The 57,671-nt window shown below is 50.1% G+C and carries 58 protein-coding genes, 4 tRNA genes and 3 pseudogenes (1 of these 65 running past the window's edge); 22 read left to right on the top strand and 43 right to left on the bottom strand.

From position 1 onward, the window contains the following. The 12 genes from nsrR to nnr form a co-directional block, all read right to left on the bottom strand. Positions 1-108, bottom strand: partial view of a nitric oxide-sensing transcriptional repressor NsrR gene (gene nsrR / locus A9B99_RS13395; protein WP_064598977.1) — the start only. Its footprint begins 318 nt before the window's first position; only the first 108 of its 426 coding nucleotides appear in the window; its start codon is at positions 106-108; its stop codon lies off the left edge, out of view. Between the two features lie 206 nt (positions 109-314). Further along, a complete protein-coding gene (gene purA, locus A9B99_RS13390) occupies positions 315-1,613 on the bottom strand; it encodes an adenylosuccinate synthase (RefSeq protein ID WP_064598259.1) in 1,299 nt (432 codons plus the stop codon). 102 nt (positions 1,614-1,715) lie between these two features. Beyond that, positions 1,716-1,913, bottom strand: coding sequence for a DUF2065 domain-containing protein (locus tag A9B99_RS13385; RefSeq protein ID WP_064598257.1), 198 nt, complete (start codon positions 1,911-1,913; stop codon positions 1,716-1,718). A gap of 68 nt (positions 1,914-1,981) precedes the next feature. Beyond that, positions 1,982-2,983, bottom strand: coding sequence for a protease modulator HflC (gene hflC, locus A9B99_RS13380; protein WP_064598255.1), 1,002 nt, complete (start codon positions 2,981-2,983; stop codon positions 1,982-1,984). 2 nt (positions 2,984-2,985) lie between these two features. After that, entirely contained in the window at positions 2,986-4,236 is a 1,251-nt protein-coding gene (gene hflK, locus A9B99_RS13375; protein WP_064598254.1) for an FtsH protease activity modulator HflK, read from the bottom strand. A 68-nt stretch (positions 4,237-4,304) separates the two neighbouring features. Beyond that, positions 4,305-5,585, bottom strand: a complete 1,281-nt coding sequence (hflX, locus tag A9B99_RS13370) for a ribosome rescue GTPase HflX (RefSeq protein WP_064598252.1) — start codon at positions 5,583-5,585, stop codon at positions 4,305-4,307. A 74-nt stretch (positions 5,586-5,659) separates the two neighbouring features. Beyond that, positions 5,660-5,968, bottom strand: coding sequence for an RNA chaperone Hfq (gene hfq, locus A9B99_RS13365; RefSeq protein ID WP_064598250.1), 309 nt, complete (start codon positions 5,966-5,968; stop codon positions 5,660-5,662). Positions 5,969-6,067: 99 nt separating this feature from the next. Further along, positions 6,068-7,018, bottom strand: a complete 951-nt coding sequence (gene miaA, locus A9B99_RS13360; RefSeq protein ID WP_064598248.1) for a tRNA (adenosine(37)-N6)-dimethylallyltransferase MiaA — start codon at positions 7,016-7,018, stop codon at positions 6,068-6,070. After that, positions 7,011-9,023, bottom strand: coding sequence for a DNA mismatch repair endonuclease MutL (gene mutL, locus A9B99_RS13355; RefSeq protein ID WP_064598246.1), 2,013 nt, complete (start codon positions 9,021-9,023; stop codon positions 7,011-7,013). The genes miaA and mutL overlap by 8 nt, the downstream gene beginning before the upstream one ends. 9 nt (positions 9,024-9,032) lie before the next feature. Further along, complete coding sequence (gene amiB, locus A9B99_RS13350; RefSeq protein WP_064598243.1) at positions 9,033-10,358, bottom strand: N-acetylmuramoyl-L-alanine amidase AmiB; 1,326 nt, start codon at positions 10,356-10,358, stop codon at positions 9,033-9,035. Positions 10,359-10,371: 13 nt separating this feature from the next. Further along, positions 10,372-10,833 carry a tRNA (adenosine(37)-N6)-threonylcarbamoyltransferase complex ATPase subunit type 1 TsaE gene (tsaE, locus tag A9B99_RS13345; protein WP_064598241.1) on the bottom strand — a complete coding sequence of 154 codons (462 nt, stop codon included), beginning with the start codon at positions 10,831-10,833 and terminating at the stop codon, positions 10,372-10,374. Further along, positions 10,830-12,350, bottom strand: coding sequence for a bifunctional ADP-dependent NAD(P)H-hydrate dehydratase/NAD(P)H-hydrate epimerase (gene nnr / locus A9B99_RS13340; protein ID WP_064598239.1), 1,521 nt, complete (start codon positions 12,348-12,350; stop codon positions 10,830-10,832). Before nnr ends, tsaE begins: the two co-directional genes overlap by 4 nt. On the opposite strand from nnr, the gene queG reads away from it, so the two are divergent. Then, positions 12,349-13,488: a tRNA epoxyqueuosine(34) reductase QueG gene (queG, locus tag A9B99_RS13335; RefSeq protein ID WP_064598237.1), complete on the top strand. Its 1,140-nt coding sequence runs from the start codon at positions 12,349-12,351 to the stop codon at positions 13,486-13,488. The genes nnr and queG overlap by 2 nt on opposite strands. A 266-nt stretch (positions 13,489-13,754) precedes the next feature. Here queG and A9B99_RS13330 read toward each other — a convergent pair. The 4 genes from A9B99_RS13330 to orn form a co-directional block, all read right to left on the bottom strand. After that, a tRNA-Gly gene (locus A9B99_RS13330) sits at positions 13,755-13,830 on the bottom strand. A gap of 34 nt (positions 13,831-13,864) precedes the next feature. Continuing rightward, positions 13,865-13,940 (bottom strand) — tRNA-Gly (locus A9B99_RS13325). 35 nt (positions 13,941-13,975) lie between these two features. Next, a tRNA-Gly gene (locus A9B99_RS13320) sits at positions 13,976-14,051 on the bottom strand. Between the two features lie 169 nt (positions 14,052-14,220). Continuing rightward, entirely contained in the window at positions 14,221-14,766 is a 546-nt protein-coding gene (gene orn / locus A9B99_RS13315; protein ID WP_064598236.1) for an oligoribonuclease, read from the bottom strand. A 110-nt stretch (positions 14,767-14,876) separates the two neighbouring features. Between orn and rsgA the strand changes: the two genes are divergently transcribed. The 3 genes from rsgA to mscM all read left to right on the top strand — a co-directional run bounded on the left by rsgA (position 14,877) and on the right by mscM (position 20,325). After that, complete coding sequence (gene rsgA, locus A9B99_RS13310) at positions 14,877-15,932, top strand: small ribosomal subunit biogenesis GTPase RsgA (RefSeq protein WP_064598234.1); 1,056 nt, start codon at positions 14,877-14,879, stop codon at positions 15,930-15,932. A gap of 101 nt (positions 15,933-16,033) precedes the next feature. After that, a complete protein-coding gene (gene asd / locus A9B99_RS13305) occupies positions 16,034-16,963 on the top strand; it encodes an archaetidylserine decarboxylase (RefSeq protein WP_064598232.1) in 930 nt (309 codons plus the stop codon). A 20-nt stretch (positions 16,964-16,983) separates the two neighbouring features. Further along, a complete protein-coding gene (gene mscM / locus A9B99_RS13300) occupies positions 16,984-20,325 on the top strand; it encodes a miniconductance mechanosensitive channel MscM (protein ID WP_064598230.1) in 3,342 nt (1,113 codons plus the stop codon). 63 nt (positions 20,326-20,388) lie between these two features. On the opposite strand, the gene epmA is transcribed toward mscM, so the two are convergent. After that, positions 20,389-21,366 (bottom strand): elongation factor P--(R)-beta-lysine ligase, encoded by a 978-nt coding sequence (gene epmA / locus A9B99_RS13295; protein WP_064598228.1) that lies wholly within the window; start codon positions 21,364-21,366, stop codon positions 20,389-20,391. A gap of 1 nt (position 21,367) precedes the next feature. Then, on the bottom strand, positions 21,368-21,628 hold the full coding sequence (locus A9B99_RS13290) for a hypothetical protein (protein WP_064598225.1): 261 nt from the start codon (positions 21,626-21,628) through the stop codon (positions 21,368-21,370). Between the two features lie 59 nt (positions 21,629-21,687). Between A9B99_RS13290 and frdA the strand changes: the two genes are divergently transcribed. From frdA to blc, 5 genes are all read left to right on the top strand, one after another. Beyond that, on the top strand, positions 21,688-23,478 hold the full coding sequence (frdA, locus tag A9B99_RS13285; protein WP_064598223.1) for a fumarate reductase (quinol) flavoprotein subunit: 1,791 nt from the start codon (positions 21,688-21,690) through the stop codon (positions 23,476-23,478). Beyond that, the gene (locus tag A9B99_RS13280; RefSeq protein WP_064598221.1) at positions 23,471-24,205 is read left to right on the top strand and encodes a succinate dehydrogenase/fumarate reductase iron-sulfur subunit; all 735 of its coding nucleotides are present in this window, start codon (positions 23,471-23,473) and stop codon (positions 24,203-24,205) included. Before frdA ends, A9B99_RS13280 begins: the two co-directional genes overlap by 8 nt. Positions 24,206-24,215: 10 nt before the next feature. After that, entirely contained in the window at positions 24,216-24,611 is a 396-nt protein-coding gene (gene frdC, locus A9B99_RS13275) for a fumarate reductase subunit FrdC (RefSeq protein WP_064598219.1), read from the top strand. A 9-nt stretch (positions 24,612-24,620) separates the two neighbouring features. Then, a complete protein-coding gene (gene frdD, locus A9B99_RS13270; RefSeq protein ID WP_064598216.1) occupies positions 24,621-24,980 on the top strand; it encodes a fumarate reductase subunit FrdD in 360 nt (119 codons plus the stop codon). 113 nt (positions 24,981-25,093) lie between these two features. After that, positions 25,094-25,636, top strand: a complete 543-nt coding sequence (gene blc, locus A9B99_RS13265) for an outer membrane lipoprotein Blc (protein ID WP_064598214.1) — start codon at positions 25,094-25,096, stop codon at positions 25,634-25,636. Here the strand turns inward: blc and sugE are convergent. Then, entirely contained in the window at positions 25,622-25,939 is a 318-nt protein-coding gene (gene sugE, locus A9B99_RS13260) for a quaternary ammonium compound efflux SMR transporter SugE (protein ID WP_064598212.1), read from the bottom strand. The two genes, blc and sugE, sit on opposite strands and share 15 nt — an antisense overlap. A 282-nt stretch (positions 25,940-26,221) precedes the next feature. Between sugE and A9B99_RS13255 the strand changes: the two genes are divergently transcribed. Next, the gene (locus tag A9B99_RS13255; RefSeq protein ID WP_231889193.1) at positions 26,222-26,848 is read left to right on the top strand and encodes a LuxR C-terminal-related transcriptional regulator; all 627 of its coding nucleotides are present in this window, start codon (positions 26,222-26,224) and stop codon (positions 26,846-26,848) included. A 63-nt stretch (positions 26,849-26,911) separates the two neighbouring features. On the opposite strand, the gene A9B99_RS13250 is transcribed toward A9B99_RS13255, so the two are convergent. From A9B99_RS13250 to efp, 3 genes are all read right to left on the bottom strand, one after another. Next, on the bottom strand, positions 26,912-27,058 hold the full coding sequence (locus A9B99_RS13250) for an entericidin A/B family lipoprotein (RefSeq protein ID WP_064598208.1): 147 nt from the start codon (positions 27,056-27,058) through the stop codon (positions 26,912-26,914). 99 nt (positions 27,059-27,157) lie between these two features. Continuing rightward, positions 27,158-27,286, bottom strand: coding sequence for an entericidin A/B family lipoprotein (locus A9B99_RS23325; RefSeq protein WP_072006892.1), 129 nt, complete (start codon positions 27,284-27,286; stop codon positions 27,158-27,160). Positions 27,287-27,364: 78 nt separating this feature from the next. Further along, positions 27,365-27,931 (bottom strand): elongation factor P, encoded by a 567-nt coding sequence (gene efp / locus A9B99_RS13245; RefSeq protein ID WP_064598206.1) that lies wholly within the window; start codon positions 27,929-27,931, stop codon positions 27,365-27,367. A gap of 41 nt (positions 27,932-27,972) precedes the next feature. Here efp and epmB point away from each other — a divergent pair, with 41 nt between their 5' ends. Further along, a complete protein-coding gene (gene epmB / locus A9B99_RS13240; protein WP_064598204.1) occupies positions 27,973-29,001 on the top strand; it encodes an EF-P beta-lysylation protein EpmB in 1,029 nt (342 codons plus the stop codon). A 133-nt stretch (positions 29,002-29,134) separates the two neighbouring features. On the opposite strand, the gene A9B99_RS13235 is transcribed toward epmB, so the two are convergent. The 5 genes from A9B99_RS13235 to A9B99_RS13215 form a co-directional block, all read right to left on the bottom strand. Further along, positions 29,135-30,775, bottom strand: coding sequence for a methyl-accepting chemotaxis protein (locus A9B99_RS13235; protein WP_064598202.1), 1,641 nt, complete (start codon positions 30,773-30,775; stop codon positions 29,135-29,137). A 535-nt stretch (positions 30,776-31,310) separates the two neighbouring features. Continuing rightward, positions 31,311-31,664, bottom strand: a complete 354-nt coding sequence (locus tag A9B99_RS13230) for a DUF4156 domain-containing protein (protein WP_064598200.1) — start codon at positions 31,662-31,664, stop codon at positions 31,311-31,313. Positions 31,665-31,791: 127 nt separating this feature from the next. Further along, positions 31,792-33,438, bottom strand: coding sequence for a chaperonin GroEL (gene groL, locus A9B99_RS13225; RefSeq protein ID WP_064598198.1), 1,647 nt, complete (start codon positions 33,436-33,438; stop codon positions 31,792-31,794). Between the two features lie 48 nt (positions 33,439-33,486). Continuing rightward, complete coding sequence (locus A9B99_RS13220) at positions 33,487-33,780, bottom strand: co-chaperone GroES (RefSeq protein ID WP_036103188.1); 294 nt, start codon at positions 33,778-33,780, stop codon at positions 33,487-33,489. 134 nt (positions 33,781-33,914) lie between these two features. Continuing rightward, entirely contained in the window at positions 33,915-34,388 is a 474-nt protein-coding gene (locus A9B99_RS13215) for an FxsA family protein (RefSeq protein WP_064598196.1), read from the bottom strand. A 347-nt stretch (positions 34,389-34,735) separates the two neighbouring features. Here A9B99_RS13215 and aspA point away from each other — a divergent pair, with 347 nt between their 5' ends. The 8 genes from aspA to A9B99_RS13175 all read left to right on the top strand — a co-directional run bounded on the left by aspA (position 34,736) and on the right by A9B99_RS13175 (position 42,434). Next, on the top strand, positions 34,736-36,172 hold the full coding sequence (gene aspA / locus A9B99_RS13210) for an aspartate ammonia-lyase (RefSeq protein WP_064598194.1): 1,437 nt from the start codon (positions 34,736-34,738) through the stop codon (positions 36,170-36,172). 112 nt (positions 36,173-36,284) lie between these two features. Beyond that, a complete protein-coding gene (locus tag A9B99_RS13205) occupies positions 36,285-37,586 on the top strand; it encodes an anaerobic C4-dicarboxylate transporter (protein ID WP_064598192.1) in 1,302 nt (433 codons plus the stop codon). Between the two features lie 94 nt (positions 37,587-37,680). Continuing rightward, positions 37,681-38,004 carry a divalent cation tolerance protein CutA gene (cutA, locus tag A9B99_RS13200; protein WP_036103201.1) on the top strand — a complete coding sequence of 108 codons (324 nt, stop codon included), beginning with the start codon at positions 37,681-37,683 and terminating at the stop codon, positions 38,002-38,004. Next, entirely contained in the window at positions 37,980-39,743 is a 1,764-nt protein-coding gene (locus A9B99_RS13195) for a protein-disulfide reductase DsbD (RefSeq protein ID WP_064598190.1), read from the top strand. The genes cutA and A9B99_RS13195 overlap by 25 nt, the downstream gene beginning before the upstream one ends. 14 nt (positions 39,744-39,757) lie before the next feature. Continuing rightward, a complete protein-coding gene (locus tag A9B99_RS13190; RefSeq protein WP_064598188.1) occupies positions 39,758-40,333 on the top strand; it encodes a transcriptional regulator in 576 nt (191 codons plus the stop codon). A 115-nt stretch (positions 40,334-40,448) separates the two neighbouring features. Further along, positions 40,449-40,524: transfer RNA gene (locus A9B99_RS13185), tRNA-Phe, on the top strand. A 687-nt stretch (positions 40,525-41,211) separates the two neighbouring features. Next, complete coding sequence (locus A9B99_RS13180; protein WP_064598186.1) at positions 41,212-41,799, top strand: hypothetical protein; 588 nt, start codon at positions 41,212-41,214, stop codon at positions 41,797-41,799. Next, positions 41,796-42,434 carry a LysE family transporter gene (locus A9B99_RS13175; protein ID WP_064598183.1) on the top strand — a complete coding sequence of 213 codons (639 nt, stop codon included), beginning with the start codon at positions 41,796-41,798 and terminating at the stop codon, positions 42,432-42,434. The genes A9B99_RS13180 and A9B99_RS13175 overlap by 4 nt, the downstream gene beginning before the upstream one ends. On the opposite strand, the gene A9B99_RS13170 is transcribed toward A9B99_RS13175, so the two are convergent. Both A9B99_RS13170 and A9B99_RS13165 read right to left on the bottom strand, forming a co-directional pair. Next, positions 42,405-43,223, bottom strand: coding sequence for a helix-turn-helix transcriptional regulator (locus A9B99_RS13170; protein ID WP_064598975.1), 819 nt, complete (start codon positions 43,221-43,223; stop codon positions 42,405-42,407). The two genes, A9B99_RS13175 and A9B99_RS13170, sit on opposite strands and share 30 nt — an antisense overlap. Positions 43,224-43,886: 663 nt before the next feature. Then, positions 43,887-44,867, bottom strand: coding sequence for an AraC family transcriptional regulator (locus tag A9B99_RS13165; RefSeq protein WP_064598182.1), 981 nt, complete (start codon positions 44,865-44,867; stop codon positions 43,887-43,889). 148 nt (positions 44,868-45,015) lie between these two features. On the opposite strand from A9B99_RS13165, the gene A9B99_RS23310 reads away from it, so the two are divergent. From A9B99_RS23310 to A9B99_RS13155, 3 genes are read left to right on the top strand one after another with little or no spacing between them, the layout of a single operon-like run. Then, positions 45,016-45,309 carry a hypothetical protein gene (locus A9B99_RS23310; protein ID WP_197499276.1) on the top strand — a complete coding sequence of 98 codons (294 nt, stop codon included), beginning with the start codon at positions 45,016-45,018 and terminating at the stop codon, positions 45,307-45,309. A gap of 10 nt (positions 45,310-45,319) precedes the next feature. Next, entirely contained in the window at positions 45,320-46,255 is a 936-nt protein-coding gene (locus tag A9B99_RS13160; protein ID WP_064598973.1) for an alpha/beta fold hydrolase, read from the top strand. 47 nt (positions 46,256-46,302) lie between these two features. After that, a complete protein-coding gene (locus A9B99_RS13155; protein WP_064598180.1) occupies positions 46,303-47,316 on the top strand; it encodes an SDR family NAD(P)-dependent oxidoreductase in 1,014 nt (337 codons plus the stop codon). A 91-nt stretch (positions 47,317-47,407) separates the two neighbouring features. On the opposite strand, the gene A9B99_RS13150 is transcribed toward A9B99_RS13155, so the two are convergent. From A9B99_RS13150 to A9B99_RS13095, 14 genes and pseudogenes are all read right to left on the bottom strand, one after another. Further along, positions 47,408-47,656: a DUF2442 domain-containing protein gene (locus tag A9B99_RS13150; RefSeq protein ID WP_064598178.1), complete on the bottom strand. Its 249-nt coding sequence runs from the start codon at positions 47,654-47,656 to the stop codon at positions 47,408-47,410. Beyond that, the gene (locus A9B99_RS13145; protein ID WP_064598176.1) at positions 47,640-47,882 is read right to left on the bottom strand and encodes a DUF4160 domain-containing protein; all 243 of its coding nucleotides are present in this window, start codon (positions 47,880-47,882) and stop codon (positions 47,640-47,642) included. The genes A9B99_RS13150 and A9B99_RS13145 overlap by 17 nt, the downstream gene beginning before the upstream one ends. An 89-nt stretch (positions 47,883-47,971) precedes the next feature. Beyond that, positions 47,972-48,103, bottom strand: a pseudogene (locus A9B99_RS24260) (single-stranded DNA-binding protein); the annotation flags it as partial. A 310-nt stretch (positions 48,104-48,413) separates the two neighbouring features. Beyond that, positions 48,414-48,509 (bottom strand): annotated as a pseudogene (locus A9B99_RS23295) (type VI secretion system tube protein Hcp); the annotation flags it as partial. Positions 48,510-48,750: 241 nt separating this feature from the next. Further along, positions 48,751-48,921: pseudogene (locus tag A9B99_RS24510) on the bottom strand (tlde1 domain-containing protein); the annotation flags it as partial. 253 nt (positions 48,922-49,174) lie between these two features. Next, positions 49,175-49,669 carry a hypothetical protein gene (locus A9B99_RS13135; RefSeq protein ID WP_231889192.1) on the bottom strand — a complete coding sequence of 165 codons (495 nt, stop codon included), beginning with the start codon at positions 49,667-49,669 and terminating at the stop codon, positions 49,175-49,177. 110 nt (positions 49,670-49,779) lie between these two features. Next, complete coding sequence (locus A9B99_RS13130) at positions 49,780-50,559, bottom strand: AraC family transcriptional regulator (RefSeq protein WP_064598971.1); 780 nt, start codon at positions 50,557-50,559, stop codon at positions 49,780-49,782. A 16-nt stretch (positions 50,560-50,575) separates the two neighbouring features. Further along, on the bottom strand, positions 50,576-51,943 hold the full coding sequence (locus A9B99_RS13125; RefSeq protein ID WP_064598170.1) for an MFS transporter: 1,368 nt from the start codon (positions 51,941-51,943) through the stop codon (positions 50,576-50,578). Continuing rightward, positions 51,940-52,851 carry a hypothetical protein gene (locus tag A9B99_RS13120; protein WP_064598168.1) on the bottom strand — a complete coding sequence of 304 codons (912 nt, stop codon included), beginning with the start codon at positions 52,849-52,851 and terminating at the stop codon, positions 51,940-51,942. The genes A9B99_RS13125 and A9B99_RS13120 overlap by 4 nt, the downstream gene beginning before the upstream one ends. Positions 52,852-52,864: 13 nt before the next feature. Further along, on the bottom strand, positions 52,865-53,773 hold the full coding sequence (locus A9B99_RS13115) for a TauD/TfdA family dioxygenase (RefSeq protein WP_064598167.1): 909 nt from the start codon (positions 53,771-53,773) through the stop codon (positions 52,865-52,867). Next, complete coding sequence (locus A9B99_RS13110) at positions 53,770-55,335, bottom strand: AMP-binding protein (protein ID WP_064598165.1); 1,566 nt, start codon at positions 55,333-55,335, stop codon at positions 53,770-53,772. Before A9B99_RS13110 ends, A9B99_RS13115 begins: the two co-directional genes overlap by 4 nt. Further along, positions 55,332-56,015, bottom strand: a complete 684-nt coding sequence (locus A9B99_RS13105; protein WP_064598163.1) for a thermostable hemolysin — start codon at positions 56,013-56,015, stop codon at positions 55,332-55,334. The genes A9B99_RS13110 and A9B99_RS13105 overlap by 4 nt, the downstream gene beginning before the upstream one ends. Before the next feature lie 703 nt (positions 56,016-56,718). Continuing rightward, positions 56,719-57,096, bottom strand: coding sequence for a YkvA family protein (locus A9B99_RS13100; protein WP_156519059.1), 378 nt, complete (start codon positions 57,094-57,096; stop codon positions 56,719-56,721). Between the two features lie 245 nt (positions 57,097-57,341). After that, a partial coding sequence (locus tag A9B99_RS13095) for a type VI secretion IcmF C-terminal domain-containing protein (protein ID WP_064598159.1) occupies positions 57,342-57,671 on the bottom strand: 330 nt, incomplete at its 5' end.

Below are 57,671 nucleotides of genomic sequence, written 5' to 3'. Positions count from 1 at the left end.
ACCATAAATCTGTGTCACTTCGGAGATACTGGTCATCCTGTCTTTAGGCAATGCCGCCAGATAAATCAGCGCGCGTAAACCATAGTCAGTAAAACTTGTTAACTGCACATCAACCTCAGATAGCTGCACAAAGGGCTTACTCCCCTGGCAGGGGATTTGTATTGATGATAAACCAGCCACCAGCCAGGCCGCTAATTTATTTAGGAAAAGGTGCAAAAAAGGCAGGGTTTATCCTGTTTTTGATGTGTTTTTTGGCGTTTTGAACCCAACAGAAAATGAACAGGGCAGAAAGGAGCCTTTCTGCCCGGGGACGATTAGGCGTCGTAAGGGTCGCGCAGGATCATGGTTTCAGTACGATCCGGCCCGGTAGAGATGATATCTACCGGTACACCCGTCAGTTCTTCAATGCGCTGAATGTAGTTCAGTGCTGCTTGCGGCAACAGGCTGCGGTCCTTCACACCAAAGGTGCTTTGAGACCAGCCAGGCATAGATTCGTAAACAGGTTCAATACCTGCCCAGTCATCGGCGGCCATTGGCGTTACCGTTACTTCACGGCCATCTGGCATACGGTAAGCAACACACAGTTTCACTTCATCCAGACCATCCAGCACATCCAGTTTGGTCAGGCAGAAACCAGACAGGGAGTTGATCTGTACAGCACGGCGAACCGCTACGGTGTCCAGCCAGCCAGTACGACGGCGACGGCCAGTGGTTGCACCATATTCATTACCTTGTTTGCACAGGTATTCGCCTACATCATCGAACAGCTCTGTCGGGAACGGACCTGCGCCCACACGGGTAGAATAAGCTTTGATAATACCCAGTACGTAATCAACGTAACGCGGGCCAAGGCCTGAACCCGTTGCCACGCCGCCAGCAGTGGTATTGGAAGAGGTGACATACGGATAAGTACCGTGGTCGATATCCAGTAACGTACCCTGAGCACCTTCAAACATGATGTGCTCGCCACGCAGACGGGCTTTATCCAGCAAGTCAGAAACGTCAACCACCATGGCAGTCAGGATGTCGGCGATAGCCATGACGTCATCCAGAACTTTCTGGTAATCAACCGCTTCAACTTTGTAGTAGTTCACTAACTGGAAGTTGTGATATTCCATCACTTCTTTCAGTTTTTCAGCAAAGACCGCTTTATCGAACAAGTCGCCAACACGCAAACCACGGCGAGCAACTTTATCTTCATAGGCAGGGCCGATACCACGCCCGGTGGTACCAATTGCTTTTGCACCACGCGCTTTTTCACGCGCGTTGTCCAGAGCCACATGATAATCCAGGATAAGCGGACAAGCTTCAGACAACAACAGACGTTCACGTACCGGAACACCACGGTCTTCCAGCTCTTTCATCTCTTTCATCAACGCGGAAGGAGACAGCACTACGCCGTTGCCGATAATGCTAACGACATTTTCGCGAAGAATACCTGAAGGAATAAGATGAAGAACGGTTTTTTCACCGTTGATTACGAGAGTATGACCTGCGTTGTGACCGCCCTGATAGCGTACAACATATTTAGCTCGTTCGGTCAGAAGATCGACGATCTTCCCTTTACCTTCGTCACCCCATTGGGTGCCCAGTACGACGACGTTGTTACCCATTTTTCAAAATCACCGTTTGCTTAAAAATGGATTCTACCACCGGATCTCCCGATGTTCAGCACTTTTTGTATACAGATTTTGAGTTTTTTGCCGAATTTTTGCTCAGTTAATCGTTTTCGTCAACATGTAGTAGACAACGATACCTGCAACCACAAGACCGCCACCAAAACGGCGTAACAAATGGTCAGGTAATTGCGACAAACTCTGTACCATTTTGCGCCAGGCTCCGGGATATATCATTGGACCAATCCCTTCCAGTACCAATACCAGTGCGACTGCCATCCAGATTGTTGTGTTCATTTTTCATTTTCCACGGACAAAAAAAGAGCCGGATTAAACCGGCTCTTTAACAAAACATGTGCGCTATCTTAGCGTGAATTACCTGTTGGTGTCTTCATGTAGCGGAAGAAGTCACTGTCCGGGCTCATTACCATTACATCGTTACCGCCAAAGCTGCTTTGATATGCCTTGAGGCTACGAATAAAGGCGAAGAAATCCGGGTCCTTACCGAATGCATCAGCAAACAGTTTCGCTGCCTGAGCATCCCCTTCCCCACGTTCAATCAGTGCCTGACGTTGCGCCTCAGCCAGAGTACGCGTCACTTCATAGTCGGCAGCAGCACGCAATTTCTCTGCTTCTTCCTGGCCCTGAGAACGGTGACGACGGGCGACAGCTTCACGCTCAGCACGCATACGGTTGTAAATCGCTTCAGAGACTTCTGCTGGCAGGTTGATTTGTTTGATGCGGACATCAACCACTTCAATCCCCAGCGCCGCCATACTGTTCGGGTTCACCGCCGCAACTTTGCCATTCGTTTCCTGCTCCACACGGGCTGCCGCCGTTGCAATGGCATCGTCAGCAGCTGGCGTGGCCACTTCGTCGTCTGAGCCGGCAGAACCGGAGTTCAGCGCGTCACGCACTTCCAGCGTTAAACGCCCACGGGAATCCGTTACGATGTCTTTTACATCCAAACGGCCAATTTCAGAACGCAGACGGTCACTGAACTTACGTTTTAACAACACTTCTGCCTGAGAAACATCCCCACCACCTGTTGCCAGATAGTAGCGGCTGAAATCGCTGATCCGCCATTTGATATAGGAATCAACAATCAGGTCTTTTTTCTCTTTGGTAACGAAGCGGTCTGCCTGGTTATCCATCGTCTGGATACGTGCATCCAGCGTTTTTACGGTAGTGATAAACGGCAGTTTAAAATGCAGCCCCGGTTCGAAAACCTCAGGCTTGTTGTCGTTATCACGCAACACTTTCCCGAAGCGCAGGACAATGCCACGTTCGCCTTCTTTCACCGTAAACAACGAGGTGTACATGACAACCAGAACAACAATAATAATTCCAATCAACGATTTACGCATTGTTACTCCCCTCCACGGCGCTGGTAGTCGTTACGCTGCGCATCCGCACGGCGCTGGTCCATGATATCGCCCTGGCTGGATGACGATTTGCTGGCAGCACTGCCACCGGAGCCAGAGACAGGCGGAAGATGTAACAATTGACCGGTGCTACTACTGCTTTCCGGCTTTGCATCAGAGGAGGATGCCCCCTTCATCAATTGGTCAAGCGGCAACACCATCAATTTATTGCCATTATCGTTTACCAGTACTTTGCGCGTGTGGCTCAGTACTTTTTCCATGGTCTCGATATACAGACGCTCACGGGTAATTTCCGGGGCCGCTTTGTATTGCGGCAGCAACTCAGCAAAGCGAGCCACTTCACCTTGCGCTTCCAGAACAGTCTGGGCTTTATAAGCACGAGCTTCTTCCAGAATACGCTGTGCCTGACCATTCGCACGCGGCTGAACTTCATTCGCATAAGCTTCTGCTTCACGGATGTACTGCTGTTCGTTTTCACGCGCGGCAATCGCATCGTCAAACGCGGCTTTTACTTCTTCTGGTGGACGCGCGGTCTGGAAGTTCACATCCAGCAGCGTAATCCCCATGTTGTAAGGCTTGATGGTTTCTTCCAGTTCGCGTTGGGTATCGGCACGAATCAGCGTACGGCCTTCTGTCAGAATTTTATCCATCGTATATTTGCCGATAACACCGCGCAGCGCGCTATCTGTCGCCTGGCGCAGACTGTCGTCCGGGCTGGTCACACTGAACAAATATTTTTCAGGGTCGGTTACCCGGTACTGCACGTTCATTTCTACACGCACAACGTTTTCATCGGCTGTCAGCATGATGCCGGACGCCGCCAGTTCACGTACTGATTCAACGTTAACTGGCCTGACCTCATCAATGAAAGTCGGTTTCCAGTTCAGACCCGGCTCCACCAGGTGACTGAATTTTCCGAAGCGGGTAACAACCCCACGTTCCGCTTCTTTGATAGTATAGAAACCGCTGGCAGCCCAAATTATCACGGCAGCGACAACAACAATACCAATGACGCGCCCGCCCACAGGACTACGCGAACCTTGCGGTGTATTGCCTGAGCCACTACCGCCGCCAAACCCACCGAGCTTTTTACTCAGTTTACGGAAGATATCATCCAGATCAGGTGGCCCCTGATCCCGCCCTCCTTTGCTTCCCCCAGAGTTGCCGCCTTGATTATTGCTGCTGCCCCACGGGTCGCGGTCCTGTCCGTTATTACCGGGCTGATTCCACGCCATGTTTATGCTCCATACTTGTTATGCGGTGATATCCCCCGCAGGGGAAATGTCTTCAGGGCATACCTGCATCAGGTGATGTAATCCACCAACGCAGGCTCTTGTTTACAAAGGCGACGCCAGTCAACCACAGGCAAACGCACCTGCAGGCCCATGCTGCCATCGTCCTCCATCCACTCTTTTTCTATCGCCTGAAGCTGATAAAACCGGCTTCTCAAACGCCCGGCCTGAGGAGGTAAACGTAACGTATGCAACGCAATCTCCCCCGACAAACGTTCCGTTAAAGCCTGGAAAAGCAGTGGTATACCTTCTCCTGTCTGCGCAGAAAGCCAGACACGAACAGGTACATCATTTTCATCCCTGTCGATACGTGGCGCAAAACCGTCCAGGCAATCGATTTTGTTCATCACCAGCAGCGTAGGGATTTCCAGTGCATCAATTTCATCAAGTACCGCATTTACGGCTTCGATGTTCTCCTGCACTCTGACATCTGATGCATCAATAACATGCAGTAACAGTGTTGCCTGGCGCGTTTCCTGCAACGTGGCTTTAAACGCCGCCACCAGGTCATGCGGTAAATGGCGAATAAACCCAACGGTATCCGCCAGCACAGTTTCACCCACATCCGCCACATCAATACGGCGCAAGGTAGGATCGAGTGTCGCGAAGAGCTGATCGGCTGCATAAACTTCCGCAGTCGTCAGGCTGTTGAATAGTGTGGATTTCCCGGCGTTGGTATAGCCCACCAGCGAAACGGTGGGAACATCCGCGCGGGTTCGCGCCCGCCGGCCTTGCTCACGTTGTTTCTCAACACGTTCAAGGCGCGATAAAATTTGGGATATACGGTTACGCAACAAACGTCTGTCCGTTTCCAACTGCGTTTCACCCGGGCCGCGCAGGCCTATCCCCCCTTTTTGGCGTTCAAGGTGGGTCCAGCCACGTACCAGACGGGTAGCAAGGTGACGCAACTGCGCCAGTTCCACCTGCAATTTCCCTTCATGTGTACGCGCACGCTGGGCAAATATATCCAGAATGAGTCCGGTCCTGTCGATAACCCGACATTCGCATAAACGCTCAAGATTGCGTTCCTGAGCAGGGCTTAATGCATGGTCGAAAAGAACAACTGATGCCCCAGTGGCTTTCACTGCATCAGCAATCTCTTCAGCCTTACCTTCACCAACAAAATACTTCGGGTGCGGCGCCTTACGGGTACCAGTAATCACCTGCAAAGCGTCGACACCTGCTGAAGAAACCAGAGATTCAAACTCCTGGAGATCTTCCATGTCTTTGTCTTGCGAAAAATAGATGTGTACCAGCACCGCCTGCTCACCGGCGTCATAACGGTCAAACAAGCGTTAAACCTCTCAAAATACCAGCGGGGAACACAGTTAACCTGGTTCCCCGGCGTGGATTAACAGCCAGCAACTTATTCAGCGCTGTCACTGTCCTGCTGTGATCCTGCGCCTTGCGCATTACCACCGTGATGGAAATTACTATTGGTACCCGTAGTGCCCGGATTGTTGTGATGAGAAACAGGGCGTGACGGAACAACAGTAGAAATCGCGTGCTTATAAACCATTTGGCTAACTGTGTTTTTCAACAGAATCACAAACTGGTCAAAAGACTCAATTTGACCTTGCAGCTTAATACCATTCACCAAATAAATAGAAACTGGAACACGTTCCCGACGCAATGCGTTCAGAAACGGATCTTGCAAAGATTGCCCCTTAGCCATTCTATCTTTTCCTTATATGCTTGTTGTTTGTACTAAAGAACCCTCAGGCTCATAAAAAGACGTAAAATCTCGCGCACGATGCGGTTCAATTGTACACATTCAGTCAGCCTTCGCACCAACTACCTGTAATACTTCATTGCAGGCTTGTTCAGGGTTATCACTGTCAAGCCAGTGAATACCTTCCCAGCCCCGCAACCAGGTCATTTGCCGCTTGGCTAACTGCCTCGTGGCGCAAATACCGCGATAAACCATTTCGTCCCAGGTGCACTCCCCCGCCAGATAAGACCACATCTGGCGATACCCCACACAACGAATGGAAGGCATATCCGTATGCAAATCGCCGCGGGCAAAAAGCGCCCGCACTTCTGCTTCAAATCCCGAAGCCAACATCTGATGAAACCGCTGCTCAATACGTTGATGGAGCAGTTCACGGCTCGCCGGGGCGATGGCGAACTGATGCACCTGATAAGGCAGAGCTTCCCCTGACGTTTGCGTCAACTCAGTTAAAGTTTTACCCGAAATAAAAAAAACTTCCAGTGCCCGGGAAAGTCTTTGGGGATCATTCGGATGAATACGCCCGGCAGAAACAGGATCTATTGCCTGCAATTGCCTGTGTAAAGCATCCCATCCTTGTGCCTGTGCCTGCTGCTCAATCTGTGCTCTTATTACTGGATCCGCGGAGGGCAAAGGAGACAACCCTTCCAGTAATGCTTTGAAATAAAGCATTGTTCCACCAACCAACAACGGAATTTTTCCGGCTGCTGTGACAGATGCCATCTCCGCCAAAGCATCGCGGCGAAAATCTGCTGCGGAATACGCCTGCGCAGGATCCAGAATATTCAATAACCGGTGAGGTGCCTGTGCCAGTTCTTGTGCATCCGGTTTTGCCGTACCGACATCCATTCCCTTATATATCAGGGCAGAGTCAACACTAATCAACTCTACGGGTAAAAAACGCCGTAATGTGATTGCCAGTGCTGTTTTACCGGAGGCGGTTGGCCCCATCAAAAAAATTGCCGTTGGCAGGTTTTGCTTACTCACTTCAGTCATGTTTCAGAGCGCTTATCGCCGGTTTCAAATCAATAGGTTGTAACAGACCACCTGGCGGGGACACCACCAACTGTGGGCAAAGGCGCTCCAGTTCTGTCAGGAGTGTAATCGCCTGAGAAAGGGACCACTCATGAGGTTCACTTTCCAGCTTTCCTGCCAGCCAGTGCGCAATTTGCGCTGCATCACATTCTTTTTGTCCGGCCAGGTAGCCTATCAGGTCAGGAATCAAGTTTTGTAAATTTTGTTGCCTCAAGGGTAAAGGCACTGCGCGCGCAGTCACAAATTGCGCGTCAATGTCTAAGATTATCCCTAAATTTTGCAGTTTTTCTTGCTGCTGTTTCAGGGTTGCCCGTTCCCCGGCATCCAGTTTCAGCCGTACTGGTATCAACAACGGTTGCGCACAGGCTTTTCCCTGCCCCGGCATAAGTTGCGCACGCCGTAACCAGCGCTGTGCAACAGGCAATGCCATCAGGCAGATACCTGAGCGCCGCTCAAGCAACACCATATCCGGTGCGACCACAGTCAGCGCACGCCCCAGGCTTTGTTCACGAGCAGACAATGTGTGGTTATCAGCCGGTGCCTCAGCGGGTTGTCCGGTTGCACAAGGCACCTGCGGTGTCTCCAGCAGTTTTTGATATAACGCGCCTTGTTTCTTCTGATAGCCCGGCACAGCATTAGGCCAACTATTATTGTGCGGTATCTGCCCACCTGAGCCGGAATGGCCGGTGTCTGAAGCACGCCCACTTCCAGAAGACACACTTCCACCAGTGTCGTTTTCCGCACCAGATAACCGCCCGGAAGAGACACCTCCAGTGAAACGTTCATTGTATTGGTGCGCGGCATAATTCCCGCCAGAGGTTTCATGTACGGCCCCTCCCCGGCTTTCCGGCACTGAACTGGCGCGGGCGAACTGGTTTTCCCCTGAGGCGGTACGGTTTTCCGGCTGCCATGCACTGGATGCGGAGGCATCAGCAAGTGTGCTATTCAGCCCTAATGGGTTTTCCTGATATTGCTGGAAGACACTCAATACACCCTGATAAATAAAATCGTGCACCAGGCGCGACTGGTGAAAACGCACTTCGTGTTTCGCCGGGTGAACATTCACATCCACCTGATGCGGGTCAACGGTAAGATACAGGACATACGCCGGCAACTGATCCTGCCCCAGTCGGTCCTCGCAGGCCTGGCGAATGGCATGATTAATTAATTTATCACGCATCATGCGGCCATTAACGTAGCTGTACTGGATATCAGAATTTGCCAGGTTGTGGCTGTCTGGTGCCACCACCCAGCCTTTAAGCCCTAACTCACCGTGCTGCCATTCAATCGCCAGCGCGTGCTCCATAAAGGCAGTGCCACAAATGGCGCCCAGCCGCCGTTCTTCTTGTGCCCCCGCTTTCACTGCCCGGTACTGGCGCACCATTTTGCCGTTATGGGACAAATTAATTGTGACATCAAAGCGGGCAAGCGCGATACGACGGATGATTTCATCAATATGCGCGAATTCGGTTTTTTCCGTGCGCATAAACTTACGCCTTGCTGGGGTGTTATAAAACAAATCAAGCACTTCCAGCGTAGTTCCCTGAGGGTGAGCGGCGGGTTTAACTGTGACTGCCATTTCGCGACCTTCCGCATAAGCCTGCCAGGCTTCCTGCTGGTCTGCAGTACGGGAAGTCAGAGTTAACCGCGAAACTGAGCTGATACTGGCAAGCGCCTCTCCACGAAAACCAAGGCTCATAATGGCTTCCAGGTCGTCCAGTGAGGCAATTTTACTGGTTGCATGGCGCGATAAAGCCAGTGCCAGTTCATCTTTGCTAATGCCGCTACCGTTATCACGTATGCGAATCAACTTTGCGCCACCGCGTTCAATATCAATATCAATACGTGTTGCACCCGCATCCAGGCTATTTTCAACCAGCTCTTTCACGACCGATGCCGGGCGTTCAACCACCTCGCCAGCGGCTATCTGGTTTGCCAGTTGTGGTGGTAGTACCTGAATCGGCATAGCCTCTCCTTACTGTGAATTGCGGCTAATCATACCGCTTGTTTTACCACCGGGTGATGCCTGCAACGGATTAGCAATGAAATAGTTTCTCAGCCCCTGGTAAATTGCATTGGCAATTTTTTGCTGGTAGTCATCACTCGCCAGTAACTGCTCTTCGCGGCTATTACTGATAAACCCGGTTTCCACCAGCAATGAAGGGATATCCGGAGAACGCAGCACACCAAGGCTGGCATGCTCTGGATGGCGCTTGTGTAAATCACCAATGTTATTCAACTGGCGAATCACATAAGTAGCAACATCATAACCAACTCGCTGCGAGTGACCAAACTGTAAATCCAGTACCGCCTGGCTCAGGTAAGGATCAACCTGGTTTGCCAGCACATCTCCCGCGCCCCCCAGCAACTCAGACTGCTTTTCATGTTGCTCCAGCCAGCCAGCCATTTCGCTGTCTGCACGACGGTTGGACAGCACCCAAACGGAAGCACCAGTGGCTTCACGGTTTGGTGCGGCGTCGGCATGAATGGAAACCAGCAAGTTAGCATTCTGCTTACGGGCCACTTCTGAACGCCCCATCACCGAAATGAAATAATCCCCATCGCGGGTCAACACACCTTTAAACATCGGGTCATTATTCAGTAAGGTACGCAGTTTTCGGGCCACAGATAACGTGACGTTTTTCTCGCGAGTGCCACCTGCGCCAATCGCCCCCGGGTCCTGCCCTCCATGGCCTGCGTCAATCGCCACAACCACCTGGCTGCCACCAGCTGGCGGGCGGCTTTTCACTGGTTGAGGCGGTGTGCGGGCGCTCACCACCCCGGTGACATTCGGTTCATCACTGTGAAAAGGATTGCGACCACTCTGTGACGCGCTGGCAGTAATCGGAGGGCGGGTTGAGAGCGTTGGTTTAACAACTGGCGTTACAGCTACAGGTGGTGCTGGCGGTGGTTTCACGGCATCAATGGTAAAGACCACAGCAACCTGAGCACCCCGGGGCTGTTTGCTGGCACGAACCGTCCCTTTTTCGGTTAAATCCACCGCCAGGCGCAGTGTTTGCGGATCACCAGACGAAGTGGAGCGAATTTGATGTACCAGGTTGTTGCCACTGAATACCAGTGGCAGGCCCTGAATCACACCACTTTGTTGAATATCAAGTAACACCGTTCGGGGAGAGGACTGGGAGAACCGGTACTGCGGGTCACCCATAAACAAAAATGTAATTCTGGCCTGTTCAGCGCCATTCGATACCTGAATATCCGCAACGGTCGCCGCGCGGACAGGCAAACATAACATCAACACAGTGGTGGCTAACAGCCACATGATTCCCCGAACAGACATGCAATCTTCCTTGTTAATGAGCCAGACGGGCCACCAAAGCCGTTCCTGTGTCAGAGACAGGGGTGACAACCGCTTCACGACCTTCTCCTTGCCAGGATAAATGAACTTCTACATCAGGCTCGGGTAGCACACCAGTACCCTGCTGCGGCCATTCAACCAGGCAAATCGCATCACGGGTAAAGTAATCACGAATGCCCATAAATTCGAGTTCTTCCGGGTCTGCAAGACGGTATAAATCAAAGTGATACACCATCAAATCGCCCAGTTCATAAGGTTCGACCAGGGTGTAAGTTGGGCTTTTCACATTGCCTTTATGCCCCAGCGCCTGCAAGAAGCCCCGGCTGAACGTTGTTTTACCGGCCCCCAAATCACCATATAAATAAATTACCGTCGCCCCCTGGCAGGCTTTTGCCAGACGTTCGCCAAGGTGAATCGTTGCCTGTTCATCGGCCAGTGGGATAACACAATTTGTCATGATTTCATCAATTCAATTTCAGGGTTAACAAATGAATACAGCGCAGACAATAGATCCATTGCCAGCATACCGCGTGTGCCATAACGTGCCGCCAAACTATCGGCAGCAGCACCGTGCGCCACACAACCCGCGCAGGCAGCATCAAATAGCGGAAGGTGCTGGGCTAACAACGCCCCTATAATACCAGACAACACATCCCCCATTCCGCCACTTGCCATGCCTGGATTGCCCACGTCAATAATAGCCTGGTGGGTTGCAGTGGTAATAACAGTGCCCGCACCTTTCAGCACCACGCACCCACCATATTGCTCAACCAAACGTCGCGCGGAAAGTAAGCGATCACTTTCAATTTCAGCAACAGAACATCCCAGCAAACGCGCGGCTTCGCCAGGATGCGGCGTCATCACGCGATTGTCACCTGTTATGGGATTTATTGCCAGAAGGTTCAGTGCATCCGCATCCCATAACATCGGTTTAGCCGAATGCTTTACGCGTTCAAGAGCATCCCGCCCCCAGGCCTGCTGGCCCAGCCCCGGACCAATCACCACCACATCTGCCCAGCGCAGGCTCTCATCGAGCGATTCAGGCGTCAGAGCCTGAACCATCAGTTCCGGGCGGGCAGTCAATAACGCAGGGGCATTTTCCGGGCGTGTCAGCACCCTGACCAAACCAGCTCCAGCACGTAGCGCCGCTTCACCAGCCATACGAATCGCCCCGGCAGTACCGGTGTCGCCGCCAATCACTACCAGGCGGCCATGGTTCCCTTTATGGGATGTCGCTTTACGCGGATGCAACCAGCGTTTCAGGTCACCCTGATCAAAACGTTTCACTGGCGCATCCTGTTCCGCCAGCCAGCCCTCCAGCCCCAGAGCATGGTAATGCAGTTGCCCCACCACATCGCGGGCTTTCCCGGTCAGCAGACCGGTTTTCAGGGCGATAAACGTTACTGTATGGTTGGCTGAGACTACCGCCCCCGGCGTTGTGCCAGTATTGGCATTCAGGCCCGATGGCACATCCAGAGCCAATACCGGAGCCGGATGCTGGTTTATCTGATCGATGACTACGGCAAGGTTTTCCCTGGGAGCCTGGCGAATACCCGTTCCCAGCAACCCATCGACAATCAGGTCAACCTTCTGCGGCCAGGCAGAGGTAAGCGGGGAAATATGCCCACCCGCCGCCAGCCATGCGCTACGTGCGGCCTGCGCTTCATCCGGCAAGGGTTTAGCGCTCTCAACTGCCAGTACAGTAACCTGAATACCAGCGGCCTGCGCACAATGGGCAACCACATAGCCGTCGCCACCGTTGTTACCGTGGCCGCATAACACCAGCCAGTGGTGGCTTGCGGGAAAAGCGCTGCGGGCGACAGCAAATGCAGCCTCCCCCGCCCGTTGCATCAGTTCATACAATGTAACACCCGATGCTGCCGCAGCCCGGGCTTCAGCCTTACGCAACCAGTCTGCGGACCAGACTGACTGTGGTATACTTGCAGAGTTTCTGTTCAGGTAATGGTCCGTCATGTCTCAGCCCTTCGTTCTTGATGAATTAGTGCAAAAAATTAAACAGTGGGGCAAGGAACTGGGGTTCCAGCAGGTCGGTATTTGCGATACAGACCTGAGCGCCAGTGAACCCGCGCTCCAGGAATGGCTCGACAAACAGTATCACGGAGAAATGGAGTGGATGGCACGCCATGGAATGATGCGCGCACGCCCCCATGAATTATTGCCCGGAACATTGCGGGTTATTAGTGTACGCATGAATTATCTCCCCACGGGTGCCGCTTTTGCCAGTACGCTGAAAAACCCACAGCTTGGTTATGTCAGCCGTTATGCACTGGGGCGCGATTATCACAAGTTGCTGCGCCAGCGCCTGAAGCAACTCGGTGAGCGCATTCGTGAACACTGTACTGAACTGAATTTTAGACCGTTCGTGGATTCAGCGCCTCTTCTTGAACGTCCTCTGGCTGAAAAAGCCGGGTTAGGCTGGACAGGTAAGCACTCACTTATCCTCAACAAAGAAGCCGGCTCATTCTTCTTTCTCGGTGAGTTACTGGTGGATATCCCACTGCCCGTTGATAAGCCTGTTGAAGAAGGCTGTGGGCGCTGTGTTGCCTGTATGACCATTTGCCCAACCCAGGCGATTGTCGCGCCTTATACCGTGGATGCACGGCGCTGTATCTCCTACCTCACCATTGAGCTTGAAGGCGCCATTCCTGAGGAATTGCGCCCCCTGATGGGTAACCGCATTTACGGTTGTGATGATTGCCAGTTAATTTGTCCGTGGAACCGTTTTTCACAACTGACTGACGAAGCCGATTTTTCTCCCCGCAAAGCATTACATACGCCGGAACTCCTGGCGTTATTTGCCTGGGATGAAACGCACTTCCTTAAAGTGACCGAAGGGTCGGCAATTCGGCGCATAGGGCATCTGCGCTGGCTGAGAAATATAGCAGTTGCACTGGGGAATGCGCCCTGGGAAAGCAGCGTGCTTGATGCACTGGAGCAACGCAAAGGTGAGCACCCACTTCTGGATGAACACATTGAATGGGCGATTGCGCAACAATTGGCGAAGCGGGAAGCGTTGAGTGTGACCGTTTCTTCAGCACAACAACAACGCCTGGTCAGGGCAATTGAAAAAGGATTGTCACGGGATGCGTAAGTATCCACAGCCTGTTCATAAGAAAAAAAACTGGTTGTCATTCAACAGTAAAAAAATCGTCAAGTGATCCAGATAACATTTATCAATATATTTAAATTATTTTATAATCAATACGTTACATGGTTTCACATCATAAAAAACCGAAATAAACCGGGGCAGTGATTTTTTTATCAACCTGTGGATAAGTTTGTTCACAACTTTTCTGAAGGCAATAAAAAAGCACCATGCAGCACTTTAATGCTGTGGAGAGTATTAGTGAGAAAATTTGGAGCGGGAAACGAGACTCGAACTCGCGACCCCGACCTTGGCAAGGTCGTGCTCTACCAACTGAGCTATTCCCGCTTGGGTGGTGCTGGCCTGATGGCCTGTCAAATTTTGGAGCGGGAAACGAGACTCGAACTCGCGACCCCGACCTTGGCAAGGTCGTGCTCTACCAACTGAGCTATTCCCGCTTGGGTGGTGCTGGCCTGACGGCCTGTCAAATTTTTGGAGCGGGAAACGAGACTCGAACTCGCGACCCCGACCTTGGCAAGGTCGTGCTCTACCAACTGAGCTATTCCCGCCCTGTGCAACTCTGCAAAACAGCATCGTCACGGGAGGCGCATTATACGAGAATTCGCATTTACCGCAAGCCCTGAATGAGAAAATTTCGTGCTTTTTGTTTGAATGATGATTTATTCAACAAAATGGTGATTTTCCCGGCGGATGAGGGGCTTGCCCTCATCCGGCTTGTTACAACTTGATAAAATTCTCACGGTACCAGGCCAGTTCCGCCACGGATTCACGAATATCATCCAGCGCCTGGTGTGACCCTTTCTTCTTAAATCCACTGAGAATTTCTGGTTTCCAGCGGCGCGCCAGCTCTTTCAGCGTGCTGACATCCAGATAGCGGTAGTGAAAATAGGCTTCAAGCTCCGGCATGTATTTGAATAAAAAACGGCGATCCTGGCCGATACTGTTACCGCAAATAGGCGAAGTATTGGCAGGCACCCATTCACGCAAAAATTCCAGTGTCGCCTGCTGGGCGGCGTTGTCATCCATCTGGCTGGCTTTGACACGCTCAACCAGGCCACTGGCCGTGTGGGTACGCACATTCCAGTCATCCATCAGGGCCAGTTGTTCATCAGACTGGTGAACAGCAATCACCGGGCCCTCAGCCAGAATATTCAAATCAGCATCGGTCACCAGCGTGGCAATCTCAATAATGCGGTCACGTTCCGGGTCCAGACCTGTCATTTCCAGATCAATCCAAATCAGGTTATTTTCTTTTGCACTCATGCTTTTTCTGTCCTTTTCGCCTGTTGGCGCACTGACAATCGGTTATTTCGTATAAAATAGCGTGTATCATAGAGGTTTTGCCCATTGTGGGCGACCAGGAGCCACCACGATTGAGTAAAAATAAACTCTCCAAAGGCCAACAACGCCGCGTCAAAGCGAACCACCAGCGCAGGCTGAAGACACCTACGGAGAAAACTGATTACGACGATACGCTGTTTGGCGAGCCACAAGAAGGTGTCGTTATCAGCCGTTTCGGTATGCACGCTGACGTTGAATCTTTCGACAGCGAGATTCACCGCTGCAACATTCGCCGTACCATCAAATCTCTGGTGACTGGCGACCGTGTTGTCTGGCGTCCGGGCAAACCAGCGGCTGAAGGCGTGATGGTCAACGGCATTGTCGAGGCAGTGCACGAACGCACATCGGTACTCACCCGGCCTGATTATTATGACGGGATAAAACCCATCGCCGCCAATATTGACCAAATTGTGATCGTCTCCGCAATTTTGCCGGAGCTCTCTCTGAATATTATTGACCGCTATCTGGTTGCCTGCGAAATCCTGGACGTTGAACCACTGCTGGTGCTTAATAAAACCGATTTGCTGGATGAAGACGCACTGGCTTTCGTAAACGAGCAAATGGATATTTACCGCAATATTGGTTACCGCGTGCTGATGGTGTCCAGCCATGCTCACCAGGGTCTGGAAGAGCTGGAAACGCTACTGACTGGCCGTATCAGTATCTTTGCCGGCCAGTCTGGTGTGGGGAAATCCAGCCTGCTGAATGCGCTGTTAGGGCTGGATGAAGAAAAAATTCTGACCAACAACGTTTCCGATGTTTCCGGCCTTGGGCAGCACACCACCACCGCCGCGCGCCTTTATCACTTCCCCCATGGTGGTGATGTCATTGACTCCCCAGGCGTCCGTGAATTTGGTCTGTGGCACCTGGAAGCGGAACAAATCACTCAGGGTTTTGTCGAATTCCGTGATTATCTGGGCACCTGTAAATACCGTGACTGCAGCCATAACAATGATCCCGGTTGTGCGCTGCGCGCTGCCGTTGAACGAGGTGAAATAGCTGAAACTCGTTTTGAAAACTATCACCGTATTCTGGAAAGCATGGCGCAAGTCAAAACCCGTAAGAATTTTTCAGAAACCGATAACTGACAACCAGGCAGGCTGCCGTTAAAATTCGTCGCCCTGTATACAGGCCCGGGTAACACGAGATACCGGGCAAGGAAAAGCAATACAACGGCCTGGAGGCTAACTTGCTAAATAACATTAAACTTTCACTTCAATACATTCTGCCCAAATTGTGGCTGACCCGGCTGGCGGGCTGGGGAGCAAACAAACGTGCAGGCTGGCTGACCAAACTGGTGATTGATGCGTTCGTTAAATGCTACAAAGTTGACATGAAAGAAGCGCAAAAGCCGGATACCGCCAGTTACCCTACCTTCAACGAATTCTTCGTGCGCCCTTTACGGGAAGATGCGCGTCGCCTTAACACCGACCCAAATGCGCTGGTGATGCCAGCTGATGGCGCGGTCAGCCAGTGCGGAGCTATCGAAGATGATAAACTGCTGCAGGCCAAAGGCCATGATTACACCCTTGAAGCGTTGCTGGCAGGTAACTACAACATGGCGGCGCTGTTTCGTAACGGCAGTTTCGTCACCACGTACCTCTCTCCGCGCGATTACCACCGGGTGCATATGCCCTGTAACGGTATACTGCGGGAAATGATTTACGTGCCGGGCGACCTGTTCTCCGTTAATCCGTTAACCGCGCAAAATGTACCTAACCTGTTTGCCCGTAACGAACGGGTTATTTGCCTGTTTGATACAGAATTTGGCCCGATGGCACAGATTATGGTGGGCGCAACTATTGTTGGCAGTATTGAAACTGTATGGGCTGGTACCGTCACTCCGCCACGGGAAGGGATCATCAAGCGCTGGACCTGGCCTGATGGCAGCCATGAAGACGCTATTGCACTACTTAAAGGCCAGGAAATGGGCCGTTTTAAACTGGGGTCAACCGTGATTAATCTGTTTGCTCCGGGTAAAGTCACACTGGATGAACAGCTCAAGCCATTGCTGACCACCCGCCTTGGCAATACGCTGGCCTGGGGGAATATCCCTCATGCTGAACAGGGCGACAACCTGGCAACCGAACAGGTTCAACCCGCAGCTGAAGACAGTTAACTAACTGACGAGTACGCAACGTGCGCCTGCTAATCCTGTTTTTGGTGACCCTGAGTCTCAGCCTGGGGGCGCACGCCGCCCCTTCTTCTACAGATAATGACGCGATTGCTCAGGCTCTGGAGCAAGCGAAAACCAACAAGAACCAGCCAGGACAGGCTGAACTGATTGAAACCCTTCAGGCTGCATTGAGCTCTCTTGAGGAGCGTGAGCACGCCCGGCAACAGGCTGATGAATACCAGCAGGTTATCGATAACTTTCCCAAACTCTCTCAGGCGTTACGCCAGCAACTGGCTAGCCAGCCCTCATCAGAGGCGGAAAAAATACCGGCGGGGTTATCAGCAGACGTGCTTAACCAGGAGATTCTCCAGGTCAGCAGTAAATTGCTGGATAAAACCCGCGAAGCTCAGCAGGAGCAGGAAAAAAGCCGCGAGATTACCGACTCACTGAACCAACTGCCGCAGCAACAAACCGATATCCGCCGCCAGCTTGGCGAGCTGGAGCGCCGTTCAGGTGTCAATGTTTCCAATACACCTCTGGCACAGGCACAGCAATGGGCACTCCAGGCGGATATTGCCCGCCTGCGCGCCAGGCTTACCGAGCTGGAAATGGCGCAGCTTTCTGCAAATAATCGTCAGGAACTGGCCCGCCTGCGAGCAAGCCTTGCGGAGAAACAGAGCGAGCAACTGGACAGGCGGTTACAGGCATTACGCAATCAATTAAATAGCCAACGCCAGCGCGAGGCAGAAAAAGCGCTGGAAAGCACTGAACTGTTAGCGGAAAACAGTGAAAACCTGCCCCCAGAAATCGAAGCGCAATTTACCGTTAACCGCGAGCTTTCTCAGGCTCTGAATCTTCAGGCGCAACGTATGGATCTGGTAGCTTCTCAGCAGCGCCAGGCGGCGAACCAGATTCTGCAAGTGCGCCAGGCACTCAATACCCTGCGTGAGCAGTCACAGTGGTTAGGGGTATCTAACGTGCTGGGCGAAACACTGCGCGCTCAGGTGGCGCGTCTGCCCGAAATGCCCAAACCACAGCAAGTAGATACCGAAATGGCGCAAATCCGCGTTCAGCGGTTGCGCTATGAAGACCAGTTGAGCAAACAACCACAATTGCGCCAGCTGCGCCAGGCCAGTGGTCAGCCACTTACTCAGGAACAAAGCCGCATTCTTGATGCTCAGTTACGCACCCAGCGTGAATTGCTGAGTTCGCTATTGCAGGGTGGCGATGCGCTTATCCTTGAACTGACGAAATTGCGGGTCGCCAACAGCCAGTTAGAGGACGCGCTGAAAGAGGTGAATGAAGCCACTCACCGTTACCTGTTCTGGACGGCAGACGTCAGTGCCATCTCCCTGAGCTGGCCACTGGATATTATGCAGGATCTGCGCCGCCTGCTTTCGCTCGATACCCTGGGTCAATTAGGGAAAGCCGCCGGTATGATGCTGACCAGCCGGGAAACCCTGATCCCTTTATTTGCCGCGCTGGTTCTGGTGGGTTTCAGCATCAGTTCTCGCCGCCACTTTTCAGCTTTTCTTGAACGTTCCAGCAGTAGAGTTGGCAAAGTCACCCAGGATCATTTTTATCTCACCATTCGCACTGTATTCTGGTCGATTCTGGTTGCTTCTCCGTTACCCGTCCTGTGGGGCATTCTGGGCCATGGTTTACAACAGGCCTGGCCGTGGCCAATTGCAGTCGCCGTTGGCGACGGTGTAACTGCCACTGTTCCCTTGCTGTGGGTGGTGATGATTTGTGCCACCTTTGCACGCAGCAATGGTCTGTTTGTGGCTCACTTCGGCTGGCCACGCCACAGGGTAGCCCGGGCCATGCGTTATTACCTGATGAGCATTGGTTTAATTGTGCCGCTGATTATGGCGCTTATCATGTTCGATAACCTCAATGACCGGGAATTTTCCGCTTCACTGGGCCGCCTGTGTTTTGTCTTTATTTGTGGTGCACTGGCTATTGTCACTCTCAGTTTAAAACGCGCCGGTATCCCGCTGTGGCTGGATAAACAAGGCAACGGTGACAATGTCCTCAACCGCTTGTTCTGGAACTTGCTGATCTGTGCGCCTGTGTTGTCCGCACTGGCGTCTCTGGTGGGTTACCTCGCAACAGCGCAAGCGTTGCTGGCGCGCCTGGAAACCTCTGTCGCCATCTGGTTTTTGCTGCTGGTCATCTACCATATTGTGCGCCGCTGGATGTTTATTCAGCGCCGCAGGCTGGCGTTTGACCGGGCCAAACACCGCCGGGCGGAGATCCTTGCTCAACGAGCAAAAGGCGAAGAAGAACCAGTGCAAGGGCACAGTGCGGAAGGCAACCCGGAGCTTCCCGAAGACACAGAAATCGATCTGGATACGATCAGCGCGCAATCGCTGCGTCTGGTGCGATCACTGCTGACACTGGTCGCATTGATCTCTGTGATCGCGTTATGGTCGGAGATCCATTCGGCATTCAGTTTCCTGGAAAATATCTCATTGTGGGATGTCACCACCACTGTACAGGGTGTGGAAAGTATCGAACCCATTACCGTTGGCGCAGTGCTTATCGCCATTCTGGTGTTCATCATTACGATGCAACTGGTGCGCAATCTGCCTGCCTTGTTGGAGCTGGCTATACTGCAGCATTTGGATCTGACACCGGGCACCGGCTATGCCATTACCACTGTCACCAAATATTTGCTGATGCTGCTGGGTGGTCTGGTCGGTTTCTCCATGATTGGCATTGAATGGGCCAAATTACAGTGGCTGGTTGCCGCATTAGGTGTGGGGTTGGGCTTTGGTTTACAGGAGATTTTCGCCAACTTTATTTCCGGGCTGATTATCTTATTTGAAAAACCCATTCGTATTGGCGATACCGTGACGATTCGTGACCTGACAGGCAGTATCACCAAAATCAATACCCGGGCAACCACTATCAGCGACTGGGATCGTAAAGAGATAATTGTCCCCAACAAGGCGTTTATTACTGAACAATTTATTAACTGGTCGCTGTCTGATTCTGTTACTCGTGTTGTGCTCAGTGTCCCTGCCCCGGTGGAAGCCGAAACCGAAACCGTCACGGGTATTTTGCTGGCTGCCGCCCATCGATGCTCACTGGTCATTGATAACCCTCCGCCAGAGGCTTACCTGGTAGATATACAGCAAGGTATACAGCTCTTTGAACTACGTATTTATGCTGCTGAAATGGGGCACCGGATGCCATTACGCCATGAACTCCACCAGTTAATCCTGCTGGGCTTCCGGGAACACAATATTGACCTGCCGTTCCCACCGTTCCAGATGCGGCTGGAGTCCCTGGATGGTAAACGCAGCGCAACCACCCTGACCTCTGCAGGCAAAAGCGTACGCTCACCAGGTAGTCTGTAAAAAAAACACCCCCACCATACTCTGGCAGGGGTGTTTTATTCGGTTTTTTTACCCGCGAGTGTATCAGGCGCGATCGACAGTAAAAGCCATCACCTCAGATAAACTTTCGGCCTTAAGCGCCAGCATCACCAGGCGGTCAACCCCTAGTGCGACACCGGAACAATCCGGCATTCCTGCTTTCAGTGCTTCCAGCAGGTTAACGTCCACAGGCTGTTGAGGAAGCCCTTTCGCGGCACGTTTACGGTTATCCTGCTCAAAGCGCTGCTGCTGTTCACCTGCGTCAGTCAGTTCGTGGAAACCATTCGCCAGTTCCACACCCCGGAAATAGACTTCAAAACGCTCAGCCACACGGTGATCTTCGGTACTGATTTGCGCCAGTGCGGCCTGGCTTGCCGGGAAGTGGTACACAAAGGTTGGTTTATCTTTTCCAATATGTGGTTCCACACCCATAGCAAACAACAGTTGCAACAAGGTATCGCGGTCTTCTTCGGTATCGGCGATATTGCTTAAATCAAGGCGCGCGGCTACTTCACGTAACTGCTGTTTATCTGCAGACAGCGGGTCGATTTCCAGATGGCGCTGAAACGCCTGCTGATAAGAAAGGGATTCTGCCGGGCTGCACTCCAGCACTTGCTGCAATAAGTCGTCCACCTCGTTCATCAGGCGATACATGTCATAGCATGGACGGTACCATTCCAGCATAGTGAATTCAGGGTTATGGTAGCGCCCCATCTCTTCATTACGGAAACTACGGCATAACTGATAAACCGGACCACAGCCTGCAGCAAGCAAGCGTTTCATGTGGTATTCCGGGCTGGTCATTAAATACAGGTTCATCCCTTGTGAATGACCCGGCCCCACAAAACGTGTTTCGAAAGGCACCAAATGGACGTCAGTAACCGTTGCCTGGCTCATACAGGGGGTTTCGACTTCAAGGACGCCCCGGTCTGAAAAAAAACGCCGTATTCCGGCCATAATCTCAGCACGTTTTAATAAATTGGGGACTGATGCGCCCGGCTGCCAGGTTGCCGTATCGCTCATGTTACTTTCTCCGGTTTGACACAAGGGCACGCAGTCTACTCGCATCTCCATAAAGAGACAAATTTTGCACAGCAAAATTTGCCGAATAAGCCCGTCGTGCCTGGCGTGGCCCATTTTTTTGTAAATCAGTCAATGACATTAGTTGATTGTTGCGGATATCAACAAAAAAATCGAACACGTCAATTTTCCCTCTTTTTAGCAAGGTTATACTGAGCTCCCCACCAAGGAGCAGGGGAAAACGTTCGCTTTCGCTATCGGCCACTGTGTGAGCTACCTTTGGAACAGATGCGTTGCGAAATAACCATAATCTGGAGGAATGTCGTGCAAACCATTCAAGCTGATATCGCTATAATTGGTGCCGGCGGTGCAGGCCTTCGCACCGCAATTGCGGCAGCGCAGGCGAATCCACAAGCCACCATCGCGCTGATATCCAAAGTCTACCCTATGCGCAGCCACACTGTTGCTGCTGAAGGTGGATCTGCCGCGGTCGCACAAGATCATGATAGTTTCGAGTATCATTTTCATGATACCGTCGCAGGCGGTGACTGGCTCTGTGAACAGGACGTTGTTGATTATTTCGTTCATCACTGCCCAACAGAAATGACGCAACTGGAACAGTGGGGATGCCCCTGGAGTCGTCGCCCGGACGGATCAGTTAACGTTCGTCGTTTTGGGGGGATGAAAATAGAAAGAACCTGGTTTGCCGCAGATAAAACCGGCTTTCACATGCTTCATACCCTGTTCCAAACTTCTCTGCAATTTCCGCAAATCCACCGCTTTGATGAACACTTTGTCCTCGACATTCTGGTCGATGAAGGCCATGTGCGTGGTCTGGTCGCCATGAATATGATGGAAGGGACTCTGGTGCAAATCCGTGCCAATGCCGTGGTTATGGCAACGGGCGGTGCTGGCCGCGTTTACCGTTATAACACTAACGGTGGGATTGTCACTGGCGATGGTATGGGCATGGCACTGGCTCATGGCGTACCACTGAGGGATATGGAATTTGTGCAGTATCACCCCACCGGGCTCCCTGGCTCCGGTATTTTGATGACAGAAGGCTGCCGTGGCGAAGGTGGTATTCTGGTCAACAAAGATGGCTACCGTTACCTGCAGGATTACGGTATGGGGCCAGAAACCCCACTGGGCGAGCCGAAAAATAAGTATATGGAACTGGGCCCACGCGACAAAGTCTCGCAGGCTTTCTGGCATGAATGGCGTGCTGGCCGCACCATTGAAACGCCAAGAGGCGATGTGGTGTATCTGGACTTGCGCCACCTGGGTGAGAAAAAACTGCTTGAGCGCCTGCCATTTATCTGTGAACTGGCGAAAGCCTATGTCGGTGTGGATCCCATCAAAGAACCGATTCCCGTACGACCAACCGCGCACTACACCATGGGCGGCATTGAAACCAACACAGAATGTGAAACCCGTATTAGTGGTTTGTTTGCAGTGGGTGAATGCTCTTCTGTGGGGCTGCACGGTGCTAACCGCCTGGGGTCTAACTCACTGGCGGAACTGGTGGTATTTGGCCGTCTGGCTGGTGAAAAAGCAATGGCTCACGCTGCGCAGGCAAGTACCGGTAATGATAATGCGCTGAATGCTCAGGCAGCCGATATTGAACGCCGCCTGACAAGCCTTGTTAATCAGGAAGGGAACGAGAACTGGGCGAAAATCCGTGACGAAATGGGTCTGTCGATGGAAGAAGGCTGTGGGATTTACCGCACGCCAGAACTGATGCAAAAAACTATCGATAAACTGGCTGAACTCCAGGAACGCTTCAAGCGTGTGCGCATTACCGACACTTCAAGTGTGTTCAACACCGATTTGCTTTACACCATAGAGCTGGGGCACGGCCTGAATGTTGCTGAATGTATGGCGCACTCAGCGATGGCACGTAAAGAATCCCGTGGGGCGCATCAACGCCTTGATGAAGGTTGCACAGCGCGTGACGATGTGAACTTCCTCAAACATACCCTCGCGTTCAGGAATGCAGAAGGCCACACGCATCTGGAATACAGCGATGTGAAAATCACCACTCTGCCACCAGCAAAACGCGTTTATGGCGCCGAAGCGGAAGCAGCCGACAAAAAGGAGACGGCGAATGGCTGAGATGAAAACCATGAAACTGGAAGTGGTGCGGTATAACCCGGAAACGGACAACGAGCCACACAGTGTGTTTTACGATGTGCCCTGGGATGAGCAAACCTCATTACTGGATGCGCTGGGTTATATCAAAGATAACCTGGCACCCGACCTGAGCTACCGCTGGTCCTGCCGTATGGCTATTTGCGGTTCATGCGGCATGATGGTTAACCAGATCCCCAAACTGGCCTGTAAAACCTTCCTGCGTGATTACACTCAGGGCATCAAAATCGAGGCTCTGGCAAACTTCCCCATTGAGCGCGATCTTGTCGTGGACATGACCCACTTCATTGAAAGCCTCGAGGCGATTAAGCCCTACATCATCGGCAATAATCGCTCACCGGAACAAGGGCCAAATACCCAAACACCTGCGCAAATGGCGCGTTATCACCAATTTTCCGGGTGTATTAACTGTGGGTTGTGTTATGCCGCCTGCCCGCAATTTGGCCTTAATCCGGAGTTTATCGGCCCGGCAGCCCTGACGCTGGCCCATCGCTATAATCTGGACAGCCGTGATCATGGTAAGAAAATGCGTATGCCAGTGATTAACGGTGAAAACGGTGTGTGGCCCTGCACATTTGTCGGCTTTTGTTCTGAAGTCTGCCCGAAGCATGTCGACCCGGCAGCCGCGATTCAGCAAACAAAAGTGGAAAGTGCGAAGGACTTTTTAATCGCCACCCTGAAACCACGCTAAGGAGTGCAGCATGACCACAAAACGTAAACCTTATGTGCGGGCGGTTGCCCCGGACTGGTGGCAAAAACTGCCGTTTTACCGTTTCTATATGCTTCGTGAAGGTACCTCTGTGCCAACCGTCTGGTTCAGCATCATCCTGATTTATGGGTTATATGCACTGAAAGGCGGGGCAGGCTCCTGGGCAGGTTTTGTTGGCTTTCTGCAAAACCCGGTGGTAATCATCCTGAATCTGATTACCCTGGCAGCAGCCCTTCTGCATACCAAAACCTGGTTCGAACTGGCGCCGAAAGCTGCCATTCTGATCGTTAAAGGTGAGAAATTACCCCCACAACCCCTGATTCGTGCACTGTGGGCCGTCACTGCCATTGTCACTGTCGTGATTCTTGGCGTGGCGTTGTTCTGGTAAGGAGGTATTATGACAAATCAACAATTGAAGCGTTCCGACGAACCGGTATTTTGGGGGCTGTTTGGTGGTGGCGGTATGTGGGGAGCGATTATCGCCCCGGTTATCGTCCTGCTGGTTGGGGTTCTGCTGCCACTGGGCTTTTATCCTGGCGAAGCACTGGGATATGAACGTGTACTGGCCTTTGCGCAAAGTTTTATTGGCCGGGCGTTTATTTTCCTGATGATAGTTCTCCCCTTGTGGTGTGGCCTGCACCGTATCCATCATGGCATGCATGACATGAAGATCCATGTTCCTGCCGGCAAATGGGTATTTTACGGGCTGGCCACAATCCTGACCGTTGTTACACTGATTGGTGTGGTCTTCATTTAATACCAGCCCGAACCTGGCGGCAGAGGCTGCCGCCAGGTCATAAAATAATTCTGTACTTTCCTCAACATTTTCCCCGTGACTTCCTACACTTAAAAGAAAAAAGGAAGCACACCATGCGTAAAAGTTTATATCTCGCCATCCTGCTTGGCGTTGCCACGTTAACAGGCTGCAGCAACCCCGTTCCCCCACCCGGCGTAACCGTTGTCGAGAATTTCAATATCAATCGTTATCTTGGTACATGGTATGAAATAGCCCGCCTTGATCACCCCTTTGAGAGTGGGCTGGAACAGGTCACAGCCACTTATGGTTTACAGGTTAATGGCGGTGTCAGTGTGATTAACCGCGGCTATAACCCGGCTCGTGGCATATGGCAGTCAGCACAGGGAGAAGCCTGGTTCACTGGCGCCCCCACGAAAGGCGCACTGAAAGTCTCGTTCTTTGGTCCCTTCTACGGCGGCTATAATGTGATGGCGGTTGATAAATATTACCAGCATGCCTTGCTGTGCGGGCCGGACAGAAGCTATTTGTGGATATTGTCCCGTACCCCCACACTCAGTACGGAAGTAAAAAACCAGTATATCCACCTGGCCCAACAGCAAGGCTTTGATACCAGCAAGCTGATTTGGGTAAAACAAACGCCGTTAGTGGCTAAATAATTTTACCCCGAGAATACCTGCAACAATCATCGCCAGGCTGAAAAGCCTGGCCGGTGTGGCGGGTTCACCTTCCCAGACAATACCAATAATCACCACCCCCACCGCACCAATACCACTCCACACCGCATACGCAGTGCCGGCTGGCAGGCTTCTGATAACATACGAGAGCAGTAGCAGGCTGAGCGCCATCGCGCTAAGAACAATAACGGAAGGGTAAAAACGACTGAAACCGTAGGTGTGTTTTAATCCGGCAGCCCAAACCACTTCCAGCAAACCGGCAAGAATAAGTAATAACCATGACACAGGAGCTCCTGAGGGGCCGTCCCCAATGTGCAATGATAACCCGGTACAGGCCGTCCTGAACGGGAATAATAGAGTCCTTAACCCAAACTGCTCACCATAAAATAAGGTAGCCAGTGGATAAAGGTTATACAAAATACGGGTGATTTATTGTCGCAAACCCGATATGTCCATGCAACCAGCGCTTTCTTACTTGACTAACGTGAGAAATAGCACTGCTTCTGCTGTCAGTTCCATAATTCAGTTAGCAGCTTTTCTTTCTATCATGTCACCTTACCCTGGAAAGTGGCTCAGGCTATTTTTGTTACTGGATGCAAAATATGTATGTTTAGCGTATTACTTGTGGATCGTTGTTACTTTAGCCGCTTCGGGTTGAAATCTCTGGTTATGTCATCAGGAGATTTATCGGTTAATTTTAATATTGTTGACACAGATAACTTATTATATGCCCGAGAGTATATATTACGGCACCAGCCAAATATCGTGATAGCTGATTTTCATGGTTTTCTTAAAGAAATACATCACGTACAACAATTGGCTTCGATTTCTCTTGCCTGCGGCACATCAACCAGATTAATTATTCAGCAAAGTAACCACACACCACCAGAATTGAAGGCATTACATGAAGTGATGGGGGCGTGGAAAATACTCGATAAAAATAATTCTCTGAATGATATTAAGGAAATATTACAGTCATCACTTTTCTCTCGCCCCCCTTTTGGCCTGCAGCGGGACCTTACGCCATTACTGACGCTCAGAGAGGAAAAAATTCTGGCTTTGTGGGAGCAGGAGACCAGTAATGAAAATATTGCCAGTAAAATGGGGATATCGGTAAAGACCGTTTACACCTACAAACGCAACATCCGCATGAAGCTTGGGGTAAATAACCGTCTGGCATTATTTTTAACCTGATAAAGCGAAATGATGGTACCCGCAGACACCATCACTTCACCAAAGCATAAATTCTTACTGTGATTATTTCTGGGCATTTGTTGCCGCGTCAGAAATAGCGCTACCACCTTCCTGAATATCTTGTCCCATACCACGAGTGGTATTACAGGCAGTCAGTACAGAGGTGCAAATCAACGCTGCAATAAGCGCAGCAATCGTTTTCTTGATCATAATCGCATCCTTATCTGTCATCATTTATTGGTCAGAGACAACAATAAGGATAGTGCACCAGAAAATGTGCAGAGAAAAATTAAGACCAGGCTGAAAAGATTAGTCGGATGCGCGCTGAATCGCCCCGCCGAGGTGCTGGATATCTTCACCGAAGCCCCGGGCCGTATTACAACCAGACAATAACGCAACAACCAGAATGATAACCAGTGATTGAACCGCTCTTACCATCGCATAACCCCGGAAGCAAATGCACAGACACTTTACAAGCGCAGGTATCAGCACCTGCGCCGTAAAACAGAATTCAGCTTATTTCACGCGAGATACGTATTCGCCAGAACGGGTATCAACACGGATAACTTCACCAATCTGAACAAACAGCGGCACTTTTACCACTGCGCCAGTAGACAGCGTGGCTGGTTTACCGCCAGTACCAGCAGTATCACCTTTCAGGCCTGGGTCGGTCTCAACTACTTCCAGTTCCACGAAGTTTGGTGGAGTGACAGAAATAGGCTGACCATTCCACAGCGTCACGATGCACTCAGCCTGATCCAGCAACCATTTTTCGTTATCACCAATGGCTTTCGCATCAGCAGACAGCTGTTCGAAGGTTTCATTGTTCATGAAGTGCCAGAACTCACCGTCGTTGTACAGGTAAGTCAGGTTCATATCGACAACATCAGCACCTTCAGCGGAATCAGTAGATTTGAAAGTTTTTTCTACACGGGTACCGGTCAACAGACGACGCAGCTTAACACGCGCAAAAGCCTGACCTTTCCCTGGTTTAACGAATTCGCTGGCTTCAACTGCGTAAGGTTCGCCATCTAACATGATTTTAAGACCAGAACGAAAATCGTTGCTATAGTAAGTTGCCATAAGGCCCTCTGAAATTATTAACTGGTAGCTTAGCCAAAAAAATGGCACACATTGTAACCCTAAAACCCCCCTCCAGAGAAGATTGGTTATCGCAACTTGCCGATGTTATAACCGATCCCGATGAACTTCTGAATATTTTAAATGTAGACGCTAATGAAACATTGTTAGCCGGGCGCGATGCCAGGCGGCTGTTTGCTCTGCGTGTTCCCCGCGCATTTGTGGCGCGAATGGAGCCAGGAAACCCAAATGATCCTTTACTGATTCAGGTACTTACCAGTCAACAGGAATTTACCAACGTAGCCGGATTTAGTGAAGATCCTCTGGATGAACAACACAGTGTGGTTCCAGGTTTACTGCACAAATACCGTAACCGTGCGTTGTTGCTGGTAAAAGGCGGTTGTGCAGTCAATTGCCGTTATTGTTTCCGTCGCCACTTCCCGTATGCCGAAAACCAGGGCAACAAACGCAACTGGCAAAGTGCGCTGGACTACATTGAGGCTCACCCGGAACTGGATGAAATTATTTTCTCTGGTGGTGATCCGCTCATGGCGAAAGACCATGAACTGAACTGGCTAATAACCGCCCTGGAAGCAATCCCACATATTAAGCGATTACGTATCCACAGCCGCCTGCCCGTGGTCATCCCGGCTCGGGTAACGCCTGCATTATGCGAATGTATCATGGCATCAAGGCTGCAAGTTCTGCTGGTAAATCATATCAACCATGCCCAGGAAATCGATGATACCGTGCGTGCAGCCATGGCCCGGTTACGTGCAGCAGGCGTAACATTGCTCAACCAGAGTGTGTTACTCAAAAATGTGAACGATAACGCGCAAACTCTTGCACAGCTCAGTAATGCGTTGTTTGATGCCGGGATCCTGCCCTATTACCTGCATATTCTGGATAAAGTTCAGGGTGCCGCTCATTTTCTGGTTTCTGATGATGAAGCACGGGCCATTATGCGCGAGTTACTCACCATGGTATCCGGTTACCTGGTGCCTAAACTGGCCCGTGAAATTGGTGGAGAACCCAGTAAAACGCCACTGGATCTACAGTTACGTCAGCACTAGTTCCTGCCTGTACTCACGCCACTTTCAGGGAAAAGTCCCAAAAAAACACTGCCGGGCTCCTGCCTCGGCAGTGAAAGGTGCCTGTCAGCCTACCGGGAAAGAGGGCGTGACAGGCTTTCGGGCTTGTTATGCGTTAAAACGTTTCCCAGCCAGTATCGCTCCCACCAGCACCGGCTGGCGCAGCCAGTTGTGGCGCCCGAGGGCGGGATGGCGCGGCGGGTTCATGATTGGCGCCGGGCAAACGGAATACATTGACCATTTGCTGCAACTTATCTGCCTGGTCTTCAAGGCTATTTGCCGCCGCAGACGATTCCTGTACCAGCGCGGCGTTTTGCTGGGTCGTGGTATCCATTTCCGTCATAGCCTGAGCAATCTGGCCAATCCCACGGTTTTGCTCATCGGACGCGGCTGCAATTTCCTGCATCAGGTCTTTTACCTGGGTTACTGAGTTCACAATACCACTCATACTTTCACCAGCCAGGTCCACCTGGCGTGCGCCTTCATCCACATGTTTAACTGATTCCTGAATCAGGGCCTCAATCTCTTTGGCCGCCTGAGCACTGCGTTGCGCCAGTGAGCGAACTTCGCCGGCCACTACGGCAAACCCGCGGCCCTGATCACCTGCGCGGGCTGCTTCCACCGCAGCATTCAGTGCCAGAATATTGGTCTGGAAAGCAATCCCATTGATGACAGAGGTAATTTCAGCAATACGGCGAGAACTGTCGCTAATGTCCTTCATGCGGGCTACCGCAGAGCTGACTACCTGCCCGCCATGGGTTGCAGTATCTGATGCAGCAATGGCTAACTGGCTTGCCTGATGGGCATTCTGGGCATTCTGTTTAACGGTAGAGCTGAGTTCTTCCATACTTGCCGCTGTTTCTACCACCGCAGCAGACTGCTGTTCAGTGCGGGCAGACAGTTCGTTATTGCCCAGTGAAATTTCATTGGCGGCTGAACTGACTGATCGGGAAGCACTGCGTACCTGCCCCATCGCCTCTGCAACCCGAGTAACCAGGTTATTAAATGCGGTGATAGCCATACCTATTTCATCCTGGCGGCCTGCAGACATACGATGGCTTAAGTCCAGGTTTTCACTGATGGTTACCATACCGCTTTTCATTTCATTCAAACGGCGACGAATACCGAGCACGGTTACCAACCCAAACACGCCAAGAACAATAGTCGCCAGTAACGTGGCAGAAACAGACAGCATCATTGAACGGTGGATCAGACTACTGCTTTGCTGGTTGGCCTCATTCACCAGTTGGTTGTTATAGTCTATCTGCGCTTTAAAATCCTGGGCCAGCAGGCTGACCTGGTTTGCTACCAATCCGCCGGTACGCATCGCTTTCGTGACCGCTACGCGGTCATTGGATTCGGAAATCTTAAAGAACTGATCCATCACTCCGCGGAAATGCTCCAAATCTGCCATGGTTTTTTTCGACAACGCTTCATCATGGGAATCCGAGATCAAATCATTCAGATAATGCTGGTGCGCTTTATACACTTGATCATAAAGCGCGACCGCGCTGGCTTTTATTGCATTCATTCCGGGCAGGTCTTCGGTTAATCCATGCTGGTATAACTGAGAACGGATATCAGTAATCTTCATCATTTCATTATTGATTACCGTTATACTGGGCAACGTATTCACCTGAAAATAGGTGGCATCATCACTTATCTTAGATAATGAAATCATTGAGATAACATTGGTAACAATCAAACTTAATATCAGCAGAGAAAAAGCAAGCAACAAGCGCTTGGTGATGTTCATACATCCTCCCGGTAACGATGAATTTATTTTTGGTGTAAAACTGGTTTTAAATATCAATAATAAAAACGCAAAAATACAGGCACTCACCTTTATCTATTTTCTGTTATCGGCAGGGGTACAAAGTACCTTGAGCCTTATTTATTATTAAGTGTAGAAAGTATTGAATGCTGTGAAAAATATCACAATAAATAAAGCTTAAGGAATCTTAATATATTGATAAATAAAGCCAAATTTAAATATAGCAAGCTAAATATAACCTGCGTTTACATTTTTATATATTTAATTAATGCTTAATTATAGCAATAACTAATTTGCGTTTGATACAAACAAAAACAGCACGATGAGAAGAATAAAAATGTAAAAGTAACCGGGAATAAAAAAGAGAATTAACCAGTGGTAAAATGTTAATGTTGATGACGAAAACAATAGAGCCAACGCGGGTATTTGTTGTCAGCACAAAAAAGACAGGCTCAAAAAAAGAACAGCACACGGGCAGCGTGAGCTTATGCACTTACCGCCCGGTGCCAAAAAGCAGTTACTGCGCGCATTTATAAACCTGACCAGTCATTTCGCTGGCCGTAGGTACAAAACTGGAAATCAGGCCCTGAGTTGGGCTGCTGACACCGTAAAGCACATTACCGCCCATCGCAGCCGCTTTGTTACGCAGGTCATTCGCTGCACCACGCAATGAACCACCTTCATTACCAGCCTGGCCAGACAGCCAGTTACTTTGCTCCCCTGTTGCTGTCCCCAGATACTGGCACTCACTGGAAGGCTTATCTTCAACAAAACGAACAGACTGCCCGGCAGAACTCAGTTGATTACTGGCGCTACACCCTGCCAATAACGCAGCCATGGCAATTAACCCGGCCGATAGTTTCATCTGCATATGATTCCCCATTAGTAAAAAAAATCGCGCCAATTTAACCAGATAAACCTTATACCATACCCAGAAAAAGAAAACCCCCGGTGAAATTCACCAGGGGCTTTTTCTGCTAACCTGAGGTGCAGGGCAATTACATCATACCGCCCATGCCACCCATGCCGCCCATACCACCAGCAGCACCTAAATCAGCTTTATCTTCTTTCGGCAGGTCAGTCACCATGCATTCAGTGGTGATCATCAGGCCAGCAACAGAAGAAGCGTACTGCAACGCAGAGCGGGTTACTTTGGTTGGATCCAGAATACCCATATCGATCATGTTGCCGTATTCTTCAGTTGCCGCATTGTAACCGTAGTTACCTTCACCTGCTTTCACATTGTTGGCAACCACTGACGGTTCTTCACCGGCATTAGATACAATCTGACGCAGCGGAGATTCCATAGCGCGCAGCGCAACTTTGATACCCACGTTCTGGTCTTCGTTTGCAGCAGTCAGGCCAGCGATTTTCGCAGCAACGCGCACCAGCGCCACACCGCCACCAGCAACCACGCCTTCTTCCACAGCAGCACGGGTTGCGTGCAGTGCGTCTTCTACGCGTGCTTTCTTCTCTTTCATTTCAACTTCAGTAGCGGCGCCAACTTTGATAACGGCTACGCCGCCTGCCAGTTTGGCAACACGTTCCTGCAGTTTTTCACGATCGTAGTCAGAAGTTGCTTCTTCAATCTGCTGACGGATCTGACCAACACGCCCCTGGATTGCAGCTTCATCGCCCACACCATCAATAATGGTGGTGGTATCTTTATTGATAACCACGCGTTTAGCCTGGCCCATATCTTCCAGAGTGGCTTTTTCCAGTTCCATGCCGATTTCTTCAGAAATCACCGCACCACCAGTCAGCACAGCGATATCCTGCAGCATTGCTTTACGGCGGTCACCGAAGCCCGGAGCTTTAACCGCAGCCACTTTCACGATACCGCGCATGGTGTTAACAACCAGAGTAGCCAGTGCTTCACCTTCAACATCTTCAGCAATAATCAGCAGTGGTTTGCCTGCTTTTGCTACGGCTTCCAGAACTGGCAGCAGTTCACGGATGTTGGAGATTTTTTTGTCAGCCAGCAGGATGAACGGGTTTTCCAGTTCAACAGCACCAGTTTCTGGTTTGTTGATGAAGTAAGGAGACAGGTAGCCACGGTCGAACTGCATACCTTCTACAACGTCCAGTTCGTCTTGCAGGCCGGTGCCTTCTTCAACGGTGATAACGCCTTCTTTACCCACTTTTTCCATTGCTTCTGCAATCAGTTTACCCACGGTTTCGTCGGAGTTTGCAGAGATGGTACCTACCTGAGCGATAGCTTTGGAATCAGAGCAAGGCACAGACAGGGCTTTCAGTTCTTCAACAGCAGCAGCAACTGCTTTGTCGATACCGCGTTTCAGGTCCATCGGGTTCATGCCAGCAGCAACCGCTTTCAGGCCTTCGTTAACAATAGACTGTGCCAGAACGGTTGCAGTGGTGGTACCGTCGCCTGCAGCGTCATTCGCTTTAGAGGCAACTTCTTTCACCATTTGCGCGCCCATGTTTTCGAACTTGTCTTCCAGTTCGATTTCACGCGCTACAGATACACCGTCTTTAGTAATGGTCGGTGCACCAAAAGATTTGTCCAGAACTACGTTACGGCCTTTCGGACCCAGGGTAACTTTTACTGCGTCTGCCAGGACATTCACGCCACGCAACATTTTTACACGGGCGTCATTACCGAATTTTACGTCTTTAGCTGCCATTTCTATTTTCCCTTAAATTCGTTCGTTCAGTGTTATCGCGCGTGGTAATTACGCTTCAACAATTGCCAGGATGTCGGATTCAGACATGATCAACACTTCTTCATTGTCGATCTTCTCAGCTTTAACGCCGTAACCATCGTTGAAAATTACGATGTCACCCACTTTCACATCCAGAGGTTTCATTTCACCATTTTCCAGGATGCGGCCATTGCCCACAGCCAAAACTTCACCACGAGTTGATTTACCCGCGGCAGAGCCAGTCAGAACGATGCCGCCAGCTGATTTAGATTCAACTTCTTTGCGCTTGACGATCACACGATCATGCAATGGACGAATTTTCATTGATAGCTCTCCTTTGAGAAAGTCCGTATCAGTTTTAGGGGTTATGCCGGTTCACCTTCTCCGGCTGGTGACCAGAGAGATGGGGATGTTCTTTCTCCCCTTCAAGGGGAGAAAGAAAAAATTTTCAGATTTTTTTATCGCTCATCACGATCGTGGTCTGAAAGGCGGTCTGACGAATTATCTTTACGCTGGAACTCGCCATCAAATGTCTGCCCGCCCTGGCCTGGGCCATTAAAATTGCCGCCCATCCAGCTAAACCGTAAATGGGGCATTAATTTCATTGTCAGATGTTTCTGAACGGGAGGAAGCAGGAGTAACAACCCGAGGAAATCGGTGAAAAACCCGGGCAGTATCAACAGCAGGCCAGAAATAATCAGTGAAACACTTTTGATCATTTCAGCCGCAGGGCTTTCACCTGCTGACATACGTTGCTGCATCAGCATCAGGTTTTTAAAGCCCTGGTTACGCACCAAAGACATGCCAACCACTGAAGTGAAAATCACCAGAATCAGCGTCAGCAGAACTCCCAGCACATGGGCAACCTGAATAAAGATAGAGATCTCTACATACACATAGAGAAAGAAGGCAAGAAACGGTATCCAGCGCACAATGGCTCCTGTAAGAGGTCAGGCAGTTACACTACCTGCATAGAATGAAGTGGGACACATTAACCCTGTAATCAAAAGTGGGGGCCTGAGCGCAAAAATCAATCGTCAGTGTGTTTTTTTTATGAAAAGTTTAGGAGCGGTGAGCTATTTCACATATTAGTAACTGTAATGGAAATTCACAGATAATAAGTGATCGAGATTACGGCAATCGGCTATGATCAGCATATCATGTTAACCACGTAGCCAAAATGGACATAATCGTCGGTTACGCGATGGAATAACCACATATCGTTTGTGTGTATTTTTTATCCATGTTCGCCTGAACACGAAAAAAAGGTTGATTCAACATGCTAAACAACATTCGTATTGAAGAAGATTTGTTAGGTACCAGGGAAGTGCCGGCAGAGGCCTACTACGGTATACACACGCTCAGAGCGATTGAGAACTTCTACATCAGCAACAATAAAATCAGCGACATCCCCGAGTTTGTTCGCGGTATGGTCATGGTGAAAAAAGCGGCGGCGCTGGCAAACAAAGAGCTGAAAACCATTCCGCGCAGCATTGCTAACACCATTATAGCGGCCTGCGATGAAGTGCTGAACAACGGTAAATGCATGGATCAGTTCCCTGTCGATGTGTTTCAGGGCGGCGCAGGCACATCCGTTAACATGAATACCAATGAAGTAATCGCCAATATTGGGCTTGAACTGATGGGTCACCAAAAAGGGGAATATCAGTACCTGAACCCTAACGACCATATCAACAAATGCCAGTCCACCAATGATGCCTACCCCACTGGTTTCCGAATTGCCGTTTATGCGTCACTTATCAAATTAGTCGATGCCATTCACCAGCTGGGAGAAGGCTTCCAGAACAAAGCAGTTGAGTTCGAAACCATCCTGAAAATGGGCCGCACCCAGTTGCAGGATGCAGTGCCTATGACTCTGGGCCAGGAATTCCACGCGTTCAATGTATTGCTCAACGAAGAAACCAAAAACCTGCTGCGTACCGGTGAGTTACTGCTGGAGGTCAACCTCGGAGCCACAGCTATCGGTACACGCCTGAACACACCTGATGGCTACCAGCAACTGGCTGTACAAAAGCTGGCGGAAGTGAGCAATCTGCCTTGTGTTCCGGCGGAAGACCTGATTGAGGCCACGTCAGACTGTGGGGCTTACGTTATGGTGCACAGCTCACTGAAACGCCTGGCTGTAAAACTATCCAAAATCTGTAATGACCTGCGTCTGCTCTCTTCAGGCCCACGCGCCGGGCTGAACGAGATAAACCTGCCAGAACTCCAGGCGGGTTCATCAATCATGCCTGCCAAGGTCAACCCCGTGGTGCCAGAAGTGGTCAACCAGGTGTGCTTCAAAGTTATTGGCAACGACACCTGCGTCACCATGGCATCAGAAGCCGGGCAATTACAACTTAACGTTATGGAACCGGTAATAGGTCAGGCAATGTTTGAATCCATTCATATTCTGACCAACGCCTGCTACAACCTGCTGGAAAAATGCGTCAATGGCATCACCGCCAACAAAGCGGTGTGTGAAAGCTACGTTTATAACTCTATCGGGATTGTCACCTACCTCAATCCGTTCATCGGCCACCACAACGGCGATATCGTCGGTAAAATCTGTGCTGAAACTGGCAAAAGTGTCCGTGAAGTAGTACTGGAACGTGGCTTGCTGACAGAAGCGGAACTGGATGACATCTTCTCCGTCAACAATCTGATGCATCCGGCGTATAAAGCCAAAAGGTACACCGATGAAAGCGAACAATAAGTACCGGCTATAACCCAACAAAAAGGCACGTCTCTGGCGTGCCTTTTTATTTTGGAGTGAACAATGTCATAACATTTTCTTATCTTAAACCTAACTAACCAAGGAAGACCCTATGTTTGGAGCACAACTTGTTATTGTCCTGGCGGCGATTTATCTGGGTGCCCGGCTCGGAGGTATCGGCATCGGTTTTGCCGGTGGGCTGGGTGTACTGGTTCTGACCCTGTTTTTCCAGGTCCCTCCGGGTGCTATTCCCTTTGATGTGATTGAAATCATTATGGCGGTCATTGCAGCTATCGCCGCTATGCAGGTCGCCGGAGGTATGGATTACCTCGTCAGTCTGGCGGAGAAGTTACTGCGCCGTCATCCCAAATACATTACCTTCATTGCCCCCATGGTGACCTGGCTGATGACCATTCTGGCCGGTACCGGGCATACTGCGTTCTCAACCATGCCAGTGATTACTGAAGTGGCGAAAGAACAAGGTATTCGCCCTTCCCGCCCTCTTTCTATTGCCGTTGTCGCATCACAAATCGCCATTACTGCGTCACCCATTTCCGCAGCAGTGGTGTTCTTCGCAGGGATACTGGAACCACTGGGTATCAGTTACCTGCAACTGTTGGCCGTGTGTATCCCCGTCACTTTTGTCGCCGTTATGCTGACGGCGGTATTGTGTAACTTCCTGGGGGGAGAACTGAAAGATGACCCGGTATACCAGGAGAAACTCGCAAGAGGGGAAATCGTCCTGCGTGGTGCCAGTAAGATTGTCCTGAAGCCCCATGCAAAACGTGCCGTAATGCTGTTTCTTATCGGGATCGTTGCGGTGGTTCTGTATGCCACCGCCATCAGTCCAACCGTTGGGTTAATTGACAACCCGGTGTTGCCACGTAATGAAGCCATTGTGGTGTTTATGCTAACTGTCGCCACCTTGATTTGCCTGACGTGTAAAGCCAATACAAGCGAGATCCTCAATGCCAGTACATTTAAATCTGGTATGAGCGCCTGTATTTGTGTGCTGGGTGTCGCCTGGCTGGGCGATACCTTTGTCAAAGGCCACATTGAGGATATCCAGCATCTGGCTGGTGGTTTGCTGCAGAACTACCCATGGTTACTGGCTGTGGTGTTGTTTTTTGCCGCAACCCTGCTTTACTCACAAGCCGCAACCACTAAAGCATTGATGCCCGCCGCCTTAATGCTTGGCGTCAGCCCACTGGCGGCGGTGGCCTCTTTTGCCGCGGTTTCTGCGTTGTTTGTGTTGCCCACTTACCCAACGTTACTGGCTGCTGTGGAAATGGACGACACGGGTTCCACACGTATCGGGAAATATGTGTTTAACCACCCCTTCCTGGTGCCTGGTGTGGTAGCCATTATCCTGTGTGTCATTCTCAGTTTTATTTTTGGCGGGCTTATTCTGTAAAACAACTCAAATTCCGGGCCTCTGGCAGGCCCGGCCACTCGCTTATCTCAGCATCGTGTTATAGTCATGGTTTTGGTTAACCAGAGGTTCATCCATGGCAACAACAGACGCTGTAGTCGTACTGTGTACCGCACCCGATGAAGCCACAGCCCAGGAACTGGCTGCACAAGTTTTAGCTGAAAAGCTGGCAGCCTGTGTCACCATTCTGCCTGGCGCATCGTCCATGTATTACTGGGAAGGTAAACTGGAGCAAGAATATGAAGTGCAGTTGATTCTGAAAACCAATTCACAACACCAGCCAGCTTTACTGGCTTGTTTAAAAAACCACCACCCATACCAAACCCCAGAGTTACTTGTTTTGCCGGTAACCGATGGCGATAAAGAATACCTTTCATGGCTCAACGCATCTTTGTCCTGATCCTCTGTCTGTTCAGCAGCCCGGTGTTCGCCGGGTTGTTTGATAACCAGAGCACCAATAATTTTGTCCCTGCCAGCAAGGCATTTCAGTTCGATTTTCAGCAACAGCAACAGCATTTGATGTTGCACTGGCAGATAAAACCAGGATTTTATCTGTATAAGAAACAGATAAAACTGACGCCGACAGAGGCCACTCTCGGCGAAGTGACTTTCCCTCAGGGTGAATCCCATCACGATGAATTTTTTGGCGACAGCGAAGTCTACCGCCAGCAACTCACGCTGCCTGTGACATTACAGCAAGCCAGCCATACGGCGCATATTACCGTTACCTGGCAAGGGTGTTCTGACCGTGGTGTTTGCTACCCACCCGAAAGCCAGGATATTCCACTCAGTGCCGTGGCACCGTCATCAACGCCACCTGCCGTTCAGGGCAATAACCCCGGCCAGCAAACAAACGCGGCCGCACAGTTTACCGGGGAAAGTTCGCCACCTTCACCACATGCAGGCAGCCCGTTCTCTCCACTCTGGGCATTGTTGATTGGCGTGGGAATTGCTTTCACTCCCTGCGTGTTACCCATGTATCCCCTGGTTTCCGGCATTATTGTGGGTAACGGGCAATTATCACAGCGCCGTACACTGTGGCTGGCATTGTTGTATGTACAGGGCATGGCCCTCACCTACACGCTGCTGGGACTGGGTGTGGCGGCTGCAGGTTTGCCTTTCCAGGCCGCGCTGCAAAGCCCCTGGGTATTAAGCATTATTTCCGCGGTGTTTATCCTGCTTGCATTATCCATGTTTGGGGTATTCAGCCTGCAACTACCCGGCTCATTGCAAACCCGCCTGGCACTGTTAAGTAACCGCCAGCAAGGTGGGTCAGCCCCTGGTGTACTGGCTATGGGAGCCATTGCCGGGCTGATTTGCTCCCCCTGCACTACCGCACCACTTAGTGCCATTCTGCTGTACATCGCCCAAAGCGGGAACCTGCCCCTTGGCGGGCTAACCTTGTGGTGCTATGCCACAGGTATGGGGCTACCTCTGGTGGCGGTCGCGCTCTTTGGGCGGCGCCTGTTACCCAAAAGTGGCCCCTGGATGGAACAGGTTAAGGTGGCATTCGGCTTTGTTATCCTGGCGCTACCGGTCTTTTTGGTATCCCGCATTTTGCCCGGTGTGTGGGAGCCCCGCCTGTGGGGGTTATTGGGTGTGGCATTTTTCTCCTGGGGCTTTATTACTCTGCTGGCAGTTAAGCACCCGGCGATACGGGCAGTGCAAATCCTGTTATTAGGTGCCGCTTTAGTGTGTGCCCGGCCGTTACAGGACTGGGTATTTGGTGCGCCTCAGTCCACATCCGCAAATCACCTGGTCTTTCAGCCAGTAAAAGATAATAGCGAGCTGCAGTATTACCTTGCGCAGCACCCGGGGCAACCTGTCATGGTCGATCTTTACGCCGACTGGTGCGTTGCCTGTAAAGAGTTTGATAAATACACCTTCAGTGATCCTGGCGTACAGCGGGCACTGAAACAGGTACATTTGCTTAAGGTGGATGTCACAGACAATTCACCACAAAACCAGGCATTGCTGGCCGCACACCAGGTACTGGGGCTACCAACCATCCTGTTTTTTGACGGACAAGGCCAGCCCCTCGATAACCTGCGAGTCACCGGATTTATGGAGCCACCGGAGTTTATTCGCCATTTGCAGAAACTGCCCGGGTCAACAACAATTGACAATAATGAACAGTGATGGAGGGTTATTGCGTGCAACGTGAAGCTGTACTGGAAACGGCGCTATTGGTGATGGAGCGTGAAGGGCTGGCAACTATCACACTGGATCATGTAGCCGGTGAAACAGGTAAAACCGTTGAGTCACTGCAACTTTTTTGGCCCAACAGAGAAGCCCTTATCTACGATGCGCTGCGTTACCACAGCCAGCAAATTGAAACGCACCGCCGCCAGCTGCTGCTGGATGACACGCTGTCTGATGAGCAAAAACTGCTGGCACGCTATAAAACACTGACTGAGTGTGTGGCACAACAACGTTACCCAGGCTGCCTGTTTATTGCTGCCTGCAGTTTCTGGCCGGATGCAGAGGACCCTATCCACCAACTGGCAACGGAACAAAAACGAGCCGCCTGGGAATATACTCATACGCTGCTCAACCGGCTGGATGTGGACGACCCGGCAATGGTGGCAGACCAAATGGAACTGGTTCTGGAGGGCTGCCTGAGCAAACTGTTAGTTAAACGCCACCAGGAAGATGTGGATACCGCAGCCAGACTGGCGCAGGATATTTTGCGCTTTGCACAGTGCCGCCAGGCTGGTGCCCTCACCTGACCGGACACTTTTTGTCTCGCCATGCACAAAAAGCAGGCAATCAGATAATATTTGCCGCGTTTTTGTGATAAAGGCGTTGACGCCCTGCGGCCTTTACGGTTTAATGCGCCCCGTTGCCCGGATAGCTCAGTCGGTAGAGCAGGGGATTGAAAATCCCCGTGTCCTTGGTTCGATTCCGAGTCCGGGCACCACTTCTTCAGAGAACCCAGCCTGTGGCTGGGTTTTTGCTTTTCTGAAGCCGGACTCTTCATCGAACTCCGTTCGATTATTCGCCGTAAACGGCTCACCCCTTCGGGGCCAGCGCGGCAGGCGCGCTGTTCAACGCCTGAAGGCGCTAGTCCGAGTCCGGGCACCACTTATTCAGAGCCTGTTCGTTAAGAAATGAGATCCTTAACGGGCAAGACAAAGTCCCGGACTAATCATCGTGCTGGGTGAAATGAAGTTGTTCTGCATCTGAGGGTTTAGGGATTAAGAATCCGGATGATGTTCGTGCATCATTCGGATTTTTCACGTCCAAACATTTTCAGTTACAGGTATTAAACTTCTCATCGCTACTCTGTCAACGATTTGTAAAGGAAAAAGTCGCCATTTCTTCCCGTTTAGATATCAATCCCTTATAAATTTGTCCTGGGATTACTTCTAAGCGGCATATGCAGCTTCAAGGTTACGTCTCTGGTTTCCATGTTGGCCTCCACATATTCCAGAGTCACTGCAAAGCTGGAATGACCGAGTAGCATCTGCACATCATTCAGACTTCTGTCAGGCCTTTTCATCAGGGCTACCGTTCTTTCTGACCCCTTCGCGCAATTCCTTCCAATACCGATTACAGATGCAATGGTTAAGTAAACCTCTCGCTACTGATAATGGAAGGGAATTTCATGTTTACGACACCGTTCTGGCCCGCTGCTGACTCATACCATATCCACATGATGGATATCCCTCCTCCTGACTCACTTTCGCCCGCTGCGCTGGACCTTATCCACCAGGCTACGCGTCTTGCAGAGGCGGCCAGTCATATTCACCCGGTTTCCACACGGACCGGGAGTACGCTGCTTCAGTCTGTTGAAGAAAAGCTCAGTATTATTTGTTTCAAGCTTGCTCAGGAATTTGACGACCCGGATACCTGCAAAGCGTTGCAGTTACGTGCAGTAATCCTCTCTGACGCCAGCACAGCAAAAGAACTTCTCCCGCAAATAGCAGGGCTGGATGAACAGGAGTTGGTGCAGGGAATAGGTTACATGTCGACATGGGTTGGTAAGTCTCGCGCGCAGCATTATTCCGCCTGGTTTGGGTTAACAGCAATGACACGCTCTGTATTGCAGGGTGATACAGAGGCAGCCCTTGCATTCCTGCAATGCTATTCACCTCATCATCAGCGTGAAGAGGCGGATCTACTGCTGAACCGGCTGGGTAAAACTGTTGACATGATCGAGTACGACCAGAAGATTAAAGGCTTTACGTTATGATCGAATTTTCAAATGGTTTCTTACTGAGCCTTTCGCTTTGTCTTGACATCGGAATTGCCAATATCGCCATGATTACCCTTGCCATGCAACGCGGATATTTTCATGGTTTCTGGCTGGGAATGGGGACTTGTGTGGGTGACCTGGCATATGCATTACTGGCGCTGGCGGGAATGGCCGTACTGCTTCAGTATGAAGCCGTACGCTGGATACTATGGATTGGCGGTGGCGCGATGCTTCTGTGGTTCGCCGGCAAAATGCTGATTGCCGCTTTCAGGAAAGCTTCGGAGCTTAACGTGAGCGAAACCCATCAGTATCGCCCGCTGCTGCGTGAATTTGGCCGGGGCGTGGTGCTTGCCATGTCCTCCCCCACGGCCATTCTGTGGTTTGCGACAGTAGGTGGTGCGCTGATATCCCGGATGAGCCAGCATAGCGTTACGGCAACGTCCTGGTTTCTAAGTGGCTTTTTCATCGCAGGAATGTTCTGGACCTGTGTCTTGTGCCTGGTTGGAAGTTTTGGAGGCAGACTGCTTGGTCAACGCCTGCTTAAATATTCCTACATAGCGTCAGCGCTCATATTCAGCTATTTTGCGCTTTACGTGATTGTGTCAGGGTACAGGGAGTTTATGGTTACCTGATCTGACCTGCGAAGCATAGTGATGGGGGGTTGTTCCCATCACTTTGCGAAATGCATTAATGAAATGACTCTGATCGTAAAATCCCAGCATTATCGCCGCATCAAGAGGATGCACGTTTCTGCGAAGCAAGTCGCGGGCATGGTGCAGACGAAGCTGCATATGATACTGCAGAGGCGGCATACCTGTATGCCGGGTAAAGAAGCGAACAAGATGATATTTGCTCATCCCCGCCAGCTGCGCGAGCATCTCCAGCTGCGGTTTTACGCTGAGGTGCTCCCGCAAATACTCGATAACAAGATAGATTTTCTGTTCGTCAGATCTCTGAAGTAGAGCTGGCGTCTCAAGCAGCTCACCACAAAGTAAAATCAGTTCCTGCTCCTCATCCATGCCCCACTCCAGTCGGGCTGATGTTGCAAAACGGTACAGCGCGTCAAACAGGCGACTGTTATTGATTATGCCTTCTCGCAGAACAGGTGCTTCATGAGGGCTATTGAGATTGTCCTCATCTGCAAGCATTTTTATCACTGCCTGGGGTATGTGCACACTGATGAATTCCACGGCTTGAGTCTCAAAACGCGAAGCCTGAATGGTTCCCGGATTATATAAGGTAACCTGACCACTTTTAACATAGGCGGTTTTCCCTGCCAGCCAGATTTCCTCTACCCCCGTCAGGTTTGCACTGATGACATATTCATCGTGAAGATGTTTCGGAAAGCCCGAATTACAGGCTCTGACCCGCGAACACTCTATGCCATTTCGGCTAAACCATTCTGCAGACTTTAGTGACAACGTATCTGGCCTTATGCAGCAATAGTGAATAATTATTAATAAAACCATTTGCTGAACGCTTTTTCAACTGGTGGCCTTAGGGCTCCAGCGAATAAATTACCCACAGGGGTGCAAGTTATTCCATATATAGGCTGTATTCGCAGTGATTTGTCTGTAGAGGCAAAACGAGGCTTTGTGGCTTGATATGGCGTGCTACCGTATATTTCTTGGTGTACCACGATCCGAGGGAAGAAATTGGACATATATACAGGTGGTAACCGATTTTCGGGCTATTTCCTGACAATGGCTTCACCAGAAGTGAATCAGTTGATGAATACAGCACTTTCTGTATCGGGGTTTCATATTAAAGATGCCCTGACGCGCGTTCGTTTTCTGGACAATGTGCACCTTTGCAGTAAACCAACTTGCCCGTGGCCTGGACATCTATTCCCTTTCCAAATTGCCTGGTCACAGCGAACTTAGAACAACAGAAATCTACGCAGATATTCTGGAAACCCGCTGCACAGAGGACATGCGGACTTTTCCGGATATCTTCGATGAGTCATCAGACTAAGATCTTTTTCACAGCTAAAAGAATAGATGTTGAAGAATAATTATAAAGATAGATACAAAGTGACTACTGTAACGATATCAATTCATATTCTAGTAATTGGATCAGTTCTCTTAGAAGTCAGGAGTGCTATCTTTGCACGATACTTGTGAATTGCTTATTTCGTCCTGAGCTGCTTTCCTGTATTGGGCAGGGGCAACAGACATCACGCGTTTGAATGCATTGCTGAATGCACTGTCAGAAGTATAACCAACCGAGGCTGCGGCCTCGGAAATTGAGGCTCCCGCCCGAAGCTCACGTCTTGCAAGGTACATTCTCCATTGTGTCAGATAAGTAAGCGGAGGCACGCCAATCATCTTGCGGAATCGAACTGCGAGAGATGTTCTCGACATCCCAGCCTTTTTCGCCAGTTCTTCAAGCCCCCAATTCCTTGACGGTTCACTATGAATGCTACTAAGCACAATGACTAACCGTGGATCACCGAAGCCTTTAAGCCAGCCTTCATCACTATCCGGTGCGTGTGCCAAATAGGCCCGAATGGTTTGAGTAAATAACAGCTGAGCTAATCCTGATATAGCTGTCAATCGACCTGGTCGTGCACTCTTCATTTCAATCACAAGTTGCCCAAGCAACCATGCAATAGGTTTGGCTTCATCGCTTACGCCCCGTACATGTATAAGCGGCGGCAGACCATTGAGGAGCAGTGTCTGTCGTTCAGCATCAATCTGGATCATACCGCCAAGCATGGTAAAGTCGCTGCCCTCACCGAGCCGATATTGGTCATTGCCGTCCTGGACAACAGATGTACTGGTTGCCTCAGGAACAAGTTCTGCGGTACTGGCCAGTGTCAATGTCCGTGTCCCATTCGTGATCAATACATCACCTTCATCTAGTCGGGCTGGCTCGGACATCCCATCAATGGAATACCAGCAACTCCCGTCAGTTACAGCGCAAAACTTAATTGCATCCAGATTCGTGAAACGACGCGCCCATGCGCCGCCCGCTATTAACTGCCCAGAAAGTTGGCAGTGAGCCTGAAGAAAATCCAGGAGATCTGAAAGAGGGTCGGATTGAAAGTTTGAACTATCGCGCATAAAAAATGAACTTATGGATATTCTTAGTACATATTCATGAGTCTATCATGCAATAACTCACTCGTCTCGGAGATTTAGCATGCCTCTTAATCATTTCGTAACACTCGGTCGTTCTGGTTTACGCGTCAGCTCGTATTGCTTGGGCACTATGACTTTTGGTGAAGATTTCAGCTGGGGCGCAAGCCCAGAAGAATCGTTTGCCATGCTTGATGAAGTTACTTCGACACTTATTGGTGCAAGGCGACTTGATCAGCTCAAAGCTAATCTTGATTCTCTTGATGTAACGCTATCCTCCGGGCAGATCAGCAGGTTAACTGGAGTTTCTAAACCGCGACTGAATTTCCCTGCTGAAAATAATAAAACTCTGGCACCAATGCTTGCTTTTCCTGGTACGACAGTTGATGGACGAACTGTACTTACGCCAGACCGACTCTCTGAATGATGGGGGACATATGAGAGAGCATCATATTGCCGTAAATGGTGTATCGCTGCACGTTGTTGAATGTGGTGAGGGATCCGCGGTGCTGTTCTGTCATGGATTTCCTGACACATGGCGTAGCTGGCGTCAGCAAATGAACGCTGTCGCCCATGCAGGCTATCGGGCAATCGCATTAGACATGCGAGGATATGGGGAGAGTAGTGGCCCAGACGAAGCATCAGCATATACAGCATTGAATATCGTAGGTGATCTTGTCGCCATTCTTAATCACATGAATTGCGAGACAGCGACATTGGTTGGCCATGATTTTGGGGCTGTGGCTGCCTGGACAGCCGCACTCATCCGGCCTGATCGATTCCGGGCAGTTTTTGGCTTGAGTGTGCCGCCCTTTGATTTTGACGGTGGGAATTTTCTGTCTGAATTACGGGAAAAAGGACAGCATGATTTCTACATGTTTCGACAAATGAGCCCTGCCGCAGACAATGAATGGGCTGATGCCAAAAATACGATCCCGGCGGCTTTCTATTGGACGTCAGCAGAGGCTCCAAAAGGAGAGCGCTGGCATCCTATGGATATCAACCGAGGACTACTTAGACCTACTCCGGTAAAGCGACCAAGATTTGTTGAACCTACCGATTTCGCCTTGATGATCGACCAATTTAAAAAGAATGGATTTCATCGTCCACTGAATTACTACCGTGCATTGGAATCCTATATCGACATGATGCCGGCCTTTGCTGGATGCAGAATTCAGGTCCCATCTTTTTTTATCATTGGCGCAGCAGATGGACTGAATGAGCTGCACCCTGTAACGACAGAAATACTACAGCACGTCCTTACTGATTTACGCGAATTTATTGTGTTGCCAGACGTAGGGCACTGGCCTCAGCTTGAGGCACCAGAACAAACAAACAGCGCATTAATCGGCTTTTTGGATGCCATTTACTGATGAACCCATTTTCAAATCAGCTTTTATGAGGAATAGGAGGGATAACAATGAATACACCTCAGGAATCCATCGGTTCAGGCTTTAGTCGGGCTTCCACAACTGTTGACATTATCAAGGGTGTTAACTTGGTTGGAAAGGTCGCTATTGTCACCGGAGGCTACTCAGGCCTCGGGCTTGAAACAGCCCGTACACTAGCCTCCGCAGGTGCCAGAGTTATCGTGCCTGCGCGCAATGTCGAACGTGCGCGTAAAGCCATCAACAATGTTGGTGGCGGCATGGAAGTCCAGCCAATGGATCTTACTCATCCTGACTCTATCGATAATTTTGCACGAGACTTTGTAGAGACAGGTCTGCCGCTCCATCTGCTCATAAACAATGCAGGGATAATGGCACTGCCTGAACTGACGCGGGACACACAAGGTAATGAGCTTCAATTTTCTACTAACCATCTCGGCCATTTCCGGTTAACCATTCGACTCTGGCCAGCATTAAAGCGAGCAGGTGGTGCCCGAGTAGTATCAGTTTCATCTGCTGGACACCGATTCTCACCTGTCGTTTTTGAAGACATTAATTTTGTTCACCGTGACTACGATGCTTTCAAAGCCTATGGTCAGTCGAAAACGGCCAACATACTCTTTGCTGTAGGCCTTGACCGACGAGGTAAGGATTATGGCATCCGTGCCTTTGCACTTCATCCAGGGGGAATTGCGGGAACAAATCTAGGTACTCATGTTGGGGTTGAAATGCTGAAAAAGACCGGGTTTATCGATTCGAACGGCAGACCAGTTGTTGACCTGGCCCGTGATCTCAAGTCTATATCGCAAGGAGCCGCGACCCATGTCTGGTGTGCAGTCAGTCCACAACTCAAAAGTAAGGGAGGGGTATTTTGTGCTGACGCTGATATCACATCTGTATTGCCTGACAGCGACTTCCCCAATCTGGCTACTGAAGATCGAACCAATCGGGGTACGGGTGTCCAAGCCTATGCAATTGATCCAAATGCGGCTGATGAGCTTTGGCATAAAAGCGAAGAGCTCACAGGTGTATCTATTCCGTGCTAACCAAGTTGTGATGGCGTAGTGCTTGTCGCTTGCCATCATCATTTATCAAAGAAAATCGTCATATGAAAACCCGTCGCCTTGAACGTACAGCTCAGGCTACATGATGAGGGCTGTGTGTTATATCTCCCTTGCCAGCAAGTAATCCATCAATGGAAATATCCTCATCAAGAGAATCCCAGTGTATGCCACGCTTACTGAACTCATATTCACAACGATCCTGCTCAGAGGCGTTTAACAGTTTGGGAAACCACACCAGAGGGATCCCCATAACCCGGCCATCACTTAACTCAACCCACATCGTGGTTTCGTCAAATTTCACATTCTTAGCTGAAATAGTCATTCCTGGCCTCCACAAACAATGTCTGATTGTGCTCTATCATTTTTGTTAATGCCCGGATTGTACGGGTATCAAAACCATCATTCCGGCTTACTTTAACCGCCCCATCAGTCCAAAATTTTGCTTCGCCTGCTGCATTACGGATATGAATATGGGCAGGCTCACGCGGATTACCGTAGTTCGAGTAAAAGAAAAATTTTAATCCGTTTAGCCTGAGTATAACCGGCATAAATAATTTACCTCACTTAACGCACGATTATCCTGAATAAAAAATCGCCAGTCAAACTGGTGCCAAGAATAGATAACTCATTGATTATGTTATGAAATAGCGTGAATGGCTTTTCGACAACTGCCATAACCATGCCCAAGGAACGGTATGTCATCGTCAAAAGCCATCGGTGGTTCATTCTGCGGATTTCGTGGCGCTGACTGAGCCTGCTGCGGTTGCTGATTGACAAAAGCGCACTAAGACCGCTCAGCGCCTGCTTAATGCCGGTATAAATCCCTGTTCCTTGCCGCTGCTGATTCCCCATCATGTACGTATCTCCCTCACCGGACAGGTGCATGTTTTGCGGACTCACCAGCCAGCGCAGCAGACTTTCCTCCCAGTTCCAGGTGGATCTTGCGGATCTTGCCTTCATCATATTGACCGTCCGAGTGTCAAAACTTTCCAGTAGGCAGTTTCAGCCCCTTACTCGATGCGCTCCACCAGTCTTTACGGTTGGATATACGTCATATCTTTGAACTTGATCGAGTCTTTAATCTCCACACATCCTTCACGATCTTGAACATCTACAGTCCCTTTGATATCTGCACCGCCGTCATCTTTGAGCCAAATATACGGAAGGATTGGAATATTATTTCGCCCTTATTTTATTGATCAGCTTCATTACTATAATGTATATCCCTGTAGTAATAATTAATACAGAGAAAACATCAATATAGAAATAAGCATCATAGTTCGATTCTGCATTTACATCGCCACTAATAAGCAGGGCGAATTTACTTGCAAGGGTGTGGTTAATATAGATTTCAGGATTAGCAAGAATCCGAGCTACGGCAAAAATAATAATTAAGAAAAATATTTTTTTGCGACCCTACGGGCAAGCGTTTGAGCCATTGGCTACTACCTCAACCCAACCCCGAGCCATAAGGGAACGCATACAAGGCACCTGCATCAGAATCCAGTAATTACCCAGTGGCAATGGGCCATCACCCTTAATGGCACCGCAAGCCCCCTTGTTCCGGTAAATACCATTACCAGAATATTATGCTGTGATGACTTCCACTATGGTGTGTATAAAAGCCCAAAATAAAAGGCATATGCCCTCAGAATGTCAGGATAGCAGCCCTCCCGTGAGATATTCAGAAAACGCTAATCAGGCATATCTCAGATAACGAAGCGTAGACAGTTGTTACTACGTTCCTCTGCACAAAAATCAAATATTACTCAGGGCAGCTATTCCTTTCCATGACGAATACTGGACGTAAATAACTTACATCCAGCCACAGTACTTAAATTTAGCCAGGCAAATGAGCGAATGGATTCAGCGCCAACAGGTTTATCTGTAACTGGCTGTGTAGCAGCATGATAAGAAGGATCAACGAAGTACATACCATTTGAATAATCACCGCCTTATGTAAAAGAGCAGTGTTTTCATCCCAACCGAGCTCACCGGGCTGGAGTGTTGCCAACGCCTTGTTAGCTGGATCGCGTAAACGTTTTTCCGCAACTGAATCAATGATAAATACCAATACACTGAGGATGAACCATAGTTGAAACACTCGATACCAGTCTTGTAACCAAAACATGGCTACGCCACTCAGTATAAGTACCCAGCCTGCGATATTGTAATAGGTATCAGCCACACTCAAGCCTTTTAGCAGCAGGTTTTTGTTGTCCCCCTGGCAACGTTTTAAACGTGCAGAAAGCCAGGGGGAAAACAACAATGGACCAGTCGCAGAGACAGCTGCCAGTGCATGCAGTACTTTAGTAATATCGTAACTTAACATCATTTTCTCCACTTATATGAGCATTGCGCCATACAGTACGTGAGAAACGAAATGACAGGAATGTTCAAAAAAAACAACTTATAGAATGAAACGGTCAATTTGCCTTGTTCTGATTAATCAACCTTAAGCAAGGGAGAGTCCTGCAAACATTTCCGAACCCTCCCAGGGCAATTATCGGCTACCCGCCGGAACCAATGACCAAAAGAGTCGCCGGAAGAGAAGCCTAACATTGCAGAGATCTGGCCGTTAGAAAGCCCATTAGCCAACCCTTGCCAGGCCACTGTAAGGAGTAGACGATTATGCCATTCGGTATAACGCATCCCGGTTTCTTTGCGGAATAAACGAGCCAGCGTACGCTCTGTTGCCCCAACCAGACTCCCCCACTCACTCAGACTACGCCGCTGGGCCGGGTTATCTATTAGACTACAGGTGACCTTTTTAAGGCGACTATCTTTCGGTAGCGGCAAAGACAGATTGCTTTCAGGCTGTTCTTCTATCTCTTCAAACAGCATTTGTAGCATACTGTTGCGACGTGCCGGTGTAAGAGGCTGCTTAACATTCGCCAGCCTCTCGCATAACGCTACGATAAGTAATGAAGAATCCAGCGGCTTTATTTGGGAAGCAGGCAAACAACACAGCTCCGGGGTAATGTAGAAAACGGTCAGATCAACACGGTTATAGGCCCTTCCCCAATGTATCTTATCAGGCGGTATCCACACTGCCATGCCTTGCTTAAGCAACCACTGTTGATCTGGCGTATGCCCGTAAAGTACCCCATGATTGACCAAAACGAATTGCCCCAGCGGATGGCTGTGGGGCAAATTTTCTTCTTCCGCCACCCGGTCCAGAACTCGTTCAATGACCAATGCATCGTAATTTGTTGTTTGATCCACTAATTTCACCAAATACTTATTTTTTCGGGTATGTGCGGGGTAGCAACAGCGTAAAACATAAACCTGTCAACATACTCACCCCTAAAATACCAAAGCACACCTGAAAAGCATGAATACCAGACAAATGGAGCTGTATTGCCGCCAGGGCATTTACACCTAATGCAGCCCCCAAATTACGCAGAAACTGCACCGTTGCCGTCCATGCTCCCAGGCGGTCGGCAGGTGCTGTATTTTGTGTAAAAACCAGCGTAGTAGTGGCCGTAAAACCCATCCCCAGCCCGATCAACAGAAGTGCAACAGCCACCAGCACGATCATATGATGCCCCAGGGCAGGAATGACCAGAAATGCGCCTGCCGCCAGCAAAAACATACCGAAAAGTGCCATATATAAATAGCCTGTTCGGGACAATTTACTGCCACAGAATGCAGCGCCAATCACCCATCCCATCGCAGCCAGCATAATCAGGAGACCCGTTGTTGCTGCTGAACCAGATTGTTGGCTCAAAGCCAAAGGCATCAACGTGACCGAGGCATACAACCCCGCACTGGAAAGTAGCACTAAAATAATAACGGCAACCAACTCTCTACGCTGAAGAAATTGTAACGGAACCGGGCTGCTTTCTGGGCGCGCACGAACCCGCAACCCTAACAGCAACAGCGATATCAACATTGCGGCCCACAATACAGGTATCATCCCGTTCAGACCTTTCGGCTGGCTCATTAACAATAACAGGCTGCTTGCCAGAATAACCAGGAGCAATTGCGCCAATATATCAACGCGTACTCTGCCTCCCCCTTTCCCTACCACCGGGGTCACCCATAACAACAGCAATGCCAGCAGACCTACTGGAAGGTTGAACCAAAAAATCATGCGCCAGCCAAGCGTGCTTGCAAGAACACTGCCTAATAAAGGCCCAACAATCGCGGAAAGCCCCCATACACTACTCAGCATTCCCTGCATTTTCCCTCGTTTATCAATGTCAAACAGGGCTGCCAACAGTGAATAAGACAGTACAATAATGCCACCGGCTCCTCCCCCCTGTAACGCCCGCGCCAGAATCAATACAGGCATACTCGGGCTCAATGCGGCAAGGACCGAAGCAGCTAAAAATAACATCAGGAAAAGTTTGAGCGTAACAGAAACGCCGAGTCTGTCACCGCATGCCCCCGCTAACGGAGCCACTAATGCTACTGGTAACAGAAAAGCTGACATAACCCACGGATAGAGGGCCGGGTGACCCAGTTGTTGACCGATTGTAGGCAACACAGTAGCAACAATAGTGCTATCCACGGCAGCCAGAAATAACGCCGCAATCACTGCTAATACACCCAGGCGCTGATTATTTTGTGGTATTTCTGCCGTTGCTAATGTTTGCTTTTTCATAACTGACTCAACCCTGTATGAACCCGTGACGCCAGAGAAAACTGACGAACAACTGCCGCCGTCTCTTCATCCATATAGTCATCCACTTTGCGGATCAGGTCGCCAGACTGAACTTGCTCACGAAAGCGCATGGTCATATCCAACTGCGTTTTCGCAGCGTGATTACCCTCTGTGTAATCCAAATCAAACGCCGCTTTGACAGTTTCAGCACTTGCCTTTGCCAACTGGGTATTCAGCGCCTCCGTCTCCTGGATCAGGTGATGCATGCGCTTACGCTCTGCTGCCGTAAAGGTAGGGATTACCTCATCAAAAATAGCGTGATCGCACCGAATATGGCGGGCTTCGTCGAGCCCATGGAAATGCAGCAGTTTCGTCAGGAAGCTATGTTGCATAGGATCCAACACTTTAAGCCGTCGCTCGAAGACGGTAATAACCGACTCCCCCACATACGCCGTGGAGCACAGTGCCGCCAGCTTAATCAGAGGTGCATCATTTTCATGACAGTAAAGTTCGATACGCTGCCTGAACAGGTTGTTCTCAAGCTTAATATCGCGCCCCGACAGATGACGAACATACTGATAGAAACTGTTGGCGTGATTAATTTCTTCAGCTGCGAAACACGAAAGCGCGTGGTAAAGACCATCCCCGGCAATAAACGGCGTGTTACAGGCCTGCAATTCACACAACGTACGGCTCATAACGGTGGCCACATGCATTTCAATTTCGGCCAGTTGCGCCAGTTCTTTGTACAAATAGGCCACGGCCTTGTCTTCCTGACCCATTTCGCCCACCAGCGCACGCGAGAGAAAATCCAGTTCGTCACCCACTGCGGCCTGCTCCCACGGCATTCGATTAGGATGCAGATAATTGAGATGGGCATATTCATTGATTTGTTTAAAAAAATTCATAAGGAATGATCCGTCAGGCAATATAAGAAAGTGCGTTGAAAATAGTACGGGATTTATCTTCGATCTGGCGGCGGCCATGCATCACGCGGGTGTTATCGATCAACACGATGTCGCCGTGCTGCCAGCCAATGTCATAAGTGAAGCGATCGCACACAGCCTCGGTCTCTGCGAGTAGATCAGCAGGGATCTCCTTGCCATCAGCGAAAGTGATCAACGGTTTCTCATAGTTATTGGAAGGCCCAAAGATACTGTTAGCAAAGTTGAGCATTTCCCGTGGGTTAACGCGGCTGGCCCGGATAGCCGGCGTTTGGAATTGATAGCGAATAGAGTTGTCATCGTTAAGCGTAATACTCGCCCCTGGCGTTCCCATGCTCAGTGATGACAAGTGCGCCAGTGTAGTCTCTTCTACACTGGCGGGAGCATTTAGCTGGCCTGCAAGCGCATGGAAAGCATACGTTTTCCATTTTTTTTCTTCCACACGGCGGGAATACATGATATCTCGCGCACTAAACGCGGCGCGAGCGTGTGAGCTGAGGTGCTGGTAGACCTGTTTGCCATCGCAGACTGTGGTTTGTGAACCATACTCAGGTGCCTTTTGGCAATAAAACCAGCAGAGATCGGGCCAAAACGGGCTGTTGCCATTCTCGCAGTGCAACCCCACTTTATCGTAACCGGCATCCACCTTTTGCGCTGTATCACCATTAAAGCTACGAGCAGGATCAAGACTAATACGCCCACTAGTTTGACGAACCAGACGAGAGAAGCGTTCAATGCTGTGTTTAAAACCGCGCAATACAACATAACCGTGCCCGGTAAGTTGTGAGAGCAGGTAATCTGGCAACAGACTGGTGACCTCACCTCCGTTCAGAGAAGTAACAATCAGCCCGGTATCACTGATGTGTGTAGTTTCACGAATGTTCATGCTTTAGCTGTCTCTTGTTGGGCTAAAAAGTCAAAGATGGCGTTACGGCGCGGACGACCTGTAACAGTAAACAGGTGTTCCATAATTTCGGGGGTGTGGGGGAGTAAAACCGGTTCAGCAATATGCTCGATCTCATTGAGATTTTCTCGGGCAAACGTAGCAATGGCCTGACGTATGGTTTGGGCTTTTGCAATATCCTCCACCACAAAGATGCCACTGAGGAACTGCTGCCTGTCACCATAGACGATGACCTGCAAAACTCCGGGTACAGCGCGGTAGGCGGACTCCAGCCATTCAGGCGAGATATTGCGGCCATTCGCAGTAATGATCATGGTTTTCTTGCGACCAATGATGGAGATAAAACCATCGTCATCCTGGGTCGCCAGATCCCCCGTGTGCAGCCACCCTTCCTTATCGACTGAACAACTACTGGGATCTTCATTCGAATAACCCGCAAACAGCGAAGTGCTACGCAAGCAAAGCTCTCTCTCTTCACTGATTCTAATTTCGACATGTGCCAGCGGCTTACCCACAGTGCCAATACGGTTGGCACCACGCGAGTTCCAGGTGGCGACAGAACTGTTCTCGCTTAAACCATACCCTTGATAAACCGGGATACCGAGTCTATCCAACTCGAACAAGATCTCTGCGTTAACTGGCGCACCACCAGCTGCCAGCAATGGCACTGTTTCTCGCCCGAACAGTGCAGTCAGCAGGCCAGGTTTTTCGCCATGTACCTGAGCTTTTTCTGCTAACGCCTCGACCAACGCAGGAGTTAACGTCAATGATGAAGGTTTCGCCTGGCGGATAATAGCCAGCCGCTCCGACGCCGTGACGCCAGGGCTGCCCAACGGGGGCATATCACGCGGCGGCATTACCACCGCTCCGCCGGAGGTCAATGGCATATACAAAGCTGTCACCTGTTCAATCAACAGGCTCAGTGGAACCAGATTCAAATAACGTTGGTAATCCCCTTTTTCAGCGCGCAGCCAAAGCGCGTCAACTAACGCATCTAAGCCGTGGCGACGAATCTGCACGCCTTTAGGTTGCGAAGTGGTACCGGATGTGTGGATCACTTTGATAACGGTATCTTCAACCATTCGTGCGGCAGTATGTTTTAATGGCGCTACCCCAGCCAGCGTTTCACCAGAGGTTATCGCCATCACCTCCCCGGCGAGTTGCAACCCGCCCTGCTGCCACTGCGTTAAACGTTCGGCCCCTGTCTCATCGGTCAGAATGACTTTGCAGTGTTGTAATAACCAGGCTGCCTGCTCACCTGAGAATGCCAACGGAACCGGGACTTCAGTCAGGTTGGCCAGCAACAGTGCCACATCCGCCAGCACCCACTCAGGTGTGTTTCCCATCACAACCCCCACAAGCGCACCTTCCGGCATCAGTGCCAACAACTTGGTTGCCAGGTGGTGCGCTTCATGAATAAGCGCGCCATAGGTGTAGTGAATTGTTTCCCGATAGTGACTATCCTGATCTTTATGAAGTTGGATCACCGCAGCCGCCTGCGGGTTTTCTTCAGCCTGGGCCAAAATTGCATTCAGGATATTCATGCCGCTACCTGCGATAACCCCAGAGGTGAACGCGCCAGGTGTTCAAATTCGGAGAAAACCAAACGCCCGCAAAAGTGATTAAACAAATGCCCACACTGTTCCAGTAAAATCACACCGGTTTGTGGTGCCTGATCGTAATAACTGCCCCAGGCCGCCTTCTCTTCAGGTGAGAGGCGGGTGGAAGAGGCTTCTGCCAGCATGGTGAAAGGAATTTGATGGAAGGCCAGTAATTTACGTAAACGTCGGGTAGAGGTACAAAGAATCGCTTTGCTGCCCATTAACCACGCAATAATAGGAACAATACGGATAAGATCTGCGGCAACGTTGGGATTATCAGAAGCCAGCGAACCAATTTCTACTACCTGGTGGCGAGATAACGATTGCCCGGTTTGCTGCAAGATTAATGTATCTAACGGCGTATCCAGATAACGTTCAGAAAATAAGTGCTGACCTGGCGCAGCAAAAGAAATCCCCGTACAAGCAACTAACTCCCCAGAACTTTTATTCTGGCAGGAAATAATAATATCCGGATCGGGGTTAATCTTAGCCTTGTAATTATCAGAATAAATTTTCTCGATATACTTTCGTGATTTCTCAGCTTGTTCGTCATGCCGATAAATAATTTCAATCCGTGTTGAAGATGCATCATCACACTGTTTTTTATGCAGAAAGGCACTCACTTTAACATTCCCTTAGGTTAAGCGTTAACATAAATAATGTTAAAACTTTGTTTTCTTCTTTGAAATGTTCTATTAAGACAAAAAACCGTACAGAACAGACAAAGAGTCAGTTCTCTTGAAGTGAATCGATAAAAATCAATTAGTTATTATACAAAAATCAACTTAAAAATATTTCAAAAAGCTACAAAATATTAAAATAAATAAAGAAAATAACTATTAAAGCCTGAATGGGATGTGACTACCTGGTTAAATCCCGGCAGTAAAAAATGCATAACTATGCATGAGCATTAACAATAATATAGTCTCATGATAAGTCAGCTTACTATTGTTACTTGTAATCACTCATCAATATCCGTCTGCCAGGACTCGCCCCCCCCGAAAACTATTGCGACTCGCAAAATGTCAGAATATGGGGGCTAAACAAACCAACTATTCGGTATCTGTATCCTGGAGGAAATATCAGAGAACAACTGATGAATTGGTTTCAGTATCAGGTATTGCTCAGTGGGGGAATAGTGCCACGCACCGCATAACTCAGCGAGGTTGATAATTTAGGATATGGCGATTCATCATATAGCACAATTCAGGATGAGTTCCATCAAAGTTACACTCTATTCGGAACCGTTATTGAGAGGATAATACTTATATAGCGATTTATTGCGCGGCCTCTATGCACGTTACGCTATTGGCATACCAAGCCACCTTAATGGAGCAGCCTGACCAGGAGGATAGCGCAGACTATCCAAATGGCGATGAACACGCCCGCCGCCATGCGGCTTACCGGTTGTCCGGTAGCTTTAGCCGCGGTTTCTCGGTGCTCGTTCATTACCTCTGGTGGGATAAGCCTCACAACCAGCATGATTCCGAGTGGAACAATAATGATGTCATCCACATAACCCAGTACGGGAATGAAGTCGGGGATTAAGTCGACAGGCGAGACAGCATAGGCCGCGACAACCAATGCAAGCACCTTTACGAACCACGGGGTACGTGGATCACGAGCGGCAAGCCATACCGCATGCACGTCCCGCTTGATGCTTTTTGCCCATTGTCTGGCTTTTGAGATTCGTCCTTTTGTCATCGTGATCATTTCCTCTCGTTACTCATTCCCGCGCGGGGCAAGGCCAGTTCTCACACCAGACTAAGAAGTTACATGTTAAGCAGAGACACCTTCTTATGATAAAACAGAACAATATCAAACCGCATAAAAACAAACTCCCTTTGATATATAGCGTTTTATCCAACCTTTCATCACTGCTTATCCTGAGTCTTTAGCTTATCTATAGAAGAAACGCGACTTTTACATTGGTTTATTTTGCGTAGAAATCACCCTGCCCCGGTTGTAATAAAAATCGTTTCCGGTAACCGGAAACCACGCAGTTTCAGCAGGGCCAGCGGGCCTTCTCCGGCTTCGGTACGCAGGGTGTAGTTCAGCGCCCGCCCGTCCTGAGCCTGCCAGCTCAGGCTGTAGCTGCTGCCAACACCCGGATATGCACTCACCGTTGCCTGCTCCAGCAGGCGTATCCAGCCCCAGGCTCCCGGTATATCCGCATACAACCGGGTTCCGGCTGGGGTGCTCATCCAGCTTAAACGGGCACCGGCGGCTTCTGTATCCGCAGGCCAGGCGAAACGTTGCCAGACCGGCATCTGGTTCAT

It is taken from the genome of Mangrovibacter phragmitis (assembly GCF_001655675.1).
Taxonomy (GTDB): Bacteria; Pseudomonadota; Gammaproteobacteria; order Enterobacterales; family Enterobacteriaceae; genus Mangrovibacter; species Mangrovibacter phragmitis.
This window is presented reverse-complemented; position numbering and strand designations above follow the sequence as displayed.

What these genes read in the sequence shown, in the direction of transcription:
- blc (WP_064598214.1), top strand. Translation starts at nt 25,094, where the DNA reads ATGCGTAAAAGTTTATATCTCGCCATCCTGCTTGGCGTTGCCACGTTA.
- A9B99_RS13155 (WP_064598180.1), top strand. Translation starts at nt 46,303, where the DNA reads ATGAATACACCTCAGGAATCCATCGGTTCAGGCTTTAGTCGGGCTTCC.
- nnr (WP_064598239.1), bottom strand. Translation starts at nt 12,350, where the DNA reads ATGACGGACCATTACCTGAACAGAAACTCTGCAAGTATACCACAGTCA.
- A9B99_RS23310 (WP_197499276.1), top strand. Translation starts at nt 45,016, where the DNA reads ATGACTTTTGGTGAAGATTTCAGCTGGGGCGCAAGCCCAGAAGAATCG.
- A9B99_RS13235 (WP_064598202.1), bottom strand. Translation starts at nt 30,775, where the DNA reads ATGAACATCACCAAGCGCTTGTTGCTTGCTTTTTCTCTGCTGATATTA.
- hfq (WP_064598250.1), bottom strand. Translation starts at nt 5,968, where the DNA reads ATGGCTAAGGGGCAATCTTTGCAAGATCCGTTTCTGAACGCATTGCGT.
- A9B99_RS23325 (WP_072006892.1), bottom strand. Translation starts at nt 27,286, where the DNA reads ATGGTAAGAGCGGTTCAATCACTGGTTATCATTCTGGTTGTTGCGTTA.
- groL (WP_064598198.1), bottom strand. Translation starts at nt 33,438, where the DNA reads ATGGCAGCTAAAGACGTAAAATTCGGTAATGACGCCCGTGTAAAAATG.
- A9B99_RS13160 (WP_064598973.1), top strand. Translation starts at nt 45,320, where the DNA reads ATGAGAGAGCATCATATTGCCGTAAATGGTGTATCGCTGCACGTTGTT.
- A9B99_RS13150 (WP_064598178.1), bottom strand. Translation starts at nt 47,656, where the DNA reads ATGACTATTTCAGCTAAGAATGTGAAATTTGACGAAACCACGATGTGG.
- A9B99_RS13220 (WP_036103188.1), bottom strand. Translation starts at nt 33,780, where the DNA reads ATGAAAATTCGTCCATTGCATGATCGTGTGATCGTCAAGCGCAAAGAA.
- amiB (WP_064598243.1), bottom strand. Translation starts at nt 10,358, where the DNA reads ATGTCTGTTCGGGGAATCATGTGGCTGTTAGCCACCACTGTGTTGATG.
- A9B99_RS13125 (WP_064598170.1), bottom strand. Translation starts at nt 51,943, where the DNA reads ATGAAAAAGCAAACATTAGCAACGGCAGAAATACCACAAAATAATCAG.
- A9B99_RS13120 (WP_064598168.1), bottom strand. Translation starts at nt 52,851, where the DNA reads ATGAATTTTTTTAAACAAATCAATGAATATGCCCATCTCAATTATCTG.
- tsaE (WP_064598241.1), bottom strand. Translation starts at nt 10,833, where the DNA reads ATGACAAATTGTGTTATCCCACTGGCCGATGAACAGGCAACGATTCAC.
- A9B99_RS13135 (WP_231889192.1), bottom strand. Translation starts at nt 49,669, where the DNA reads ATGATGTTAAGTTACGATATTACTAAAGTACTGCATGCACTGGCAGCT.
- A9B99_RS13205 (WP_064598192.1), top strand. Translation starts at nt 36,285, where the DNA reads ATGTTTGGAGCACAACTTGTTATTGTCCTGGCGGCGATTTATCTGGGT.
- hflC (WP_064598255.1), bottom strand. Translation starts at nt 2,983, where the DNA reads ATGCGTAAATCGTTGATTGGAATTATTATTGTTGTTCTGGTTGTCATG.
- frdD (WP_064598216.1), top strand. Translation starts at nt 24,621, where the DNA reads ATGACAAATCAACAATTGAAGCGTTCCGACGAACCGGTATTTTGGGGG.
- A9B99_RS13145 (WP_064598176.1), bottom strand. Translation starts at nt 47,882, where the DNA reads ATGCCGGTTATACTCAGGCTAAACGGATTAAAATTTTTCTTTTACTCG.
- A9B99_RS13100 (WP_156519059.1), bottom strand. Translation starts at nt 57,096, where the DNA reads ATGACAAAAGGACGAATCTCAAAAGCCAGACAATGGGCAAAAAGCATC.
- epmB (WP_064598204.1), top strand. Translation starts at nt 27,973, where the DNA reads ATGGCACACATTGTAACCCTAAAACCCCCCTCCAGAGAAGATTGGTTA.
- epmA (WP_064598228.1), bottom strand. Translation starts at nt 21,366, where the DNA reads ATGAGCGATACGGCAACCTGGCAGCCGGGCGCATCAGTCCCCAATTTA.
- purA (WP_064598259.1), bottom strand. Translation starts at nt 1,613, where the DNA reads ATGGGTAACAACGTCGTCGTACTGGGCACCCAATGGGGTGACGAAGGT.
- mutL (WP_064598246.1), bottom strand. Translation starts at nt 9,023, where the DNA reads ATGCCGATTCAGGTACTACCACCACAACTGGCAAACCAGATAGCCGCT.
- A9B99_RS13180 (WP_064598186.1), top strand. Translation starts at nt 41,212, where the DNA reads ATGTTTACGACACCGTTCTGGCCCGCTGCTGACTCATACCATATCCAC.
- miaA (WP_064598248.1), bottom strand. Translation starts at nt 7,018, where the DNA reads ATGACTGAAGTGAGTAAGCAAAACCTGCCAACGGCAATTTTTTTGATG.
- A9B99_RS13250 (WP_064598208.1), bottom strand. Translation starts at nt 27,058, where the DNA reads ATGATCAAGAAAACGATTGCTGCGCTTATTGCAGCGTTGATTTGCACC.
- A9B99_RS13280 (WP_064598221.1), top strand. Translation starts at nt 23,471, where the DNA reads ATGGCTGAGATGAAAACCATGAAACTGGAAGTGGTGCGGTATAACCCG.
- frdC (WP_064598219.1), top strand. Translation starts at nt 24,216, where the DNA reads ATGACCACAAAACGTAAACCTTATGTGCGGGCGGTTGCCCCGGACTGG.
- queG (WP_064598237.1), top strand. Translation starts at nt 12,349, where the DNA reads ATGTCTCAGCCCTTCGTTCTTGATGAATTAGTGCAAAAAATTAAACAG.
- A9B99_RS13385 (WP_064598257.1), bottom strand. Translation starts at nt 1,913, where the DNA reads ATGAACACAACAATCTGGATGGCAGTCGCACTGGTATTGGTACTGGAA.
- A9B99_RS13195 (WP_064598190.1), top strand. Translation starts at nt 37,980, where the DNA reads ATGGCTCAACGCATCTTTGTCCTGATCCTCTGTCTGTTCAGCAGCCCG.
- aspA (WP_064598194.1), top strand. Translation starts at nt 34,736, where the DNA reads ATGCTAAACAACATTCGTATTGAAGAAGATTTGTTAGGTACCAGGGAA.
- A9B99_RS13175 (WP_064598183.1), top strand. Translation starts at nt 41,796, where the DNA reads ATGATCGAATTTTCAAATGGTTTCTTACTGAGCCTTTCGCTTTGTCTT.
- efp (WP_064598206.1), bottom strand. Translation starts at nt 27,931, where the DNA reads ATGGCAACTTACTATAGCAACGATTTTCGTTCTGGTCTTAAAATCATG.
- A9B99_RS13115 (WP_064598167.1), bottom strand. Translation starts at nt 53,773, where the DNA reads ATGAACATTCGTGAAACTACACACATCAGTGATACCGGGCTGATTGTT.
- A9B99_RS13165 (WP_064598182.1), bottom strand. Translation starts at nt 44,867, where the DNA reads ATGCGCGATAGTTCAAACTTTCAATCCGACCCTCTTTCAGATCTCCTG.
- hflK (WP_064598254.1), bottom strand. Translation starts at nt 4,236, where the DNA reads ATGGCGTGGAATCAGCCCGGTAATAACGGACAGGACCGCGACCCGTGG.
- orn (WP_064598236.1), bottom strand. Translation starts at nt 14,766, where the DNA reads ATGAGTGCAAAAGAAAATAACCTGATTTGGATTGATCTGGAAATGACA.
- A9B99_RS13230 (WP_064598200.1), bottom strand. Translation starts at nt 31,664, where the DNA reads ATGCAGATGAAACTATCGGCCGGGTTAATTGCCATGGCTGCGTTATTG.
- cutA (WP_036103201.1), top strand. Translation starts at nt 37,681, where the DNA reads ATGGCAACAACAGACGCTGTAGTCGTACTGTGTACCGCACCCGATGAA.
- A9B99_RS13110 (WP_064598165.1), bottom strand. Translation starts at nt 55,335, where the DNA reads ATGAATATCCTGAATGCAATTTTGGCCCAGGCTGAAGAAAACCCGCAG.